This is a genomic window from Streptomyces sp. NPDC002870 (genome assembly GCF_042888505.1).
Lineage (GTDB): Bacteria > Actinomycetota > Actinomycetes > Streptomycetales > Streptomycetaceae > Streptomyces.
The window spans coordinates 56,005-112,647 of the sequence record NZ_JBIAPW010000020.1 but is presented as its reverse complement, the minus strand read 5'-3'; the positions used below and the strand labels follow the sequence as shown (position 1 = coordinate 112,647).

Annotated in this window: 50 protein-coding genes (2 of these 50 cut by a window edge); 25 read left to right on the top strand and 25 right to left on the bottom strand. The window is 70.5% G+C overall.

Annotation, left to right across the window (positions count from 1 at the left end; all coding sequences use genetic code 11):
• The 4 genes in view from ACFYWY_RS23750 to ACFYWY_RS23735 are tightly spaced (each overlapping or abutting the next) and all read right to left on the bottom strand, a layout consistent with a single transcriptional unit that may run on beyond the window.
• Positions 1-537 carry the 5' portion of a CDP-alcohol phosphatidyltransferase family protein gene (locus tag ACFYWY_RS23750; protein ID WP_389190007.1) on the bottom strand. 243 nt of this gene lie to the left of the window's left edge, so only the first 537 of its 780 coding nucleotides appear in the window; its start codon is at positions 535-537; the stop codon falls past the left edge of the window.
• Positions 515-1,576, bottom strand: coding sequence for an iron-containing alcohol dehydrogenase family protein (locus ACFYWY_RS23745; RefSeq protein WP_389190006.1), 1,062 nt, complete (start codon positions 1,574-1,576; stop codon positions 515-517). Before ACFYWY_RS23745 ends, ACFYWY_RS23750 begins: the two co-directional genes overlap by 23 nt.
• The gene (locus tag ACFYWY_RS23740) at positions 1,564-2,301 is read right to left on the bottom strand and encodes a sugar phosphate nucleotidyltransferase (protein ID WP_389190005.1); all 738 of its coding nucleotides are present in this window, start codon (positions 2,299-2,301) and stop codon (positions 1,564-1,566) included. Before ACFYWY_RS23740 ends, ACFYWY_RS23745 begins: the two co-directional genes overlap by 13 nt.
• Positions 2,298-4,235 carry a DUF5941 domain-containing protein gene (locus ACFYWY_RS23735; protein WP_389190032.1) on the bottom strand — a complete coding sequence of 646 codons (1,938 nt, stop codon included), beginning with the start codon at positions 4,233-4,235 and terminating at the stop codon, positions 2,298-2,300. Before ACFYWY_RS23735 ends, ACFYWY_RS23740 begins: the two co-directional genes overlap by 4 nt.
• A 225-nt stretch (positions 4,236-4,460) precedes the next feature.
• Between ACFYWY_RS23735 and galE the strand changes: the two genes are divergently transcribed.
• From galE to idi, 4 genes are all read left to right on the top strand, one after another.
• Entirely contained in the window at positions 4,461-5,444 is a 984-nt protein-coding gene (galE, locus tag ACFYWY_RS23730; protein ID WP_389190004.1) for a UDP-glucose 4-epimerase GalE, read from the top strand.
• A gap of 142 nt (positions 5,445-5,586) precedes the next feature.
• The gene (locus tag ACFYWY_RS23725; protein ID WP_389190003.1) at positions 5,587-6,528 is read left to right on the top strand and encodes a cation diffusion facilitator family transporter; all 942 of its coding nucleotides are present in this window, start codon (positions 5,587-5,589) and stop codon (positions 6,526-6,528) included.
• A gap of 175 nt (positions 6,529-6,703) precedes the next feature.
• Positions 6,704-7,951, top strand: coding sequence for a GNAT family N-acetyltransferase (locus ACFYWY_RS23720; protein ID WP_389190002.1), 1,248 nt, complete (start codon positions 6,704-6,706; stop codon positions 7,949-7,951).
• 145 nt (positions 7,952-8,096) lie between these two features.
• Entirely contained in the window at positions 8,097-8,690 is a 594-nt protein-coding gene (idi, locus tag ACFYWY_RS23715; RefSeq protein ID WP_389190001.1) for an isopentenyl-diphosphate Delta-isomerase, read from the top strand.
• A gap of 19 nt (positions 8,691-8,709) precedes the next feature.
• Here idi and ACFYWY_RS23710 read toward each other — a convergent pair whose 3' ends face one another.
• On the bottom strand, positions 8,710-9,183 hold the full coding sequence (locus ACFYWY_RS23710; RefSeq protein WP_389190000.1) for an ATP-binding protein: 474 nt from the start codon (positions 9,181-9,183) through the stop codon (positions 8,710-8,712).
• Between the two features lie 168 nt (positions 9,184-9,351).
• Positions 9,352-9,936, bottom strand: a complete 585-nt coding sequence (locus ACFYWY_RS23705; RefSeq protein WP_389189999.1) for an HdeD family acid-resistance protein — start codon at positions 9,934-9,936, stop codon at positions 9,352-9,354.
• A gap of 66 nt (positions 9,937-10,002) precedes the next feature.
• Between ACFYWY_RS23705 and ACFYWY_RS23700 the strand changes: the two genes are divergently transcribed.
• Entirely contained in the window at positions 10,003-10,764 is a 762-nt protein-coding gene (locus ACFYWY_RS23700) for an enoyl-CoA hydratase/isomerase family protein (protein WP_389189998.1), read from the top strand.
• Here the strand turns inward: ACFYWY_RS23700 and ACFYWY_RS23695 are convergent.
• Entirely contained in the window at positions 10,748-11,389 is a 642-nt protein-coding gene (locus ACFYWY_RS23695; protein ID WP_389189997.1) for a DJ-1/PfpI family protein, read from the bottom strand. The genes ACFYWY_RS23700 and ACFYWY_RS23695 overlap by 17 nt on opposite strands.
• An 11-nt stretch (positions 11,390-11,400) precedes the next feature.
• The gene (locus ACFYWY_RS23690; RefSeq protein ID WP_389189996.1) at positions 11,401-12,453 is read right to left on the bottom strand and encodes a GlxA family transcriptional regulator; all 1,053 of its coding nucleotides are present in this window, start codon (positions 12,451-12,453) and stop codon (positions 11,401-11,403) included.
• Positions 12,454-12,566: 113 nt separating this feature from the next.
• Here ACFYWY_RS23690 and ACFYWY_RS23685 point away from each other — a divergent pair, with 113 nt between their 5' ends.
• The 3 genes from ACFYWY_RS23685 to ACFYWY_RS23675 all read left to right on the top strand — a co-directional run bounded on the left by ACFYWY_RS23685 (position 12,567) and on the right by ACFYWY_RS23675 (position 16,158).
• Positions 12,567-13,430 carry a hypothetical protein gene (locus ACFYWY_RS23685; RefSeq protein ID WP_389189995.1) on the top strand — a complete coding sequence of 288 codons (864 nt, stop codon included), beginning with the start codon at positions 12,567-12,569 and terminating at the stop codon, positions 13,428-13,430.
• 61 nt (positions 13,431-13,491) lie between these two features.
• Entirely contained in the window at positions 13,492-13,626 is a 135-nt protein-coding gene (locus tag ACFYWY_RS23680; RefSeq protein WP_389189994.1) for an LPFR motif small protein, read from the top strand.
• Positions 13,627-13,716: 90 nt separating this feature from the next.
• Complete coding sequence (locus ACFYWY_RS23675; RefSeq protein ID WP_389189993.1) at positions 13,717-16,158, top strand: Tex family protein; 2,442 nt, start codon at positions 13,717-13,719, stop codon at positions 16,156-16,158.
• Positions 16,159-16,290: 132 nt separating this feature from the next.
• On the opposite strand, the gene ACFYWY_RS23670 is transcribed toward ACFYWY_RS23675, so the two are convergent.
• Both ACFYWY_RS23670 and ACFYWY_RS23665 read right to left on the bottom strand, forming a co-directional pair.
• Positions 16,291-17,928 carry an ABC-F family ATP-binding cassette domain-containing protein gene (locus ACFYWY_RS23670; protein WP_389189992.1) on the bottom strand — a complete coding sequence of 546 codons (1,638 nt, stop codon included), beginning with the start codon at positions 17,926-17,928 and terminating at the stop codon, positions 16,291-16,293.
• A gap of 764 nt (positions 17,929-18,692) precedes the next feature.
• Complete coding sequence (locus tag ACFYWY_RS23665) at positions 18,693-19,718, bottom strand: oxidoreductase (protein WP_389189991.1); 1,026 nt, start codon at positions 19,716-19,718, stop codon at positions 18,693-18,695.
• Between the two features lie 78 nt (positions 19,719-19,796).
• On the opposite strand from ACFYWY_RS23665, the gene ACFYWY_RS23660 reads away from it, so the two are divergent.
• Positions 19,797-20,768: an FAD-dependent oxidoreductase gene (locus ACFYWY_RS23660; protein WP_389189990.1), complete on the top strand. Its 972-nt coding sequence runs from the start codon at positions 19,797-19,799 to the stop codon at positions 20,766-20,768.
• 52 nt (positions 20,769-20,820) lie between these two features.
• Here ACFYWY_RS23660 and ACFYWY_RS23655 read toward each other — a convergent pair whose 3' ends face one another.
• The 5 genes from ACFYWY_RS23655 to ACFYWY_RS23635 form a co-directional block, all read right to left on the bottom strand.
• Positions 20,821-21,111 carry a hypothetical protein gene (locus tag ACFYWY_RS23655; protein WP_389189989.1) on the bottom strand — a complete coding sequence of 97 codons (291 nt, stop codon included), beginning with the start codon at positions 21,109-21,111 and terminating at the stop codon, positions 20,821-20,823.
• Between the two features lie 79 nt (positions 21,112-21,190).
• Entirely contained in the window at positions 21,191-22,927 is a 1,737-nt protein-coding gene (locus tag ACFYWY_RS23650) for a BCCT family transporter (RefSeq protein WP_389189988.1), read from the bottom strand.
• An 81-nt stretch (positions 22,928-23,008) separates the two neighbouring features.
• Positions 23,009-24,289 carry a M14 family metallocarboxypeptidase gene (locus ACFYWY_RS23645; RefSeq protein ID WP_389189987.1) on the bottom strand — a complete coding sequence of 427 codons (1,281 nt, stop codon included), beginning with the start codon at positions 24,287-24,289 and terminating at the stop codon, positions 23,009-23,011.
• On the bottom strand, positions 24,286-26,262 hold the full coding sequence (locus ACFYWY_RS23640) for a Xaa-Pro dipeptidyl-peptidase (RefSeq protein ID WP_389189986.1): 1,977 nt from the start codon (positions 26,260-26,262) through the stop codon (positions 24,286-24,288). Before ACFYWY_RS23640 ends, ACFYWY_RS23645 begins: the two co-directional genes overlap by 4 nt.
• Positions 26,263-26,402: 140 nt before the next feature.
• Positions 26,403-26,657, bottom strand: a complete 255-nt coding sequence (locus ACFYWY_RS23635; protein ID WP_389189985.1) for a hypothetical protein — start codon at positions 26,655-26,657, stop codon at positions 26,403-26,405.
• Positions 26,658-27,697: 1,040 nt separating this feature from the next.
• Between ACFYWY_RS23635 and ACFYWY_RS23630 the strand changes: the two genes are divergently transcribed.
• Positions 27,698-29,197, top strand: a complete 1,500-nt coding sequence (locus ACFYWY_RS23630; protein ID WP_389189984.1) for a M1 family metallopeptidase — start codon at positions 27,698-27,700, stop codon at positions 29,195-29,197.
• 221 nt (positions 29,198-29,418) lie between these two features.
• On the top strand, positions 29,419-30,459 hold the full coding sequence (locus ACFYWY_RS23625) for a LacI family DNA-binding transcriptional regulator (protein ID WP_389189983.1): 1,041 nt from the start codon (positions 29,419-29,421) through the stop codon (positions 30,457-30,459).
• A gap of 84 nt (positions 30,460-30,543) precedes the next feature.
• Here the strand turns inward: ACFYWY_RS23625 and ACFYWY_RS23620 are convergent, their stop codons facing one another.
• Positions 30,544-33,327, bottom strand: a complete 2,784-nt coding sequence (locus ACFYWY_RS23620; RefSeq protein ID WP_389189982.1) for a glycosyl hydrolase — start codon at positions 33,325-33,327, stop codon at positions 30,544-30,546.
• Between the two features lie 244 nt (positions 33,328-33,571).
• On the opposite strand from ACFYWY_RS23620, the gene ACFYWY_RS23615 reads away from it, so the two are divergent.
• From ACFYWY_RS23615 to ACFYWY_RS23600, 4 genes are all read left to right on the top strand, one after another.
• Positions 33,572-34,876 carry an ABC transporter substrate-binding protein gene (locus ACFYWY_RS23615; RefSeq protein WP_389189981.1) on the top strand — a complete coding sequence of 435 codons (1,305 nt, stop codon included), beginning with the start codon at positions 33,572-33,574 and terminating at the stop codon, positions 34,874-34,876.
• A gap of 108 nt (positions 34,877-34,984) precedes the next feature.
• Positions 34,985-35,941: a carbohydrate ABC transporter permease gene (locus ACFYWY_RS23610; RefSeq protein ID WP_389189980.1), complete on the top strand. Its 957-nt coding sequence runs from the start codon at positions 34,985-34,987 to the stop codon at positions 35,939-35,941.
• Positions 35,938-36,843 (top strand): carbohydrate ABC transporter permease, encoded by a 906-nt coding sequence (locus ACFYWY_RS23605; RefSeq protein ID WP_389189979.1) that lies wholly within the window; start codon positions 35,938-35,940, stop codon positions 36,841-36,843. Before ACFYWY_RS23610 ends, ACFYWY_RS23605 begins: the two co-directional genes overlap by 4 nt.
• 46 nt (positions 36,844-36,889) lie before the next feature.
• Complete coding sequence (locus ACFYWY_RS23600; protein WP_389189977.1) at positions 36,890-38,290, top strand: GH1 family beta-glucosidase; 1,401 nt, start codon at positions 36,890-36,892, stop codon at positions 38,288-38,290.
• Here ACFYWY_RS23600 and ACFYWY_RS23595 read toward each other — a convergent pair.
• Complete coding sequence (locus tag ACFYWY_RS23595) at positions 38,262-39,137, bottom strand: oxygenase MpaB family protein (protein WP_389189975.1); 876 nt, start codon at positions 39,135-39,137, stop codon at positions 38,262-38,264. The genes ACFYWY_RS23600 and ACFYWY_RS23595 overlap by 29 nt on opposite strands.
• 250 nt (positions 39,138-39,387) lie before the next feature.
• Between ACFYWY_RS23595 and sph the strand changes: the two genes are divergently transcribed.
• From sph to ACFYWY_RS23575, 4 genes are all read left to right on the top strand, one after another.
• A complete protein-coding gene (gene sph, locus ACFYWY_RS23590) occupies positions 39,388-40,377 on the top strand; it encodes a sphingomyelin phosphodiesterase (RefSeq protein WP_389189973.1) in 990 nt (329 codons plus the stop codon).
• 78 nt (positions 40,378-40,455) lie between these two features.
• Entirely contained in the window at positions 40,456-41,376 is a 921-nt protein-coding gene (locus tag ACFYWY_RS23585) for a cation diffusion facilitator family transporter (RefSeq protein ID WP_389189971.1), read from the top strand.
• A gap of 161 nt (positions 41,377-41,537) precedes the next feature.
• Positions 41,538-42,599, top strand: a complete 1,062-nt coding sequence (locus ACFYWY_RS23580) for a S1 family peptidase (RefSeq protein WP_389189969.1) — start codon at positions 41,538-41,540, stop codon at positions 42,597-42,599.
• Positions 42,600-42,762: 163 nt separating this feature from the next.
• Entirely contained in the window at positions 42,763-43,500 is a 738-nt protein-coding gene (locus tag ACFYWY_RS23575; protein WP_389189967.1) for a MerR family transcriptional regulator, read from the top strand.
• A gap of 63 nt (positions 43,501-43,563) precedes the next feature.
• On the opposite strand, the gene ACFYWY_RS23570 is transcribed toward ACFYWY_RS23575, so the two are convergent.
• The 4 genes from ACFYWY_RS23570 to ACFYWY_RS23555 all read right to left on the bottom strand — a co-directional run bounded on the left by ACFYWY_RS23570 (position 43,564) and on the right by ACFYWY_RS23555 (position 49,362).
• The gene (locus ACFYWY_RS23570; RefSeq protein WP_389189965.1) at positions 43,564-45,741 is read right to left on the bottom strand and encodes a 3-hydroxyacyl-CoA dehydrogenase NAD-binding domain-containing protein; all 2,178 of its coding nucleotides are present in this window, start codon (positions 45,739-45,741) and stop codon (positions 43,564-43,566) included.
• 102 nt (positions 45,742-45,843) lie between these two features.
• A complete protein-coding gene (locus ACFYWY_RS23565; RefSeq protein WP_389189963.1) occupies positions 45,844-47,058 on the bottom strand; it encodes an acetyl-CoA C-acetyltransferase in 1,215 nt (404 codons plus the stop codon).
• Between the two features lie 22 nt (positions 47,059-47,080).
• Positions 47,081-48,223, bottom strand: a complete 1,143-nt coding sequence (locus tag ACFYWY_RS23560; protein WP_389189961.1) for an acyl-CoA dehydrogenase family protein — start codon at positions 48,221-48,223, stop codon at positions 47,081-47,083.
• Positions 48,220-49,362 carry a CaiB/BaiF CoA transferase family protein gene (locus tag ACFYWY_RS23555; RefSeq protein ID WP_389190031.1) on the bottom strand — a complete coding sequence of 381 codons (1,143 nt, stop codon included), beginning with the start codon at positions 49,360-49,362 and terminating at the stop codon, positions 48,220-48,222. Before ACFYWY_RS23555 ends, ACFYWY_RS23560 begins: the two co-directional genes overlap by 4 nt.
• A gap of 277 nt (positions 49,363-49,639) precedes the next feature.
• On the opposite strand from ACFYWY_RS23555, the gene ACFYWY_RS23550 reads away from it, so the two are divergent.
• Positions 49,640-50,839, top strand: coding sequence for a saccharopine dehydrogenase family protein (locus tag ACFYWY_RS23550; protein WP_389189958.1), 1,200 nt, complete (start codon positions 49,640-49,642; stop codon positions 50,837-50,839).
• 34 nt (positions 50,840-50,873) lie between these two features.
• On the opposite strand, the gene mmpA is transcribed toward ACFYWY_RS23550, so the two are convergent.
• On the bottom strand, positions 50,874-51,014 hold the full coding sequence (gene mmpA / locus ACFYWY_RS23545; protein WP_389189956.1) for a morphogenic membrane protein MmpA: 141 nt from the start codon (positions 51,012-51,014) through the stop codon (positions 50,874-50,876).
• A gap of 100 nt (positions 51,015-51,114) precedes the next feature.
• Complete coding sequence (locus ACFYWY_RS23540) at positions 51,115-51,807, bottom strand: endonuclease V (RefSeq protein ID WP_389189954.1); 693 nt, start codon at positions 51,805-51,807, stop codon at positions 51,115-51,117.
• Positions 51,808-51,863: 56 nt separating this feature from the next.
• Between ACFYWY_RS23540 and ACFYWY_RS23535 the strand changes: the two genes are divergently transcribed.
• Entirely contained in the window at positions 51,864-52,163 is a 300-nt protein-coding gene (locus ACFYWY_RS23535; RefSeq protein ID WP_389189952.1) for a YciI family protein, read from the top strand.
• A gap of 30 nt (positions 52,164-52,193) precedes the next feature.
• Here ACFYWY_RS23535 and ACFYWY_RS23530 read toward each other — a convergent pair whose 3' ends face one another.
• Positions 52,194-53,291, bottom strand: a complete 1,098-nt coding sequence (locus ACFYWY_RS23530; protein ID WP_389189950.1) for a WD40/YVTN/BNR-like repeat-containing protein — start codon at positions 53,289-53,291, stop codon at positions 52,194-52,196.
• Positions 53,292-53,365: 74 nt separating this feature from the next.
• Between ACFYWY_RS23530 and ACFYWY_RS23525 the strand changes: the two genes are divergently transcribed.
• Positions 53,366-53,770, top strand: a complete 405-nt coding sequence (locus ACFYWY_RS23525; protein WP_389189948.1) for a (4Fe-4S)-binding protein — start codon at positions 53,366-53,368, stop codon at positions 53,768-53,770.
• A 98-nt stretch (positions 53,771-53,868) separates the two neighbouring features.
• Positions 53,869-54,285, top strand: a complete 417-nt coding sequence (locus ACFYWY_RS23520) for an SsgA family sporulation/cell division regulator (RefSeq protein ID WP_389189946.1) — start codon at positions 53,869-53,871, stop codon at positions 54,283-54,285.
• Between the two features lie 14 nt (positions 54,286-54,299).
• On the opposite strand, the gene ACFYWY_RS23515 is transcribed toward ACFYWY_RS23520, so the two are convergent.
• Positions 54,300-55,235, bottom strand: a complete 936-nt coding sequence (locus tag ACFYWY_RS23515; protein WP_389189944.1) for a LysR family transcriptional regulator — start codon at positions 55,233-55,235, stop codon at positions 54,300-54,302.
• 107 nt (positions 55,236-55,342) lie between these two features.
• Between ACFYWY_RS23515 and ACFYWY_RS23510 the strand changes: the two genes are divergently transcribed.
• Together ACFYWY_RS23510 and ACFYWY_RS23505 are read left to right on the top strand one after the other, a co-directional pair.
• Positions 55,343-55,699 carry a DoxX family protein gene (locus ACFYWY_RS23510; RefSeq protein WP_389189942.1) on the top strand — a complete coding sequence of 119 codons (357 nt, stop codon included), beginning with the start codon at positions 55,343-55,345 and terminating at the stop codon, positions 55,697-55,699.
• 380 nt (positions 55,700-56,079) lie between these two features.
• Positions 56,080-56,643, top strand: partial view of an ABC-F family ATP-binding cassette domain-containing protein gene (locus tag ACFYWY_RS23505; RefSeq protein WP_389189940.1) — the 5' portion only. 1,080 nt of this gene lie beyond the right edge of the window; 564 of the gene's 1,644 nt are visible here — the first part of the coding sequence; its start codon is at positions 56,080-56,082; its stop codon lies off the right edge, out of view.

The following is a 56,643-nucleotide window of genomic DNA, read 5'->3' as shown; positions in this document are numbered from 1 at the left end:
CTCCTTGACCGGCGGCAGCCCGCCCTGATGGCGGGCGACCCCGACCAGGTCGGTCTCGGCCTTGATCAGGATCGCGCCGAGCGCGGCGAGGGCGCCGAGGAAGGCCCACAGCCAGTCGATCGGCCCGGGGCCCCACAGGTCGGCGGCGCGCAGGCCGAAGCCGACCAGGACCGCCGCGTCGCACAGGTAGGCACCGACGCGGTCCAGGTACACGCCGGAGAGCGAGAACTGCTTCTTCCAGCGGGCGACCTCGCCGTCGACGCAGTCGAGCAGCAGATAGAGCTGGACCGCCACGACGCCGAGGACGGCGCCCCAGACGCCCGGCACGAGCAGGGCCGGGGCCGCGAGGACACCGCAGATGGTCATCAGGTACGTCAGCTGGTTCGGCGTGACGTCGGTGGTGACCAGACGGCGGGTGATGCGCAAGGAGATCTCGCGCATGTACAGGCGGCCGCCCCAGTGCTCGCCGCTTCGCCGGTCCTTCACTCCCGCCGGGTGAACGACCGGACGGAGTTCAGCTACTGATGGTCTTGGCATAGTCGGCGTACGCGTCCCTGATCTGATCGGTGGTGAGGTCAAGGTGCTCGAGGATGGTGAAGCGGCCCGGACGGGTCTGTGGTGCGTACTCCACGGCCTTGACGAACTCGTCGGTGGAGAACCCGATTTCTTCGGGCAGCACCGGCAGGCCGTGCCTGCGCAGCACCTCGGCGAAGAGTCCGGACTGCTCGTGCGCACCACGCAGGTGCATCGCGAAGGCGGCTCCGATGCCGACCTGCTCGCCGTGGCTGGCGGCCCGCTTGGGGTAGAGCAGATCGAAGGCGTGGCTGATCTCGTGGCAGGCGCCGGACGCGGGCCGGGTGTCCCCGCTGATCGAGATCGCGATGCCGGTCAGCACCAGGGACTCGGCGAGCACGGTGAGGAAATCGTCGTCGCCGACACCTCCGGGGTGGCGCAGTACGGCTTCGCCGGCGGTACGGGCCATCGCGGCGGCGAGGCCGTCGACCGGTTCCTGGTTGACCTGGTGGGACAGCTCCCAGTCCGCGATCGACGAGAGGTTGGAAATCGCCTCGCCGATGCCGGAGCGTACGAAACGGACCGGGGCGTCGCGGATGACGTCGAGGTCGATGACGATCGCGATCGGACCGGGGACACCGTAGGAGCCGCGGCCGTTGTCGTTGTCCAGCGTCGCGACCGGGGAGCACAGGCCGTCGTGCGAGAGGTTCGTCGCGACGGAGACCATGGGCAGGCCGACTCGCGCCGCGGCGTACTTCGCCACGTCGATGATCTTGCCGCCGCCGAGGCCGACCACGGCGTCGTACCGCTTGCCCTTGATGTGGTCGGCGAGTTTGACCGCGGAGTCGATGTTTCCGTCGGCGATCTCGTACCAGGCGGCACCCGGCAGCACCGGCGCAAGTCGCTCACGCAGTGCCTGGCCGGAGCCGCCGCTGATGGCGATCGCCAGTTTTCCGGAACCGGAGATTCGCTGGTCGGCCAGGAGGCCGGCCAGATCGTCCAGGGCACCGGCACGGATGTCGACGACGACGGGTGACGGGATCAGTCGGGTCAGTACAGGCACGCGATCTCACGGCCCTTCGCGAGGTCGTCGTGGTTGTCGATCTCGACCCACTTGACGTCGCCGATGGGGGCCACGTCCACGGTGAAGCCGCGGTTCACGAGCTCCTGGTAGCCGTCCTCGTAGTAGAGGTCGGGGTCACGCTCGAAGGTGGTCTTCAGCGCGTCGGCGAGCTCGTCGGCGGCCTCGGGCTCGATGAGGGTGACGCCGATGTACTCGCCGGTGGCGGTGGCGGGGTCCATCAGCTTGGTGATGCGCCGCACACCCTTGTCGCCGTCCGTGACGACCTTCATCTCCTCGTCGGCGAGCTGCTTCACCGCGTCGAGGGCGAGGATGATCTTCTGGCCGTTGCCGCGGGCGGCGAGCAGCGTCCGCTCGACGGAGACGGGGTGCACGGTGTCGCCGTTGGCGAGGATGACGCCCTGCTTGATGACGTCACGGGCGCACCACAGGGAGTAGGCGTTGTTCCACTCCTCGGCCTTGTCGTTGTCGACGAGGGTGAGCTTCAGGCCGTACTTCGCCTCCAGGGCTGCCCTGCGCTCGTAGACGGCCTCCTTGCGGTAGCCGACGACGATGGCCGCCTCTGTGAGCCCGATCTCGGCGAAGTTCCCGAGGGTGAGGTCGAGGACGGTGGTGTCGCCGTCGACGGGCACGAGGGCCTTCGGGAGCGTGTCGGTGTAGGGGCGAAGACGCCGTCCGGCACCGGCTGCCAGTACGAGGCCGATCATGCGGGTTCTCCTTCGTCATGTACGGCGGGTGCTCCGGAGGACACCCAGAAGCGGATGCTCTCCACAAGCACCACGAGTGCGACGGCCACAGCGAGGGCCGTCAGCGCGATGGTGAAGTCTGCGTCGGTGACCACTGCGGCCAGCAGCGCGACTGCCAGCACCCGCCCTTCGTGCCCGCCGATCGACCGCACCAGCCAGTGCGGTGGCGCCCCCGTACCGCCGCGGATGCGGTACACCGTGTCGTAGTGATGGTAGGCGACCGCCGACACCAGCCCGAAGGCCGCGGGCAACGCTCCGTTTACGTCGGCCCGGGCCGCGAGCGCCAGGACGGTGCAGTATTCGGCGGCCCTGAACACCGGCGGGACGAGCCAGTCGAGGGCGCCCTTGAGGGGGCGTGCGACGGCGATGCCCGAGGTGATGACATACGCCACAGCCGCGACGACCGGCCAGATCGAGCCGTAGTCGGTGAACGTGGCACTCGCCACAAGAGCGGCGCCGCCGGCCAGGGCGATCGCGAGCGGCGCGTACTCGGGAAGCTTCCGGGCGGCCGTCGTGAAGGCGCGTGCGGCGCTCTCGGCGAGCGGGCCCGAGTCGGCCAGGTCGGCGAGCGCCTGGGCTGCCCGGTCGGTCCTGCGCGCCTTGCGGGTCAGCGAGCGCAGGACGCGGCCCGCCGTGGTGTAGCAGGCGGCGAAGGCGCAGCCGACGAGCAGGGCGTAGAAGACGATCCGGGGGGTGGCCACGGCCGTCAGCACGGCGATCATGGCCCAGCGCTCGCCGATCGGGAGCACGATCATGCGGCGCAGCCAGACCGTCCAGCCGACGCTGTCGAGCTTGTCGGAGAGCGCGGCGGTGGGGCTCGTGTTGGCCGTCGCGTCGTGGTTCGCCTCGTTGAAGGAGAAGTCCACGACATGGCGACAGGTCTGCAGCACCATCGCGCCGAGTGCCAGCGCCCATACGTCGTCGCCGCCGCGGGCGGCGCCGAGGGCGAGACCGGCGTAGTACGCGTACTCCTTGGCGCGGTCGAACGTCGCGTCCAGCCATGCGCCCATCGTCGAGTACTGCAGCGAGTAGCGGGCCAGCTGCCCGTCGGTGCAGTCAAGGACGAAGGAGAAGAGCAGCAGGACGCCCGCCGCGATGTAGCCGCCGCGGGTGCCGGTGGCCGCAGCGCCGGCCGCGATCAGGGCGGTGAGCAGCGAGGCGGTGGTGACCTGGTTCGGGGTCAGTCCGCGCCGCGCGCACCAGCGGGCGAGATAGCGCGAGTACGGGCTGATGCAGAAGGTGGTGAAGAAGCCGTCGCGGGCCTTCACGGCGGAGCGCAGCCGTACGGCCTCGTCGTCGACCGCCGTGACGGCCTGCCGGGCCTCGTTACGGGCCTGGGGGTCACCGGGCACGGTCGCCACGAGCGACCCCAGCTCGGGCTGGTGCACGGCGGTGCCGTCGGCGTCCAGCGCGTCGGCGAGCGCGTCGGGCACCACGGGGGTTCCCGCGCCCGCGCTGCCGCCGGCGGGCCGCACCGCGGCCCGGACGGCCGACAGGGAGTCGGTGTCGTCGGCCGCGTCAACCGCCCCTGCGGCGCTCGCCGTCTCTGCGGTGCCGGACGGCCCGGATCCGGACAGGCCGGACGGGGTCCCGGCGCCCGCCGCGGCCGACAGAGCCCGGGCCAGAGCAGTGCGTGCCTGAGGCTGCACCGTCAGTGCGCCCGGGACCGCGGCGGCCGGGAAGCGGGGGTCTGTCAGCGCCAGCCGCAGGGCGTGGACGTGCCCCACGAAGCGGGGGTCGACGACGGCGACGCGATCGGTGCCCGGCACCGCTGCGACCAGCGCTGCGGTGTCCTGGGCGCCCGAGGCGACCCGGACGTCGAAGCCCAGCGACCGCAGATCGCCCTCGAGCGACGAGCCGGGTACCGGCGGACCGGTGAGGATGGCGGTCGACAGACGAACTCACTCCTTGGGACTGACGGTGCGGGTGCGCGGCGGCTCGGTCCGTATACGGGCGGCGGCACGTCGGCAGAGGCTATCGGATGCGCGGAGGCGGGAGTTCACTGGCCGTTTACGTACCGCTCGGCATGGCCGGAACCCAGGAGGGCCCGCCGAGATCATCATCGTCGATCAGTGCCTCGGCCCACAAACCGCGGGTCCGCAGGGCCTAGGCTGGCCGGCATGACTTGGCTGATCACAGGTGGAGCGGGGTACATCGGCGCGCATGTGGCGCGGGCCATGACAGCGGCGGGCGAGCGGGTCGTCGTCCTCGACGATGTCTCTTCGGGAATAGCCGAGCGGTTGCCCGAGGGGATTTCGCTGGTCCGCGGCACGGTCCTGGACCGGGACCTGCTCGACCGCACCGTCGCAGAGCACGGCGTCACCGGTGTCGTACATCTCGCGGCGAAGAAGCAGGTCGGGGAGTCCGTCGAGCAGCCGTTGCGCTACTACCGGGAGAATGTGCACGGCCTGACGGTGCTCCTCGAGGCGGTCGTCGCGGCAGGTGTGCGGCGCTTCCTGTTCTCCTCCTCGGCCGCCGTATACGGGGTGCCCGAGATGGACCTGATCCCCGAGTCCGCCCACTGCGAGCCGATCAATCCGTATGGCGAGACCAAGCTGGCGGGCGAGTGGCTGGTACGGGCGACGGGCCACGCGCACTCCCTGTCCACCGCATGTCTGCGCTACTTCAATGTGGCGGGCTCGGCCCGGCCGGAGCTGGCCGACACCGGAGTGTTCAACATCATCCCGATGTTCTTCGACCGGATCACCCGCGGTGAGGCACCGCGGATCTTCGGCGCCGACTACCCGACGCCGGACGGCACCTGCATCCGTGACTACATCCATGTCGCGGACCTGGCCGACGCCCATCTCGCCGTGGCCCGCCGGCTGGCCGAGCAGGACGGGGCCGGGGATCTGACGGTCAACATCGGCCGCGGCGTCGGCGTCTCGGTGCGCGAACTCGCCGACGTGGTGGGCGAGGTCACGAGGTACGGCGAGGCGCCGGTGATCGAGCCGCGCCGTCCGGGCGATGCCGCCAAGGCCGTGGCGTCGGTAGATCTGATCGCCAAGGAGCTTGGCTGGACGGCATCGCGCGGGGTGCGCGAAATGGTTGAGTCGGCCTGGGAGGGCTGGTGTCTGCGGCACCCGGAAGCACGCATCAAGTGATCTTGTCGGCGCCTTGACCTGCAGGTCGTTTCCGCAGGTCAGGCATTACGACAACGGTGTTCAGTCCCGTGTTGCCTGATACCCCCCACCCGTAGTTGACTGAGGTCTCGGCAGATCATCCGACGACCTGGAGGCATCTCGCATGGGGGCTGGGCACGACCACGGGCATTCGCACGGCGGGCCGCCGCCGACCGGCACCGCGGCCTCCGCCTACAAGGGACGGCTGCGCATCGCGCTCGCCATCACCCTGAGCGTGATGGTCGTGGAGATCGTCGGTGGCGTCCTCGCCGATTCCCTCGCCCTCATCGCCGACGCCGCCCATATGGCGACGGACGCGGTCGGTCTCGCGATGGCGCTGCTGGCGATCCACTTCGCCAACCGGCCCGCCGGACTGAACCGCACCTTCGGCTTCGCCCGGGCCGAGATCCTGGCCGCGCTCGCCAACTGCCTGCTGCTGCTCGGCGTCGGCGGCTATCTGCTCTTCGAGGCGGTGGAGCGCTTCATCACCCCGGCCGAGACCAAGGGCGGGCTGACGATCGCGTTCGCTGTGGTCGGTCTGCTGGCCAACATGGTCTCGCTCTCGATCCTGGTGCGGGGTCAGAAGGAGAGCCTCAATGTCCGCGGGGCGTATCTGGAGGTGCTCGCGGACACGCTCGGCTCGCTGACGGTGCTGGTCTCGGCCGCCGTCATCCTCGTGACCGGCTGGCTGCCCGCCGACCCCATCGCATCCCTGGTGATCGGCCTGATGATCGTGCCGCGCACCTGGAAGCTGCTGCGGGAGACCCTCAACGTCCTGCTGGAGGCGGCCCCGAAGGGCGTCGACATGGGTGAGGTGCGGGCGCACATAGTGGCGCTCCCCGGCGTGGAGGACGTCCACGATCTGCACGCCTGGACGATCACTTCCGGGATGCCGGTGCTCTCCGCGCATGTGGTGGTGAGCCAGGACATCCTGAACGCGGTCGGGCACGAGAAGTTGCTGCACGATCTGCAGGGGTGCATCGGGGACCACTTCGACGTGGAGCACTGCACCTTCCAGCTGGAGCCGGTCGGCCACGCTGAGCACGAGGCCAGGCTCTGTCACTGAGGGCTGTTAGCCTTACCGGCACGCTTGAGAGGAGCTGAGGTTGATGACCGTCGCTACGAACGCTGCCCTGCGCAGCGCCCGGTCCATCCTCGGCTTCCGGGCTGCCGGCTGACCTTTTTCTCGTACGTCTTCTCGTACGTCGGCCGGAGCCCGCACACACTCAAGGGTTCCCACGTTGTCCGACAACGCTCTTCATGACGCCTTCTTCGCCCTGCACCACGGCCTTCCGCGACAGGGTCCCGGCTCCGACTCCACCTCCCGTCGGCTGCTCGCCCTCGCCGGGCCGCTGCCGGCGCGTCCCCGCGTGCTCGATCTGGGCTGCGGCCCCGGCCGCAGCGCGCTGCTGCTGGCCGACGAGGCCGCGGCCCAGGTGACGGCCGTCGATCTGCACGAGCCGTTCCTCGACGAACTGCGCCACACAGCCGAGGCCCGCGGGCTCGGCGACGCGATCCGCACCGTCAAAGCCGATATGGCCGAACTCCCCTTCCCCGACGGCTCGTTCGACCTCGTCTGGGCGGAGAGCTCCGCGTACAGCATCGGCTTCGACACCGCTCTGCGGCAGTGGCGGCGCCTCCTAGCCCCGGGCGGCTCGCTCGTCCTCACCGAGTGCGAGTGGACGGCCGGGGACCCCTCGGCCGAAGCCCGCGCCTTCTGGGACCAGCACTATGCGCTGCGTACGAACGCCGAGAACATCTCGGCGGCCGTCGCGGCGGGCTACACCGTCCTCGGGGTGCACGGGCAGCCCGAGAGCGACTGGGAGGAGTACTACGGCCCGCTCGGTGAGCGGGCCGACGCCGCGGACGCCTCGGCTCCGGGCATGGCGCTGGCGCTCGCCGTCACCCGGGCGGAGATCGCGATGCGCCGTGACCACGGCACGGAGTACGGCTACACCGGCTATGCCCTGCGGCCGGCCGACCCTCGCTGGCGTACCAGGCCGGAGACGGCGGCCGACATCCAGGCCGTGCGCGCCGTCAATGCGGCGGCCTTCCCGACCGCCGAGGAGGCGGGCCTGGTGGACGAGCTGCGCCGGGACGCCGGTGCGTGGCTGCCCGGGATGTCGTACGTCGCCGAGGCGGCGGACGGCTCGGTCGCTGCGTACGCACTGCTCACCCGCTGCCATGTCGGGGACGTCCCCGCGGTGGCGCTGGCTCCGGTCGCGGTGGCTCCCGAGCACCAGCGGGGCGGTGCGGGGCAGGCGGTCGTCCGGGCCGTGCTCGATGTGGCGAGGATTCGCCAGGAGCGACTCGTCCTGGTCCTCGGGCATCCCGGGTACTACCCGAGGTTCGGCTTCGAGCCGGCGTCCCGGTACGGAATCAGGCCAAGTTTCCCGGTGCCCGACGAGGCCATGCTGGCGCTTGCGCTGGACGCCTCCCGGGGCGTGCCGCAGGGCACGATCCGCTATCCGGCGGCGTTCGGGGTCTGATGATTTCTGGTGAGTAATGTTCCCCCCCGCCGCGGGCCGACGCGGCGGGGGGACATGCCCAGGCTGCCGAAGTGCGGACAAGCCGCTTTTGTACGGCACACTGGGCAGGCCCCCGATGGGCCGAGGACCGATGCGAAGGATGGTTATGCCGATCTCACCAGCCACCGCGGCGAACAGCTCGTCGAACGGCGCCCCCCAAGCGATCCTGCTCGAGCTGGTCGACGAGCACGGCAATACCATCGGCACCGCGGAGAAGCTCTCCGCTCACCAGGCGCCCGGGCAGCTGCACCGGGCGTTCTCCGTCTTCCTCTTCGACGAGCACGGGCGGCTGCTGCTGCAGCGCCGCGCGCTGGGCAAGTACCACTCCCCCGGTGTCTGGTCGAACACCTGCTGCGGGCACCCGTTCCCGGGTGAGGCGCCCTTCACGGCGGCCGCCCGGCGTACGCACGAGGAGCTCGGGGTCTCGCCCTCGCTGCTCGCCGAGGCGGGCACGGTCCGTTACAACCACCCGGACCCGGCCTCGGGGCTGGTGGAGCAGGAGTACAACCACCTCTTCGTGGGTCTGGTGCAGGCTCCGCCGCGGCCGGACCCGGATGAGGTCGGTGAGACGGCCTTCGTGACGCCGAAGGAACTGACGGACCGGCATGCCGAGGCGCCGTTCTCCGCGTGGTTCATGACGGTGCTGGACGCGGCCCGCCCGGCGATCAAGGAGCTCACGGGCCCCTCCGGCGGCTGGTGAGACGGACCGGCGCAGCGCCCTACTGGAGCGGGACGGTGGCGCCGGTCGCCTTCAGCGGCAGCGCGGCCCAGATGATCTTGCCGCCGCTCGCGGTGTGCTCGACGTCGCAGGATCCGCCGGCTTCGAGGGTGATCTCGCGCACGAGCAGCAGACCGCGACCGCCGGTCTGCCCGTAGTCGGCCTCCAACGCCTTGGGGCGATAGGGGTGGTTGTCCTCCACGGACACCCGGATCCACTCCGCGCCTATGGCGACCTCTACGGCGATCTCGGGCGAGAGCAGGGCCGCGTGCCGTACGGCGTTGGTGACCAGTTCGGAGACGATCAGCAGCAGCCCCTGGACGAGATCGTCCTCGACGGGCACGCCCTGGCGGTTCAGCAGATCCCGTACGGCGTGCCGGGCCTGCGGGACGGACACATCGAGGGCAGGAGCGGTGAAACGCCAGACACCCTCGTACGACAGCGGCCGGGCCGGGATGCTCCCGCGGCTCTCCATAGTCCGGCACCCACCCTCGGCTCGCCTGCCACTGGCTCGACTGCCACTGACCATCGAGTAATAAGTGTTGGGAGTCGGTTGGTCCGGACCGGTCTGCTGAACAGAATTAAGCCTCTATCGACGCTTTCTGACCGTGTGCGTATGACAGCGTCAGTTGTTCGACTGCTCCTAATCTCCTTCTGGCCGGTTCTCCGGCTCCGCGACCATACTGACGACCCGCCGGCCGCCGATCCCGATCGCGATCAGACCGAGGCCGTCGAAGAGCAGGGCCAGCGAGAAGAACAAGCCCAGGACGTAACGGCTGCTTTCCGGCCAGTCCACGAGCACCAGAATGCCCAGCAGCAGACCGAAGGCGCCCTGCACCAGCGTCCAGCCGAACTGCGGGCCACGCACCACCAAGCTCCCCACCAGCCGGAAGAGGCCACCGGTCAGGAACAGCAGGGCGGCGAACATGGTCAGCGTCTGCGCTGTGCCCTCCGGGTGGCGCAGGACGACCACTCCGGCCGCGATGTTCAGTGCGGCGACCACCACACCCAGCCAGAAGTAGTTGCTTTTCCGCCACTGGACCGCGTTCAGCAGGCCGACCACGCCGCCGATCAGCAGCAGCCAGCCGAAGAGCAGCATCGAGGTGAGGGTCGCGAAGCCGGTGTAGATGAGGCCGACGAGACCGCCGATGACGAGAATCGCGCCCAGCAGCACCAGCCGGGCGAAACTGCGGCTCAGCTTCTTGGCGTCCTGGGTGGTATCGGCCATGGCTTCCTCCTCGCCGAGACCCCCTTCTTGATCATAGGTTCGGGTCCGGCGGATAGCATCCGGCGCATGGAGCCGAGGGAGCGGTCGCAGCCGCAGTTGACCCATGCCGTCGCTGACGGGGTCGCCACCGTCGTCATCAGCAATCCCGCCAAGCGCAATGCCATGACCGCGGGGATGTGGCGGGCGCTTCCCGACCTGCTCGCGCGGCTGGCGGCGGACACAGCGGTACGTGCGCTGGTACTTACCGGCGAAGGCACGACCTTCTGCGCCGGGGCCGACATCTCCTCACTGCGTGAGCCCGGCGAGAAACCGCAGGCCCTTGCCGTACGCGCGGAGGAGGCGCTCGCCGCGTTCCCGAAACCGACGCTCGCCGCCGTCCGCGGCTACTGCGTGGGCGGCGGCTGCCAGCTCGCCGCGGCCTGCGATCTGCGGTTCGCGGAGGAAGGCGCGCTGTTCGGGGTCACTCCGGCGAAGCTCGGGATCGTCTATCCGGCCTCGACGACCCGGCGGCTGGTCTCTCTCGTGGGTCCCGCAGCCGCGAAGTATCTGCTCTTCTCTGGCGAGTTGATCGACACGGAACGGGCGCTGCGCACCGGTCTGGTGGACGAGGTGCTGCCGATGGGCGAACTGGGCAAGCGCACCGCGGAGTTCACCAGGATCGTCACCTCGCGCTCGCAGCTCACCCAGGCCGCGGCGAAGGAGTTCGCGACGGGCCGCACCGACCGGGACGCCCACTGGGCGGAACAGGCGCGCGCGAGCGGCGACCCCGCGGAGGGGATCGCCGCCTTCCTGGAGCGCAGGGCGCCCCGTTTCACCTGGACTGTGTGAGCGTCTCCGCCTGGCCGCGCCAGTGCGCGACGATCTCGGCAGGCGCCTTCTCCGGCGAGCCCGCGTCGTACGGCGGCTGCGGGTCGTACTCCGTGAGCAGCTGCACGGTCTGGGCGACCTCGTCGCCCGCGATCCGGCCGAGCAGGTGCAGGGCCATGTCGATACCGGAGGACACACCCGCTGCTGTGACGTACTTGCCGTCGAAGACGACCCGTTCGCCGGTCGGCTCGGCGCCGAGGCGCGCCAGATCGTCGAGCGCCAGCCAGTGCGTGGTGGCGCGGCGGCCCTTCAGCAGACCGGCGCCTGCGAGCACCAGCGCGCCGGTGCACACCGAGGTGGTCCAGGTGCTGGTGGCATCCGCCGTACGCAGCCAGTCGAGGATCGTCTCGTCGTGCATGGCATCGCGGGAGCCGGGCCCGCCGGGCACCAGGACGATGCCGGGGCTCGGCACCTCTGCCAGGGTGCGGTCGGCGACCAGGGCGAGGCTGCCCTGGTCGTTGCGGACGGGGCCGGTCTCCTTCGCGACGAACACGGTCTCTGCCCCGGGCAGCCGGGCGAGCAGCTCGTAGGGTCCGACGGCGTCGAGCGAGGTGAAGCGGTCGTAGAGCAGGACGGCGATCTGCATCGGGTTTCCTCTCAGTGGGTGCTCTGTACGGGCGCGCTGGACACGGGCGCGCTGGAGACGGGCGCGCTGGAGACGGGCGCGTGAGACACGGATCCGTGGGATACCGGAGCCCGGGATACGGGCGCGTGGAAGCGGCGGCGGTACTCCGCCGGGGCGGTGCCGAGGGTTTTGACGAAGGCGCGGCGCATGGCCTCGGGCGTGCCGTAGCCCGCCGCGCGCGAGACCTCCTCGACCCCGTCCGCGGTCTCCTCCAGCAGCCGCCGCGCCTGTTCCAGGCGGACCCGGTCGACGTAGCGGCCCGGTGTCATGCCCGTCTCATCCCGGAAGGCGCGGGCGAAGTGCCGTGGCGAGAGCCGGGCGCGGGCGGCGAGCGCCTCGATGGAGAGATCCCCTTCCGGGTGCTCGCTGATGTGCTGCTGCACGTCGCGCAGCGGCTCGCGGCGCGCGGTCTGGGCGGCGAGCTGGGCGCTGAACTGCGCCTGGTTGCCCGGGCGTCGGAGGAAGACGACCAGATGACGGGCGATGGTCAGGGCGATGTCCTGGTCGAGGTCCTCCTCGACCAGTGCGAGGGCGAGGTCGATGCCCGCGGTGACGCCGGCCGATGTGGCCAGCTTTCCGTCGCGTACGTAGATCGGGTCCGGGTCGACGTCGACGGCAGGGTAGTCCCGGGCCAGCCGGTCGCAGACCGCCCAGTGGCTGGTCACCCGGTGGCCGTCGAGCAGCCCCGCCTCGGCGAGCAGCAGGGCGCCGCTGCAGATCGAGACCAGGCGCTCGGCGCGCGACGCGTGGGTGCGCAGCCAGTCGATGAGGCGGGCGTCGGGGGTACGGGTGCCCCTGCCGCCCGGCACGATCAGCGTGTGCGGGACGGCGGCCTCTGCGAGGCTGCTGTCAGGGACGAAGGTGAGGCCGCTGGAGGCGCGGACCGGAGCGCCGTCCAGCGACGCGGTGCGGATCTCGTACGCGCGACCGGCGACACTGTCGGCGGCCGCGAAGACCTCGACCGGTCCGGTCACGTCGAGGCTCAGCAGGTCGTCGAAGAGGACGACGAGTACGGATCGGGTCATGACTTCCATCCTTGGGGGCGGCGGAGATGGCCGCAATGACGAGTACCCCACCTTTCCTGCCATCCGGCCCCCGGCTCTTCTCTGCGTACCGACCAGTCGGTAACGTGCCGGGTATGACCTCTCTGCCTCCGCGCGCGGGACGCCGCTGCCACAACGCCCTCAACCCGCTGCACTCGACGGTCTACTTCTCGCCGGACTTCGACGACGAGCTCGCGCAGCTCGGCATCGAGGACGCGAGGGCCGCCTACTTCGCCGGGCGCGGCGCCGCGATGGGCGCCGTCGGGCCGGGCGTGGTCACCGCGGCCTTCTACAACTTCAACCATGAGCTGGTCGCCCGGCATCTGCCCGCCGTATGGGACATCGCGTCCCCCGAGGCCGTCCTCGGGGCCCGGCTGCGCGCCGCCGACAGCACCCTGCGGCGGCTGCTGGGCGACGAGATCATCGCATCGAAGGAGCTGGCGGAAGCGGCGCGGCTCGCGCTGCGCGCCACAGAGGCATGCGCACGGCACGCCCGGCCGCTGTACGCCGCGCACGCCGACCAGCCGGTGCCCGAGGAGCCGCACCTCGCCTACTGGCATGCCGCGACCCTGCTGCGCGAGCACCGCGGCGACGGCCACCTCACGGCGCTGCTCTCCGCGGGGCTCGACCCCCTCGAGGCGCTGGTGAGCCACACAGCCACCGGCAAGGGCATGGCGCCGCGCTGGATTCTGGCCACGCGCGGCTGGCGACGCGCCGACTGGGAGGCCGCCCAGGAGCGGCTGCGGGAGCGTGGAGTGCTGAACGCCGAGGGCGAGTTGACCGAGGACGGCGTACGGCTACGGGCGGAGCTGGAGGAGCACACGGACCGCATCGACCTCGCCCCGTACGAGCACCTGGGGGCCGAGGATGTCGAGCGGCTGACCGAGCTGGGGCGCGGCTTCCTGATGACCGCGGCGGCGGCCGGCGCCTTCCCCGCGGACCTCACCGGCAAGGGCTGACGTTTACCGAGGTCCGGCGGGGTACCCGAACGGTGACAGTCACCATTCTTTGGAGGTTCCCTTGTTCAGCGCCATCGCAGACGTACTCCGGCAGATCGGCTCCGCGATCGCCACAGTGGTCACTCTGCCCTTCCGGGCACTGGCCCGGCTCTTCGGCGGAGCCTCGCGCGGCGGCGGCCGAACTCGCCGCGCCTGAGGCGCGGGCGACACGGCCCCCGGCCACCCGGCACAATGCACTCTCAAGCACAGCCAGCACAGCCAGCATGAGAAGGCGAGTCGGGGAACCGTGACGACGTCCATCGAAGGCAGGATCGCCGAGGAGCTCGGCGTACGCGAGCGGCAAGTGAAGGCGGCCGTCGAGCTGCTCGACGGCGGGTCGACCGTGCCGTTCATCGCGCGCTACCGCAAGGAAGCGACTGAGATGCTCGACGACGCGCAGCTGCGCACGCTCGAGGAGCGGCTGCGCTATCTGCGCGAGCTGGAGGAACGGCGGACCGCGATCCTGGAGTCCGTGCGCGAGCAGGGCAAGCTGGACGAGGCGCTGGAGGCGCAGATCCGGGCCGCCGACACCAAGGCGCGCCTTGAGGACATCTACCTGCCGTTCAAGCCGAAGCGCCGCACCAAGGCGCAGATCGCACGCGAGGCGGGTCTTGAGCCGCTCGCCGACGGGCTGCTCGGCGACCCGTCGGTGGAGCCGCTGGCGGCCGCCGCGGCCTTCGTGGACGCGGACAAGGGCGTCGCGGACGCCGCCGCGGCGCTGGAGGGCGCGCGGGCGATCCTGACGGAGCGTTTCTCCGAGGATGCCGACCTGATCGGCGAGCTGCGCGAGCGGATGTGGACGCGCGGCCGGCTGGCGGCGAAGGTGCGCGACGGCAAAGACGACGCCAAAGAGGGGCCGGGCGCGAAGTTCGCCGACTACTTCGACTTCGCGGAGCCGTTCAAGGAGCTGCCTTCGCACCGGGTGCTCGCCATGTTCCGGGGCGAGAAGGAGGACATCCTCGACCTGGTGCTGGAGCCGGAGGAGCCGGGCGAGCAGCCGGGCCCTTCGGCGTACGAGTCGATGATCGCCCGGCGCTTCGGCGTCGCCGACCGCGGGCGCCCGGGCGACAAGTGGCTCGCGGACACCGTGCGTTGGGCCTGGCGGACGCGGATCCTGGTGCATCTCGGGATCGACCTGCGGCTGCGGCTGCGTACGGCGGCGGAGGACGAGGCGGTCCGGGTCTTCGCGGCGAACCTGCGGGACCTGCTGCTGGCCGCGCCGGCGGGCACGCGGGCGACGCTGGGGCTCGACCCCGGATTCCGTACGGGCGTGAAGGTCGCCGTCGTCGACTCCACGGGCAAGGTCGTCGCCACGGACGTCATCTACCCGCACGTCCCGGCCAACAAGTGGGACGAGTCGCTGGCGAAACTGGCCCGGCTCGCCAAGGAGCACTCCGTCGATCTGATCGCGATCGGCAACGGCACGGCATCGCGGGAGACCGACAAGCTCGCCGGTGAACTGTGCGCCAAGCACCCGGAGTTGAATCTCACCAAGGTGATGGTCTCGGAGGCGGGCGCGTCGGTGTACTCCGCCTCCGCGTTCGCCTCGCAGGAGCTGCCGGACATGGACGTGTCGCTGCGCGGCGCCGTCTCCATCGCTCGCCGCCTCCAGGATCCGCTGGCCGAGCTCGTCAAGATCGACCCGAAGTCGATCGGTGTCGGCCAGTACCAGCACGACCTGTCCGAGGTGAAGCTCTCCCGCTCGCTGGACGCGGTCGTCGAGGACTGTGTGAACGGCGTCGGCGTCGACGTCAACACCGCGTCCGCGCCGCTGCTTTCAAGGGTGTCGGGCATCGGCACCGGGCTGGCCGAGAACATCGTGTCGCACCGCGACTCGAACGGTCCGTTCCGCTCGCGCAGGGCGCTCAAGGATGTGGCCCGGCTCGGCCCGAAGGCGTACGAGCAGTGCGCGGGCTTCCTGCGGATCCGGGGCGGGGACGACCCGCTGGACGCCTCCAGCGTGCACCCGGAGGCGTATCCGGTGGTGCGGCGCATGGTGAAGACGGCGGGCGAGGGGGTCGCTTCGCTGATCGGGAACGCGCCGGTGCTTCGGTCGCTGAAGCCGGCGGACTATGTGGACGAGACGTTCGGTCTGCCGACGGTGACGGACATTCTGCGGGAGCTGGAGAAACCGGGACGCGACCCGCGGCCGGCGTTCAAGACGGCCACCTTCAAGGAGGGCGTGGAGAAGATCGGCGACCTGGCGCCGGGGATGGTGCTGGAGGGCGTGGTGACCAATGTCGCGGCGTTCGGTGCTTTCGTGGACATCGGCGTCCACCAGGACGGTCTGGTCCATGTGTCGGCGATGTCGAAGACCTTCGTCAAGGACCCGCGGGACGTGGTGAAGCCGGGCGACGTGGTGAAGGTGAAGGTTCTCGACGTCGACATTCCGCGCAAGCGGATCTCGCTGACGCTGCGGCTGGAGGACGAGGCCGCGCCCAAGCAGGAGGGTGGCGGGCCGGGGCAGCGGGAGCGGGGTGAGCGCGGCGGCAGGCCGCCGCAGCAGCGCCGTCAGCAGGGCGGGCGCGGGGGCGACCGAGGCGGGGACCGCGGTGGGAACCGTGGCGGCGCCGGCAGTGGGAACCGCGGTGCGGGCGGCGGGGACCGCCAGGCTCCGCCGCCGGCGAACAGCGCGATGGCGGACGCGCTGCGGCGGGCGGGTCTCGCGGATCCCGATCGGCGCCGCTGAGGAAACGCAGGTGGGGCCCGTCGCCGGTCGGCGACGGGCCCCCGGTGCATGGTGCGTAGGCACATGAGTGCGTAGGCATGCGGCCGTGCTCGGCGTCGGGCCTCGGGCCTCGGATCCTCAGGCCTCGGAACCTCAAGCCTCGGTCACCTTGCCCGCGGACACCTCGATACGGCGCGTGGTGTGCACCGCGTCGAGCATCCGGCGGTCGTGCGTGACCAGCAGCAGCGTGCCGGTGTACGAGTCCAGCGCGGACTCCAGCTGCTCGATCGCCGGCAGGTCGAGGTGGTTCGTCGGTTCGTCGAGTACGAGCAGATTGACGCCGCGGCCCTGGAGCAGCGCCAGCGCGGCGCGGGTGCGTTCGCCCGGGGAGAGCGTGGTCGCCGGGCGCATCACATGGTCCGCCTTGAGGCCGAACTTGGCCAGCAGGGTGCGGACTTCGGCCGGTTCGGTGTCGGGGACGGCCGTGCAGAAGGCGTCGAGCAGTTTCTCGGTGCCGTAGAACAGCCTGCGGGCCTGGTCGACCTCGCCGACCACCACGCCGGAGCCGAGCGTGGCGTGGCCCGCGTCGAGGGGCAGGCGGCCGAGGAGGGCGGCGAGCAGTGTGGACTTGCCCGCACCGTTGGCGCCGGTGATGGCGACCCGGTCGGCCCAGTCGATCTGGAGCGAGGCGGGGCCGAAGCTGAAGTCGCCGCGGCGGACCTCTGCGCCGCGGAGGGTCGCGACAACCGATCCTGAGCGCGGCGCGGACGCGATCTCCATGCGGAGCTCCCACTCCTTGCGGGGCTCGTCCACGGTGTCGAGACGTTCGATCATGCGCTGCGTCTGGCGGGCCTTCGCGGCCTGCTTCTCACTCGCCTCGCTGCGGAACTTGCGGCCGAGCTTGTCGCTGTCGGTCGCCTTGCGGCGGGCGTTCTTGACGCCCTTGTCCATCCAGGAGCGCTGCATCTGGGCGCGGCCTTCGAGCGCCGACCTCTTGTCGGCGTACTCCTCGAAGTCCTCGCGGGCGTGCCGGCGTGCGGTGTCCCGCTCCTCGAGATACGCGGCGTATCCGCCGCCGTACAGGGTGATCTGCTGCTGCGCGAGATCGAGTTCGAGGACCTTGGTGACCGTGCGCGTCAGGAACTCGCGGTCGTGGCTGACGACGACCGTGCCGGCGCGCAGGCCCTGGACGAAGGTCTCCAGCTGGTCCAGGCCGTCCAGGTCGAGGTCGTTGGTCGGCTCGTCGAGCAGGAAGACGTCGTACCGCGAAAGGAGCAGGGAGGCGAGGCCGGCGCGGGCGGCCTGGCCGCCGGAGAGCGCGGTCATGGGCAGGTCGAGCCCGATGGTCAGGCCAAGCGAGTCGGCGACCTCGTCGGCGCGCTCGTCGAGGTCCGCGCCGCCGAGGGCGAGCCAGCGCTCCAGGCTGTCGGCGTAGGCGTCGTCGGCGCCGGGGGCGCCGTCGACGAGCGCCTGGGTCGCCTCGTCCATGGCGCGCTGGGCGGCGGCGACGCCGGTCCTGCGGGCGAGGAAGTCCCGTACGGTCTCGCCCGCCCGGCGCTCGGGCTCCTGCGGGAGATGACCGACGGTGGCGGCGGGCGGCGAGAGCTTGAGCTCGCCCTGCTCGGGCCGGTCGAGCCCGGCGAGGAGGCGCAGCAGAGTCGACTTGCCGGCGCCATTGACGCCGACGAGGCCGATGACATCGCCGGGGGCGACGACGAGGTCGAGCCCGGAGAAGAGGGAGCGGTCGCCGTGTCCGGCGGCGAGATCTTTGGCGACGAGGGTTGCAGTCATGAGGGGGCTGATCCTAGCCGCGGGGGAGGTGGGGGTGTTTGGGGGGACGGTGCGGGGGCGTGGGGGGTGAGCCGCTGCGCGGGGCTTTTCCCACCCCGCCCTCCCCCTACGGCCTGGCGGCCGTGGGAGGTACCCCCATCCCGAACTGGGGAGCAAGCCCCCAGACCCCCTGAGGGCCCACACCTCGGTGCGGGAAGAGCACGCTCCCGAACCGGGACGCTCCGGCTTCGCGGCGCGGGTTCCCGCACCCACGTGCGCGAAGAGCACGGGGGCAAGCCCCAGTCCAGGGGCGCCGGCTTCGCGGCGCAGAGGACCGCACCTCGGTGCCGGAGCAGCACACGTGGGGCAAGCCCCAGAAACGTGGCACGCCCGCTTCGCGGCGCGGAGTCCCGCACCCGCGTGCGGGAGCAGCACTCTGGGAGCAAGCCCCCAGATCCCGGAGCGCCAGCTTCGCGGCGGGGACAGCGTCAGGATGATCCCCCTCCTGAAACGGGGGCCCAGCACGCGGCGCGGAGGGCACCGCCCGCGTGCGGGAACGGCACGCATGGGGCAAGCCCCAGCCCCGGGGCGCCAGCTTCGCGGCGGGGGGCTCCTCCTTCGCGGCGCGGAATGCCGCACCCCGTGGGGGCACGCAGAGGCAAGCTCCAGAACCGGAGGCGTCGGCTTCGCGGCGCGGCGTCCCGCACCCGCGTGCGGGAGCAGGCAGGAGTCCCACGGGCCGTCGGCGGGCGGCGGCTATGGGGCGCGAGGGCCCGTGCGCCCGGCTAGGTTGCCCGTGTCACCAGCACCGTCCCCGTCGTTCGCGCCACGAGAAACGCCTGGCCCCTCACCGCGCGCCCCTCCACCGCGATTCGGTGTTCGCCCGGCTCCAGCGTCCCGTCGAACACCTCCCGCGTATGCGTCCGGTGCAGCCGGTCCAGGCGGTACGCCACCAGTCGCACCCGGCACGTCGAGGTCACCTCGACGTGCGCCGTGCCGGGCGTCGACGTCAGTCGGGTCAGCCTGCGGCGCTCCAACGGGGCTCGGTCCAGGGCGTGTTCTATCTGGGCGACCAGCAGGGGGATGATCGGGGCGAGGCCGTCCACGTACGCCACCCCCACGCCCGCCGCATCGAACGCCGCGCGCACAGCCGTGCGTTCCTGCGCGGTGACCGCGCGGCCGAAAGCGACCGCGCCGTAGGTGCGCAGTTCCTCCTCCGGGACCCCCGTGGCGCCGTCGGTGATGTCCGCGCCGATGCCGATGGTCCGCAGGGCCGCGGCCAGCCTGGCCAGTATGGCGACGCGCGCGCCGATCAGCAGCACCCGGCGGCGGACGGGCGCCGCGTCGTCGCCGTCCGGCAGCAGGCGTTCCAGCTCGGCGCGGTAGGCGTCGCCGCGGAAGCGGAACGGCCCTATTCCGTGGTAGCCGTTGAGTTCCAGGTCCGCAGTCTCGGACGTCTGCCAGGCGAAGTCCCGCCATACGAAGTCGTCCTCGTCGCGCTCGATGACGGCCGTCACCGCTCCGCACTGGATGTCCTGGCACTCGGGGCAGCCGTAGATCACGCAGCGGCCGCCCTCCAGCGGTGCCGCCGCCTCCAGCAGCAGCGTGCGCACCTGCGCGGTGAAGATCGCCGGCGGCACATCGGATGCCAGCGGCGAGACGGCGTCGAGGTCGCAGAGGTGGAACAGCAGCGGCCGCCCGTCGACGATGAAGTCCATGAAGTCCCGGTGCACTTGGTAGCCACCATCCGTGAGGACTCCCCCGGCACGCATCGCCGGCGCCAGCCCGAAGGTCGCGTACACGGCAGACATATCCTGAGTATCCCCACCTATGCCGTGTTCTGAGCACGGCTGGGCGCGGCAACACGGGCATTCCGCTACGGTCCCGGCATGAGCGGCGATGTGTTGGTGGTGGGCAGCGGCGTCATCGGGCTGACGACCGCGCTCGTGCTTGCGGAGAGTGGCCTCGGCGTACGCGTGTGGACGCGGGAGCCGGCGGAGGAGACGACATCGGCGGTGGCGGGTGCGCTGTGGTGGCCGTACCGCATCGAGCCGCAGAAGCTGGTCGGCGACTGGTCGCTCGCCTCGCTGCGGGTGTACGAGAAGCTCGCCGCCCGCCCCGAGGAGACCGGTGTCCGGCTGGCGGCGGGCATACACGCCGATGTGCGTCCGTCAGATCTCGGACCGTGGGCGGCGCAGGTGGAGGGGCTGCGCGAGGCGGAGGCCGATGAGCTGCCCGCGGGGTACGCCGGCGGACTGTGGGCCAGGATCCCGCTGATCGACATGCCTGTTCATCTGGGCTGGCTGCGGCGGCGCTTCGAAGCCGCGGGCGGCACGGTCGAGCTGCGTACGGTCAGCTCCTTCGCCCAGGCGGCGGACCGGGCGCGGGTCGTGGTCAACTGCACCGGGCTCGGCGCGCGCGAGCTGACCCCGGACGGTCAACTACTTCCCGTTCGCGGGCAGTTGGTGCTGGTGGAGAATCCCGGCATCGAGGAGTGGTTCACCGCCGCCGACCACGCGTCGGCCACCACGACGTACTTCTTTCCGCAGCCCGGGCGGCTGATTCTGGGCGGCACCGCCGAGGACGGCGACTGGCGCCTCGCGCCCGATCCGGCGACGGCCGAGCAGATTGTGGCGCGATGTGCGCGGATCCGTCCGGAGATCGCCGGGGCGCGGATCCTCGGACACCGGGCGGCGCTGCGCCCGGCCAGGACCCAAGGGGTGCGCATCGAGGCCGAGCCGCTGCCGGGCGGCGGTCTGCTGGTCCACAACTACGGCCATGGCGGCGCCGGGGTGACTGTCGCCTGGGGCTGCGCCCAGGCGGCGGCCGATCTGGTGCGCCAGGCGGACCTGGCGCGCTGAGCGGCGCCGCCCGCCCCGGTCGTGCCGGAGCGGGCGACACCGTGAGCCGGGACTAAGCGTCGCTGTCGGCGTCCTCGCACTGCTTGGCCCTGCGCAGGAGCGCGTCCGCCTTGGCGAACAGACGCCTGGCCTCCTCGATCTTCCCCGCGGCGCGCGCCCGCTGCGCGGCCTGCTTGTTCTTCGCGGCCTCCTGGCGGAGCTCTGCGGGCTTGCAGATGATGACGCCACCGGCTGCCGCGACGGCCTGCGTGCCGCTGGTGGCGGCCTGAGCGGGCACGGCGGTGATCACAAAGCCGCCCGCCATCAAGGCGGTTACGGCGAGGGTGGTGAGGCGACGACGCATGGGTGTCTCCAAGTGCAGGGTCTTACAGGCCCGTTGAAGGGCCTCGATCAATACCAGCCGGTAACTTTAGCCGAGTTGATCAACGGGCTCCCACCGGGTTCTGCTCCTCCCCCGGCCCCTCCCCCGCTCCCTCGCCCGGCCCGATCCGGATCTCGAAGTCGCCGTCGTACTTCTCGTGGCCCGCGATCACTGCCGACCCCACGGCCTCGACCCCGATCTCGCCGCGCACGATCAGCGGGTCGTGCCGCAGATCGCGCATCAGCGCCACGCACATACCCAACATGACGATGACGAACGGCGCGGCCACCAGGATCGTCAGATTCTGCAGTCCCGCCAGTGCGTCGCCCTTTCCGTTCCCGATGAGCAGCATGATCGCCGCGACGGCACCTGTCACCACGCCCCAGAAGACGACCACCAGCTTGGACGGTTCGAACGAGCCCTGCTGCGAGAGCGTCCCCATCACGATGGACGCGGCGTCCGCGCCCGACACGAAGAAGATGCCGACCAGGATCATCACCAGCAGGCTCGTCGCCGTGGCGATCGGAAACTGCTGCAGCACCGCGAAGAGCTGGCCCTCCGGCGTCGTCTCGTCGCCGAGCTGCTTGCGCTCCTGCAGTTTCATCGCCGTACCGCCGAAGACCGCGAACCACACCAGGCTGACGGTGCTCGGCACCAGAATGACGCCGCCGACGAACTGACGGATCGTGCGACCCCGGCTGATCCTGGCAATGAACATCCCGACGAACGGCGTCCAGGAGATCCACCAGGCCCAGTAGAAGACCGTCCAGCTGCCCAGCCAGTCGGCGACGCCCTCACCGCTGGTGGCCTCGGTGCGGCCGGCGAGCTGTGGCAGATCGCCCAAGTAGGAGAAGATCGACGTCGGCAGCAGATCCAGGACGATGATGGTCGGCCCCGCGACGAAGACGAAGAGGGCGAGCAGCAGCGCCAGCACCATATTGATGTTGGACAGCCACTGGATGCCCTTCTCGATGCCGGAGACCGCGGACGCGACGAAGGCAACGGTCAGCACCGCGATGATGCCGACGAGCAGACCGGTGCTGACCTTCTCCATCCAGCCCAGCTCCTGGACGCCGCTGCCGATCTGCAGGGTGCCGAGACCGAGCGAGGCCGCGGAGCCGAAGAGCGTCGCGAAGATCGCGAGGATGTCGATGACCCGGCCGGATGCGCCGTAGGCGTGCTTCTCGCCGATGAGCGGCACGAAGACCGCGCTGATGGTCTGTCGCCTGCGGCGGCGGAAGGTGCTGTAGGCGATGGCGAGTCCGACGACGGCGTAGATCGCCCAGGGGTGCAGGGTCCAGTGGAAGAGCGTGGTGGCCATGGCCGTCTGCATGGCGTCCGCCGAGTCGGCGGGTTCGGTGCCGGGCGGCGGCGTGATGTAGTGGGCGAGCGGCTCGCTCACGCCGTAGAACATCAGGCCGATGCCCATGCCCGCGCTGAACATCATTGCGACCCAGGACACCGTCCTGAACTCCGGGCGCTCGCCCTCCTGCCCGAGCGGGATCTTGCCGTAGCGGCTGATGGCGAGCCAGAGCGCGAAGACCACAAAGCCGGATGCGGCGAGCACGAACGCCCAGCCGCCGTTGTGGATCAGCCCGCTCAGCATCTTGCTGGAGACGCTCTCGAGAGACTCGGTGGCGACGGCGCCCCACACCACGAACGCGATGGTGAGGACGGCAGTGACGCCGAAGACCAGCGGGTCGGTCCTGGCGCGCTCGGTCTCATGAGGATGGGCGGGGAGATCCGCCGTCACCGGCCGCTCTCCCCGGTCTCCCGGTTGCTGTTCGTCTTGCGACACGAGTGGCACCTTTCAAGGTCTGGCGGAACCTGCTTTCGCTCCACCGCTACCCCCTACCACAAGTGACGCACACCACCACCCTCAACAGGCGGTGATCGGTTGTCCCGCTGTGAGGTGGTATGCCGCACGGGAATCGAGAAGCAGCGGGACGAGTGCGCGCTGGGACTGGCGCAGCGGTACGAACGCCCCGTCCCCGTCCGGCCTCGACGCGACGCCGTGCAGCGCCAGTTCGTCCCGTACGTCCGCGTACTGCGCCGCGTCGAGGCGGTAGCCGCAGGGCGGATCCGCCAGGGTCTCCTCCGCCGTTGCAGGGTCGTTGTCGGCGCCGCCCAGATAGACCGGGCCGCGGTCCTTGAAACCGGCCAGCCTCGCGGCTCCGGTCACCGCCTCGATCCGGCCGCGCCGTTCGTCGGCGAAGGTCAACAGACCGTCCAGGGCACCCAGTTGACTGGCGACCCGACGCCTGTTGTTCAGCGCGGGGTCGGCCTTCTCCGCCTCGGTGAGCGGGTCGACGCGGCTCTCGATGAGCAGGCCGAGGGCGTTCTTGACGCCCGAGGCATTGCGCAGGATGCGCTCCTGGCCGTCGCCCGCCGTCTGCTTGATGGGGTCGCCGGTGACCGGGTCGGTCCAGATGCCGTAGGTGCCGGTGCTGAAGCCGCTGTCGTGCGCGGCCGGGCGGACGTAGTGCTCGGAGAGGGTCCGCGACTCCTGGTGGACCTTGGCGTCGGTGTTGAGGTTGCGCGGCCAGAGGTCGAAGAGGTCCTTGTCGTAGTACGGCGGGGTGGCGCCGTACTCGTGCAAGTCGTAGACGACGTCCGGGCGCTGGTCGCGGATCACGGCGGCCAGTGCTCGCGCCTCGGCGGTCTTCAGGGCGATGTGGTCGCGGTTGATGTCGACCCCGTCGGCGTTGCCGCGGGTGTCCGCGGCCCGGCCGTCCGGGTTGGCGGTGGGGACGACGAGGATTCTCGTACGGGACAGCAGCCGGCGGGTTTCACCGTCCCTGGCGTACGCGAGATCGCGGATCGTGGTCAGACAGGCGTCGCGGCCCGAGGGCTCGTCGCCGTGCTGAGTGCAGATCAGCAGCACGGTGTTCGCGGCGTGCTGAGCGCCGATGCGTACGAGCTGGAGCGGCCGGCCCTGCTTCGTGGTGCCGATCCGGCCGACCGAGACCCGGTCACTGCCGCGGTCCACGGCGGCGAGGAACGCCTGCTCCTCGGGCTGGCTGGTCCAGCGCGCGCCCTGGCTGGTCTCGAAGCCGGTGCGGGGCGGGGCGTGCGCCGCCTCGGCCGGCGCCGTGACCAGCGGCACGGCAAGCGCTGCCGCCGTGACCGTCAGGGCCAGCGTGCGGATACGGGACATCATCGGCGCTCGCCTCCGGGGATCGGGCGGATGGGACGCGGCTCGGCCACACCGCTGAGCCGGGCATCGCGCGGGGTGACGGACGCGGTGGACCCCGCGGTGGCGCGTACGAAGGCGGCGGCGCCGCCGACGATCGGCAGCTTCGCCGCTGTACGGGTCAGATCGAGGCTCAGCGCCGGAGTGCTCGCGGACGGTTCGATGAGGTCCCTGTCCGTGCCGCCGACGATGAGGGCCAGCCGGTGCCCGGCCGGGACGACATGGTCACTTGCGTGCAGATCGAGGGTGATGGTGTACGCCGTGCCGGGGGTCAGCGGACGGCCCTTGGCGTCGGAGGCGTAGTTGCCGAGGTCCGCCCAGCCGCGGCTGAAGACCGTGTAGTCGACGGCTGCCGTGCGGGCCTTGGTCTCCTTGAAGCAGGGGCTGTCGCCCGGGATGCTCGAACCCCAGCAACTGCGTTCCGCAAGGGTGGTGATGCCTTCACCGGCTGCCGCGTAGTCGCGGATCGTGTCGGGGCCGAGGTCGACGAGGACCGCGGAGAGATGGGCGCTGGTGGTGGACGGCGTCGCGGTGATGGTCACCCGGGAGGAGCCGGACAGCCGCAGGTCACGGCCGAGGGGCTTGGTGATGAACCCGGCCTTGGAGGAGGTCGACCGGTCGATGTGGGCGGCCCAGTCGGTCTCGTCGAGCGCCGGGTCGTCGGTGAAGGTCTCGGTCGCGCCGGGACGGGCGGGCTGCAGACTCAGCGTGCCGACGCCCGCCACCGCACCCTTGTCCGGGCGGAGGCTGGTGGTGTCGGTGGACCGCGGCGGCCAGACGCGGTCGGTGGACCACTGGTCGGGGGCGCGCTCGATGTCGGCCATCGGCTCGCGCTCGACGCCGTTGTCGTAGCCGAGGAGGTAGTGGTCGAACCAGCGGTGCAGGGTGCTGACCCACTCGGCGCGGCGGAAGTCGAACGGGTCGACGTGCCCGGTCTGCGAGAGCCAGACCTTGCGCTCCACGCCCGCGTCGGCGAGGGCGTCCCACCACTGGCCGAAGTGCTTGGAGCGGACGTTGAGGTCCTGCATGCCGTGCACGGCGAAGACGCTGGCCTCGACATTGTCCGCGTCGGGAACGTAGTCGCGCTCGCTCCACAGCCGGGTCAGATCACCGTTGCGGGGCGCCTCGTCCACCAGCCGCTGCTGGACGGCCTGGCAGCGGGTGCGGGCGTCGGGGCTCTCGACATAGTGGGAGAGCCACTCGGGGCCCGAGTTGTAGAGCGGTGCGCCCTTGGCGAAGTAGTAGTCGTACCAGGAGGAGATGGCGCCGATCGGGACGATCGTCTTGAGCCCCTCGACTCCGGTGGCGGCGACGCCGTTGGCGATCGTGCCGTCGTAACTCTTGCCGATCATCCCGGTGTTTCCGGTGCTCCATGCGGCCCGGGCGCGCTCTCCGCCGGTGCGGGTGGTGTAGCCGCGGCCGCGGCCGTTCAACCAGTCGACGACTGCCTTCGCGGACTGGATGTCGGAGCGGCCTCCGACGTCGACGCAGCCGTCGGAGCGATTGGTGCCCGCCAGGTCGACCGCGACGAAGGCGTACCCGCGCGGGACGAAGAAGTTGTCGTAGTAGAGCGGGAACTGGACGGGGTTGCCGTTCGCGTCGTACGTCTTCTTCTGGCTCTCGTTGCCGCGCCCGCAGCAGGCGTAGTACGGACTGGCGTCCATGATCACGGGGATCTTCCGGCCCTGCTGCGCGGGCTCACGCGGCCGGACGATGTCGACGGCGACGCGATCGGTCCGCCCGTCGCCGTCGCCGTCGAGCCGGGTGTCCACCCATACGGACTCACGGATCGCGTTCTCGTACGAGTAGGCGGGTGTGCTCTCCCGTACGGGCGCGCTGTGTGCGCCTGTCGGGGCCAGGGTCATGGCCATCAGGGCGGCCGAGGCCGCCGCCACCAGCGATCTGCACGTCAAGCGGGCGCCCCGCGCGTGTGTCGGCATGGGCGGAAGGTACTCCGGTCAACTCCTGTGCAACAGAGGGCATTCGGCTGACCGAATCGATCCCGCCGAGGTGCCTCGACGGCCGCCCTCGTCAGCGCAGCGCCCGCGTGACGCGGCTGCGCAGGATCTCGCTCATTCTGTTAGGCGACGACGCCGAGTTCGGCGCGGGTGCGGTGGATGAACTCGCGGACGGCCGGCTCGCGCCGCCAGGGGGCCAGGGCCGCGTTGAACTCGCGGACGTAGTCCTTGGCGCGGGTGGACTGGACGCGGGCGAGGATGTCGACGCTGCGATTGCCGAGTTCGAGGCCGTGGTCGAGGTCGCGGGCCTGCAGATGGGCGGTCCCCACGATCGCGAGCCGCATCCCGACGGAGCGGGTGAACACCCCGGTCGGCATGGCGGCAGCCTGCTTGTTCCAGGCGAGGGCGGCCTTGGGGTTCTTCAGGTCGCGGAAGACCTCGGCGGCGTCCGCCGAGAGGCGGGCGTGGTGATAGAAGTCGATCCATCCGGGCTCGTCGCCGCCGTCGGCCTTGGCCTGGCCCAGCAGATCCTCCCTTGGCCCGTTCGAAGGCGCCCTGGGCCATGTCCACGGCCTGGGACGCGAAGCCCCGCATCAGGGACTGCATGGCCATCGTGGTCAGGACATAGCAGCCCAACGGCACATCTCCGCCCGCGCGGGCCAGGCGGAGAGCCTGGATGAAGTGCCGCTGGGCGGCGTTGTGCTGCCCGACGTCGAACGCCGTCCACCCCGCCAGCCGCGACAACTCGGCGGTTACGCTGAAGAGTTCACTGCCGACATCGTCGGAGAAGGTGCCCTGCAGGAGCGGGGCCGCCCGGTGCTCAAGACAGTCGGTGACGGAACTGGACTTCCAGTTCCCGCCGCCATACTTCGAATCCCAGTGACGGGCGTGGTCGGCTGCCTCGCGCAGTTCGTCCAGGTCCGAGCGCCCGACTTGCCGGCCGCCCCGGTGGTTGGCGGTCTCATCGGCGGGGCTGACGAGCCAGCGGGTGACGGGGACGGTGAACGCGGACACGGCGAAGCCGGACCCGGTGTCCTTGAGGAAGTCGCGGCGGTTCACGGAGCTCCAGAACGAAGTGGCGACGCGGACGGCGTCGGCGGGATCTCGCGAGAAATCCAACCCCACCGAAGCATCGATTGTCGCCGCCTCGCCCATGCGGATTTCCGCGAGATTGACCGGCCGCCCCAGGCGTTCCCCAAGAGCTTGGGCCAGCAGCCGGGGCACCGGGGCTTCGGGGTCGTCCCGCGCCGACACCCGTTCGCCACGGAGGTACGCGAGTAGTCCGCCGGACCGGTGAGGCTGCAGCCGCGCTCGGCCGGATGGCAATCACATGAAAGGCCGAACGACGCTCCTGACTGCGGGCGCCGGGCCTGAATAGGGTTCAAGAGATCATCGGCCCCCACGACTTGGAGCATCCGTGCACCGCAGACTTCTCGTCCCGAGCGCGCTCGCGGCCTCACTGCTGCTGGCGATTCCGGCATCGGCCGCCGACTCCGCGCCGGGCGACCCGGGCATTGGCGACCCCTACTACCCGGCGAGCGGAAACGGCGGATACGACGTATCCCACTACGACCTGAGGCTGAAGTACCAGCCCGCCACCGATCTGCTCGAGGGCACGGCGACGATCCTGGCCACCGCCACGCAGAACCTGAGCCGTTTCAACCTCGACTTCGGTCTTGACGTCAGCGAGGTGCGGGTCAACAACAAGAAGGCGCAGTTCAAGAAGGAGGGTGAGCAGGAGCTGGTCATCACTCCCACCGCGGCGCTGGAGAAGGGCCAGCCCGTCTCAGTGGTCGTCCGCTACGCGGGCAAGCCCTCCGAGCTGAACATCGGCGGGTACACGGCCTGGCACCGTACTCCGGACGGCGGAGTCGCCGCCCAGGAGCCGGACTCGGCCGTGTGGTGGTTCCCGAGCAACGACCACCCGCTGGACAAGGCGACGTACGACATCTCGGTCCTGGTGCCCGACGGGACCCAGGCGATCAGCAACGGTGTCCTGCAGTCACAGAGTTCGAGGCTGGGCTGGACGCGCTTCAACTGGCGCTCCAACAAGCCGCAGGCGTCGTATCTCGCCACGCTCGCCGTCGGGAAGTTCGACATCACCACCGACAAGACGGCCGACGGGCTGCCGATCCTCAATGCGTACAGCAAGGACCTCGGCGACAACGCGGGGGCGGCGCGGGCGAGCGTCGAGCGGACCGGTGAGGTCGCCGAGTGGCTGACCGAGGTGTTCGGCCCGTACCCCTTCAATGCTCTGGGCGGCTATGTCCCCAATGTGAAGAGCGGCTATGCGCTGGAGACGCAGACCCGTCCGTTCTACAGCCCGCGGCAGTTCGCGAACGGCGCGAATGTCTCCGTGGTCGTCCATGAGCTGGCCCACCAGTGGTACGGCGACAGTGTCTCCGTCGACGGCTGGAAGGACATCTGGGTCAACGAAGGCTTTGCCCGCTACAGCCAGTGGCTCTGGTCGGAGAAGGAGGGCGAGGGCACCGCGCAGGAGCTCGCGGACTGGGTCTACGCCCAGCACCCGGCCGATGACGCCTTCTGGACGGTCAAGCCCGGTGACCCGGGCCCGGACAAGCAGTTCGACATCGCCGTCTACGACCGGGGCGCGCTGGCGCTCCAGGCGCTGCGCGGCAAGGTCGGCGACAAGGACTTCTTCGCGATCCTCAAGGGCTGGCCGACCGAGCACGCCTACGGCAACGCCAAGGTCGGCGACTTTGTGAAGTACGCCGAGAAGGTCTCCGGCAAGCCGCTGGCCGATCTGTTCGACACCTGGCTCTACCAGCCGTCGAAGCCTGGCGCTCCGGCCGCGGCGGGTGCCCGGATCGCGAAGGCCGACGGCAAGCACGCCCAGCCGAAGTCGTGGAAGAAGATCGCCGCCACGAACACGATTCACGGGCACGACCACCACTGAGCCGCAGTCGCGAAGCGTAGTCGCGAGGCGCCGCCGTCCCGGCCGGGAGGACGGCGGCGCTCCCGGTCCCGGGCCCGCCCGGTCACGCCCCGGCAGGCCTCTGGTGGGCCAGGGTGGGAGCGCTCTCAGAAGATCGACGGGACCGGATATCCTGTACCCGGCAGCGTTCTGTCCCGCTGTCGTCCGACGCAGCTGACGGAAGCAGACGAGGAGCGCCCGCCTTGCCCGAGCAGACCACGGGGTCCCGCCCCACCCTGGAGGCCGTCGCCGCCCGCGCCGGTGTCTCCCGGGCCACGGCGTCGCGGGTCGTCAACGGCGGCGCGGGGGTTCGCCCCCCGCTGGTCGACAAGGTGCGCCAGGCGGTCGAGGAGCTCGGATACATACCGAATCACGCGGCCCGCACCCTGGTCACCCGGCGCAACGGCGCGGTCGCCGTGATCATCGCAGAGCCGGAGTTCCGGATCTTCTCGGACCCCTTCTTCGAGCAGCAGGTGCGCGGCATCAGCCGCGAGCTGACGGCGTACGACTCCCAGCTGGTGCTGCTGTGGGTGGAGGGGCCCGGCGACTACGACCGGATCGCCCGCTATCTCGGCGGCGGTCATGTCGACGGCGCCCTGGCCTTCTCGCTGCACAACGACGACGAGCTGCCCGCGATCATCCGCCGGGTGCAGGTGCCCACCGTCTTCGGAGGCCGTCCGGGCTGGCCCGGCGCCGCCTCCGAGCTCGCCGTCCCCTATGTCGACTGCGACAACCGCGGCGGCGCCAGGGAAGCCGTACGGCATCTGGTCTCCCTGGGCCGCCGGCACATCGCGCACATCGCGGGCCCCCGCGACCAGACCTCCGCGCTGGACCGGATCGACGGCTACCGCGACGTCCTGCTGGACGCCGACCCGGAGCTCGTCCGCCAGGGCGACTTCACCGCGGACAGCGGCGCCCGCGCGATGGCCGAACTGCTGGACCGCCGCCCGGAACTGGACGCCGTGTTCGCCGCGAACGACCTGATGGCCTCGGGGGCACTGCGGACACTGCGTGAGCGGGGGCGGCGGGTGCCGCAGGATGTGGCACTGGTCGGCTTCGACGACATGGCGTCGGTGGTGGAGACGACCGATCCCGCGCTGACGACGATCCGTCAGGACATCGAGGGGATGGGCCGGCTGATGGTCCGGCTGCTGATGCGCGTACTGAACGAGGGCGAGCCGGGGGCCGGCACTCCCGCCTCGGTGATCACTCCGACCACGCTGGTGCGGCGGGCCTCGGCCTGAGAGGGCCGTTGCCCGCCGCACACCGCGCGGTCGGCCGAAGGCGGTCGGCTGACCGCGATCAGCTGAAAAGGTCAACTGAAGAGCTCAGCTGAAGGGGATCACGACCACCGACCTGTCCGTGCCGGTCTGCAGCTTGGCGGTGCCATTGCCGATGGCGCTCCACACCTCCAGCCGTACGGTGCCGCCCTTGAGAGCGCCGACGGTTCCGGTCGCCGCCTTCAGGCCGCGTGACTGGGCGTACTCCTCCCAGCCCGCCACCGGGTCGGTCGCGAAGTAGTGGTAGGTCTCGGTCCGGTCGAAGGTGCCGTCGCCCGTGAAGTCGTAGCTGACACAGGCCTGCTGACCGAGGCCGACGGTGGTGCCCGCGTCCAGCTGGAGGCGGAATGCGGTCGCGGCGCCCGGGGCAGGTGTGCCGTTGACGTGTCTGACCTCGTAGACGAGGGGCTGGTGCGGGGTGCCGTCGTAGTTGCCGCCGGCCGCCGAGGCGATCGTGTCACTGCCCGCCGTGCCACCCGACGCGGTGGTGAGCAACCCTCCCGTACGGAGCTGGAAGGTGTTGCCCGTCGGCGGCTCCGGATCGGGATCCGGGTCCGGGTCGCCTCCGCCGGTCCCCGTGCCGGTCGCCGTCGAGCGCGCCGGGACGGTGAGCGTCTTGCCGTCGGAGAAGGTCACCGTGCGGGCCGTGGCGCCGTAGTTGTGCGCGGCGTAGGTCCGTACCGTGCCCTTGGTGAAGACCGCGGAGCTCGGAATGTCCCCGGTCACCGTCGCATCGGGGGCGCCGAGCGCGTCCAGCGTGCTGATCCAGTGGTAGGTGTGCGCCTTGGACTCGCCCTGCTCGGGGGTGTAGCCCGCGTTGCCCGCGTCCCACTTGGCCTTCGCGGCCGCCGGGTCGGCGAGCGACTGGAACTCCCAGAGGATGTCGCGCCATTCGACGGCCGGGCCGCCGTTCTCCCGTTCCATCTCGGCGATATTGCGCCGGATCGCGGCCTTCTCCCCGCCCAGGTGGAGTGAACCGCCTGTCACCGGAAGGACGTTGATGCCGTGGATCTCCTCCGGGTTGGCGGTCCACCAGGTGGCGTACGCCGCGCCGCTGCCCCAGACCATGCCGGCCGTGTCATGGCCGAAGGAGGACGGGAAGACCTGCTCGTCGGCGTCGAACCAGTACTGCGCGATCGCCTCCGACTCGGTGGTCAGCAGATACGTCCCGAGGTCGCGAAGCGCGGTGTCACCGGTGGCCGAGCCCCACAGCACGAGGCCCGCGCTGAGGTTGGTGGACTCCGACGACGACTCCTGGTTGTTGCCCGCGGCGAATCCCTGGTGCCCGGAGGCCCAGCTGTGACCCGCGTACACGTCGAAGCCGCGCAGGAAGGGGAAGGCGGTGTCGGTCCGGCTGGGGTTGGCCGCGTCCCGTACCAGGGTCTTGACCATGCCGCCCCAGGCGGAGTCGGCGGCCCAGGCCTGGTCGTACTGCGCGACGACCGCGGCCGCGTAGACGTAGTAGCTGTAGTGGAAGTGGTGGTCGTTGAGCTCGGTGTCGCTGCCGTACGAGGCGGGGTAGCCGGTGAGCGTCTTCCAGTCCTTGTCGTATGAGAACTCGTTCGCGCCTCCCGCCGTGAACCAGTCCTGCAGTCGGCCCTTGATCAGACCGAGGAGCTTGTCGCGGGTGGCCGTCTCGCCGGTCTGGTCGGCCAGAGGGACGAGCTGGGCGAGCTGCCCCAGCACCTTGCCGGTCCAGTAGGTGTCCGTGTAGCCCTTGAACGGGTCCGGGTCGTTCGCGACCTGGTCGAGATAGCCCTTCAGCCGGGCCTGGTCGACGGCGTTGCTCTTCGGCAGCCCGGGCAGCACCGCGGATGCCTTCTGTCTGGTGGTGAAGGAGGCCGCCTCGCGGACCTTCATGGCGCCGCGCGGTGAGACGTATGTGTAGGCGGTGAGCGGGTCGGTGGTGTGCAGCCACTGGTGGCGGTAGAGGGCCTGGAGCGTGCCGCGTTCGGTGCCCTCCTTTGCCTCGGTGGTCAGGCTGTAGGTGCTCTGCACGGTGCCGCCGGTGTAGCTCCAGGCCGCTTTGGACCCGGTGACGAAGCTGTAGGCGTATTTCTTGTACGTCGCGAGCGCGTCGACGGAGGGCAGTACGGCGAGCGAGAAGTAGTCCTTGGCGCCGAGGCCCGCGGTGATGGCCGAGCCGGAGACCGTCCAGTCGCTGCCGCTGGGCGCGAAGAGGGCGTAGTGGTGGCCCGCGACGGTGATGCCGAGGACATTGCCCTGGTCGGCGAAGACGGCGGGCGCGGCGGCGGTGGTGATCTGGGCGTTGCCGCCGGAGCCCTTGGCGTATACGAACGGCAGGCCGTGGCCGATGGTGGTGCGCAGTGTGCGTGCGCCGTCCGACCAGTAGGGGGTCACGGTCCAGTCGGACCAGTCGTCGGCCTTGGTGTCCGGTGAGTTGAGCCCGGTGAGGCCGAGGGTGAGGTCCCGCTTGTGGGCGTACTCGTACTGGCGGCCCTCGCCGACGACCGCGGGCGTTGTGGGGTAGCCGACTTCGAGTCCGCCGGCGGTGGCCTGGTAGGTGAGCGGGTGACCGTACATGGGGGTGGAGTACGGGTTGTCGCCGTACCGCTGGAAGGCGAGGGACGACCACCAGTCGTTGGTGGGGACGGGCTTGTCCTTGGCTGCGGGGGTGACCTTGGGAGTGACCGGCGCGCCGGTGTTGGTGGTCGGGCCCGACGTACCTGCGGGGCGGGTGTCGGAGTAACTGCCAGAGCCTACGGGGATGTTGGCGGCCGCCGCGGGGGTGGCGGCCGGGCCCAGGCCGAAGACGGCCAGGGCGGAGACCAGGGCCAGCGCGGCAGCTGGCCTGGTGCGGGTGGCTGGCATGGACGGCACCTCGAAGTCATCACGGGAAGGGGCGTCCGAGAGCGCTCTCAGATGCCAAGGAACGTAAAACTCCTGAAACAGAGGTGTCAATAGTCAAGACACAGGCGGCAGTTGGCGGCGAGTCCAAGCCGTTACGCCTTCGAGACTTGACGGGACGAGCACCTGAGGGGCACTCTCCAGACGCATCTTTGAGAGCGCTCTCAATCGGGCGGTCTCGCTCCACCGAAGCCAAAGGAGGCTTCTCATGCCCATCGCCCGAGCCGCCAAAAGGGCCACCGTCCGCCTGGGTGCGGTCGCGCTCGCCGGGGCACTGCTCGCCGCCTGTGGATCCGGATCGTCGGACGGCGCATCCGACAGCGCGGGCGGCAAGGTCACGCTCACCGTCGACCTCTTCGGATCCTTCGGCTACAAGGAGGCCGGGCTCTACGCGGAGTACGAGAAGCTCCACCCGAACATCAGGATCAAGCAGAGCGACACCGAGGATGAACAGGACTACTGGAAGTCGCTGCAGACCCGGCTCGCGGGCGGTGGCGGCCTCGCCGATGTGCAGGGCATCGAGGTGGGCCGGATCGCCGCCGTCACCCAGCAGCAGGCCGACAAGTTCGAGGATCTGAAGAAGTACGGCGCCGACAAGCTCAAGGACCAGTTCGCCGAGGCCAAGTGGTCGGCGGCCACCGGCAAGGACGGCCAGATCGTGGGCCTGGGCACGGATGTCGGCCCGGAGGCCATGTGCTACCGCACGGACCTCTTCAAGCAGGCCGGGCTGCCCACCGACCGCACTCAGCTGGCCGCCAAGTGGTCAACCTGGGACAGCTATCTGGCGCTCGGCAAGGAGTACAAGAAGAAGGCGCCGGCCAAGAGCGCCTGGGTGGACAGCGTCGGCAGCATCTACGCGATCATGGTCGGCCAGCAGAAGGAGCTGTACCACGACGCCTCCGGAAAGCTGATCTACGAGGACAACCCGGCGATCAAGGCCGCCTGGGACGCCTCCACCGAGGCGGCGCAGGCAGGTCTGAGCGCCAAGCTCGACCAGTGGTCACCGCAGTGGAACCAGGCGTTCTCCGCCGGCTCCTTCGCGACCATGCCCTGCCCCGCCTGGATGCTCGGCTACATCAAGGGCCAGGCCGGTGACGCGGGCAAGGGCAAGTGGGACATCGCCAAGCTGCCCGAAGGCGCCGGCAACTGGGGCGGCTCGTATCTCTCGATCCCTCGTGCGGCCAAGCACAAGAAGGAGGCGTACGAGCTGATCCAGTGGCTCACCGCCCCGGAGCAGCAGGCCAAGCTCTTCACCAAGCAGGGCAACTTCCCCTCGTCGACCGGCGCCATAGCCAAGGTCGCGGCGGCCAAGGACCCGTATTTCTCCGACGCCCCGATCGGCCAGATCTTCGGTGATGCCGCCAAGGCCGCGCCGGTCCAGGTGCTCGGCGTCCACGACAAGAGCGTGGCCGACCAGATCACCAACGCGCTCAGCGAGGTGGAGCGCAAGGGCACCTCGCCCGACAAGGCCTGGTCGACCGCGAAGAAGAACGTGCAGAACGCGACCGGCTGACCCGCGGTCGGCACAGCTCCTTCAGGCCGGTCCGGGTTCCCGGCCGGACCGGCCTGAAGGCTCCTGGTCCTCGCAGCTTCCCGTAACGACTCCTCGAAGGGCCGCACCGTGACCCTCACCGCCACCGCGAAGCCGGTCTCCCCGCAGCCGAGGGCCCGGCCGTCGGCCGCGTACCGGACCTGGCGCACGCTCTCGCCGTACGCGTATATCGCTCCGTTCTTCACCCTGTTCGCCGCCTTCGGCCTCTTCCCTCTGATCTACACGGCCTTCGTCTCGCTCTACCGGGTCGAGCTGCAGACGCCGGGCGAGATGGAGTGGCGGGGCCTGGGCAACTACACCGCGCTCTTCGGCGACGAGATCTTCTGGACCGCGCTGCGCAACACCTTCACGATCGGGGTGCTGTCCACCGTCCCGCAGCTGGTGATGGCGCTCGGGCTGGCGCATCTGCTCAACTACCGGCTGCGCGGCCGGACTTTCCTGCGTACGGCGATGCTGCTGCCGTACGCGACCTCGGTCGCCGCCGCGACGCTGGTCTTCGCGCAGCTCTTCGGCCGGGACTTCGGGCTGATCAACTACGTGCTGGGGCTTGTCGGTTTCGGTCCGGTGGACTGGCAGGCCGGCACGGTCTCCTCGCAGATCGCCGTATCGACCATCGTCATCTGGCGCTGGACCGGCTACAACGCGCTGATCTATCTGGCGGGCATGCAGTCCATCCCGAGCGAGCTGTACGAGGCCGCCGCGATGGACGGGGCCTCGCGCTGGCGGCAGTTCATCCATGTCACGCTGCCGGGGCTGCGTCCCACGATCCTGTTCACCGTCGTCGTCTCGACGATCGGCGCAACGCAGCTCTTCGGTGAGCCGCTGCTGTTCGAGGGCTCCATCTCCGGCGGCATCTCGCACCAGTACCAGACCCTCGGCCTCTATATGTACGAGCAGGGCTGGGGCTTCTTCCATCTGGGCCGGGCCGCCGCCATCGCCTGGGTGATGTTCCTGCTGATCCTGGTGCTGGTCGGGGTCAACGCCCTGATCGCGCGCCGCCGTTCCCGCAAGGAGGCCGGCCGATGACCGCGCTCGCCGCCCCGCCGGCCAAACCGCCTGCCGCGGGCCCACGACCACACTCCACGCGCCGCAGGAGGACCCGGGCGGGCCGCACGATGCAGGGCGGCAAGCTCGCGTACGCGATCCTGATCGTCGCCGTCCTGATCTCGGCGTTCCCGTTCTACTGGACCATCGTCGCCGCGAGCCGCTCCAACGCCGATCTGGCGAAGGTGCCGCCGACGCTGCTGCCCGGGTCGAACCTGATCCGCAACTTCGAGGCGGTGATGGAGGAGGCCGACATCGGCAAGGCCCTCCTCAACTCCTTCATCGTCTCCGGCTCGATCACGATCGGCACAGTGCTGTGCTGCACGCTCGCCGGTTTCGCCTTCGCCAAGCTGCGCTTCCGTGGCCGAGGCGCGCTGCTGGCGATCACGGTGGGGACGATGATGATCCCGCCGCAGCTCGGCGTGATCCCGCTGTTCATGCTGATCGCCGAATTGCAGTGGGTGAATCAGCTGCAAGCCGTGATTCTGCCCGGCCTCGTCTCCGCCTTCGGGGTGTTCTTCATGCGGCAGTACCTGGTGCAGTCGCTGCCGGACGAGCTGATCGAGGCGGCGCGGGTCGACGGAGCGTCCACCGCGCGGATCTTCTGGTCGATCGTGGTGCCCATCGCCCGGCCCGGTATGGCCGTGCTCGGCATGCTGACCTTCATGGCCGCGTGGAACGACTTCTTCTGGCCGATCGTCGCGCTCTCCTCACAGGAGCCGACCGTTCAGGTGGCGCTGCGCCAGCTGGGCGGCGGCTATGTCCACGACCAGTCCGTGATCATGGCCGGCACGCTGCTCGGCACTCTTCCCGTGCTGCTGGTCTTCGGTCTGCTCGGCCGGCAGATCGTCGGCGGCATCATGCAGGGCGCCGTCAAGGGCTGACCGCGTCCCCCACCGCTCCATCTCTATTTCCTGGGAGTCCCACCTCATGACCGCTGTCGACGCACGCCCCGAGACGACGACGGAGCTCCGGTTCCCGGCCGGTTTCCGCTGGGGCACCGCCACCGCCGCGTACCAGATCGAGGGAGCCGCCACCGAGGACGGCCGTACGCCGTCCATCTGGGACACCTTCTGCCGTACGCCCGGCAAGGTCCGCAACGGCGACACCGGCGACATCGCCGCCGACCACTACCACCGGATGCGCGAGGACGTCGCGCTGATGAAGCAACTGGGCGTCACCGACTACCGGTTCTCCGTCGCCTGGCCGCGGGTGCAGCCGACCGGGCGCGGTCCCGCCGTACAGAAGGGCCTGGACTTCTACCGCCGGCTCACCGACGAACTCCTCGAGGCGGGCATCCGGCCGGTCGCCACGCTCTACCACTGGGACCTGCCGCAGGATCTTCAGGACGCGGGCGGCTGGCCGCAGCGCGAGACCGCCCGGCGGTTCGGCGACTACGCCGGGATCATGGCGGATGCGCTCGGTGACCGGGTGGCGACCTGGACCACCCTGAACGAGCCCTGGTGTGCGGCGTTTCTCGGGTACGGCTCCGGGGTGCACGCGCCGGGGCTGACCAGCGCGAGTGCCTCGCTGCGCGCGGCCCACCACTTCAACCTGGCGCACGGCCTGGCGGCTCAAGTGCTGCACACCGCCCTGCCGTTGACGTCCGAGATCTCGCTGACGCTCAATCTGCACGCGGTACGTCCGCTCACCGACTCCGCAGCCGACCTCGACGCCGCCCGCCGGATCGACGCCGTGGGGAACCGGATCTTCCTCGATCCGGTGTTCCACGGCCGGCTTCCGGAGGACCTGGTCCGTGACACGGCCGCGGTGACCGACTGGGCCTTCGTCCAGGACGGCGACTTGGAGGTCATCTCCACGCCGATCGACTCGCTGGGCATCAACTACTACTCCCCCACCGTCGTCGGCGCCGGCTCTTCCGACTCCCCGTCGCCGTGGGCCGGTGCGGAGGAGCATGTGCGCTTCCTGCCCGCGCCGGGCCCGCGCACCGCGATGGACTGGCCGGTCGACGCGGATGGTCTGTACGAACTGCTGACCCGGCTGCGCGACGATCTGCCGGGCGTGCCGCTGGTGATCACCGAGAACGGGGCCGCGTACGACGACTACGCCGACCCGTCCGGCGAGGTCCACGACCCGGAGCGGGTGGAGTATCTGCGCGCCCATCTGTCGGCGGTGCACCGGGCGATCGGGGCCGGCGCGGATGTGCGTGGCTACTTCCTGTGGTCGCTGCTCGACAACTTCGAGTGGGCATACGGCTACAGCAAGCGGTTCGGCGTCGTCCATGTCGACTTCGCGACCCAGCGCCGTACCTTCAAGGACAGTGCGCGCTGGTACGGGGACGTCATCGCCCGGGGCGGTCTGACCGGCTGATCCGGGCGGCCCGCCGCGCCTCGCGCGCGATCGGGAGGTACCGCAGTCGCTCGGGGAGTACGGGGACCACGGCCCGTACGACCCGGGCGAATCGGCGCAGTCTGCGCTCCTGTTCGTCCGTCCACTCCAGGCCGATCGCCTCGCGCGCATCGGGCGGCATCAGCCCGATGGTCATGAAGCGGCGCAAGCGGACGAACGCGGGCAGCAGCACCGGCCACACCGTCCTGAGCAGCACTCTGAGCATCAGCGGCCCGCGGTCGGGCGGCGGTATCGCCTGGTCGGTGGCGATCAGTTCGCGCACTACGACGGTCGCCTCCAGCTCGTCGGCGAGCACCTTGCGGTAGTACGGCCAGAACTCCTCGATCGTCTGGGGCATGTCCCGGTCGTGGATGCCGAGGATCCGCCCGACCTGGAGCCACTCGGCGTAGAGCGTGCGCTCCTGGGCCTCGGTGAGCGGGCGGACCAGATAGCGCAGCGCGTGCTGGTAGACGGGGAAGCCGGTGGCGTGGACCCAGGAGTAGTAGGCCGGATCGAGCGCGTGGTACCTGCGGCCGTGGGCGTCCGTGCCCTGGATGGTCTTGTGCAGCTCCCGGAGCCTGCGCCCCTCCTCGGCAGCCGCCTCACCCCCGTACACCCACAGCTGGAGCGAGCGCAGCGAACGCTCGCCGCGGCCCCAGGGGTCGGTGCGGAAGACGGAGTGCTCGTCGACGCCGGCGCCGACGGCGGGATGGGCGACCTGGAGGGTGAGGGCGGCAGGCAGCATCAGCAGACCGCGGATGTCACCGGCGAGGGTCCAGAGCACTCCGCCGGGCGGTGGTGGTACGGGATCAGCCGCGGGCCCGGTCATTTGACCATCGTAACTTTCATGGGGCCGGGCGGGACTTTCACGGGGCCGGGCGGGACTTTCATGGGGCCGGGCGGGACTTTCATGGGGCCGGGCGGCCCATGCGGGGCAGCGGGGCGAAGACGGCGGCTCCAGTGTTGGTGAGGTCGTCCGGCTACGGAAAGAAAGTGGGCACCTGGCCATTACCAGGTGGTAACTCCGGCTGATTTGATGTGCGTCGCCGGTCTACCCCCCACCACATCCGGGAGTCTTTGTGCCGCACTCCGCGCTCCGCCGTATCCCTGGCGCAGCTCTTTCCACCGCGCTCGCCGCGGCCGTCCTCACCGGGACGGCTCCGACGGCCTCCGCCGCCCCGGCCGCCGCGACGCCGTCCCTGAAGGTGCTGACGTACAACGCCTTCCTGTTCAGCAAGACGCTGTACCCCAACTGGGGCCAGGACCACCGGGCCGCGGCGATCCCCGCGACCTCGTTCTTCCAGGGCAACGACGTCGTCGTGCTCCAGGAGGCCTTCGACAACTCCTCGTCGGGCGCGCTGATGCAGAAGGCCGCCGCCCAGTACCCGTACCAGACGCCGGTGATGGGGCGGAGCAAGACCGGCTGGGACGCGACCGGCGGGTCGTACTCGGCCACCACGCCCGAGGACGGCGGGGTCACGGTGCTCAGCAAGTGGCCGATCGTCCGCAAGGAGCAGTTCGTCTACAAGGACGCCTGCGGTGCGGACTGGTGGTCCAACAAGGGCTTCGTCTATGCCGTGTTGAACGTCAACGGCGCGAAGGTGCATGTGGTGGGCACGCACGCGCAGTCCACCGACTCCGGCTGCGGCGCGGGCGAGGCGGCGCAGATGCGCAGCCGCCAGTTCAAGGCGCTCGACGCCTTCCTGGACGGCAAGAACATCCCGGCCTCCGAACAGGTGCTGGTCGCGGGCGACTTCAACGTCGACTCGCGGACGCCGGAGTACGCCACGATGCTCGCCGACGCGGGTCTCGCGGGTGCGGACGCCCGCACCGGACACCCGTACTCCTTCGACACCGAGCAGAACTCGATCGCGTCCGATCGCTACCCGGACGACCCGATCGAGGACCTCGACTACGTCCTGCACCGCGCCGGGCACGCGAAGCCGGCCGGCTGGACCAATGAAGTGATCAAGGAGCAGAGCGCGCCCTGGACGGTCTCCAGCTGGGGCACGAGCTACACGTACACCAACCTCTCCGACCACTACCCCGTCGTCGCGTCCGGACAGTAGTCGCAAGCCCTTCGCAGCTGGTCAGAGGCCGCTTTTCGGCAGTGGCTGCAAGGGAGTTGGTATGTCACGGTGGTGACCATGACCGGTCACGGGCACGTTCATGGTCACCACCGTCACCACGCCCATGAGCGTGTCGACGCCGCCCTCGAAGGGTCGGCGCAGGGGCTGCGGACGCTGTGGTTCTCCTTCGGCGTGCTCGCCACCACCACGGCCGTCCAGGCGGTGATCGCGGCCGCGTCGGGGTCGGTGGCGCTGCTCGGCGACACCGTCCACAACGCCGCCGACGCGCTCACCGCGCTGCCGCTCGCCCTCGCCTTCGTCCTCGGCAGGCGGGCGGCCACCCGCCGCTACACCTACGGCTTCGGGCGGGCGGAGGATCTGGCGGGCGTCTTCGTGGTGCTGGTGATCGCCGCGTCCGCGGTCTTCACCGGGTACGAGGCGCTGCGGCGGCTGTTCGAACCGCAGGAGGTCAGCCATCTGGCGGCAGTGGCGGCGGCCGGTCTGGTGGGATTCGCCGGCAACGAGTGGGTGGCAGTGGCCCGGATCCGCACCGGCCGCAGGATCGGATCGGCCGCGCTGGTCGCCGACGGACTGCACGCTCGCAGTGACGGATTCACCTCTCTGGCCGTACTGCTGGGCGCGGGCGGAGCTGCACTCGGATGGCGGTGGGCCGATCCGCTGATCGGGCTCGCGATCACGGGGGCGATCGCGCTGGTGCTGCGCGGGGCGGCGCGCGAGATCTGGCACCGGCTGATGGACGCGGTGGACCCGGCGCTGGTCGATCAGGCCGAGCACGCGCTCTGTCATGTCGAGGGCGTACGAGCCGTGGGGGACGTACGAATGCGCTGGCTCGGGCACGATCTGCGGGCCGAGACGTCGATCGTGGTCGACCCCGCGCTGACGGTGGCGCAGGCCCACGCCGTGGCGCTGGCCGCGGAGCACGCGCTGCTGCGCGGGGTCCGCCGACTGACCGCGGTCACCGTCCAGATCCATCCCTGACATACCCGCAACCCGCCTTCCGCCGAACGGGTGCTCCGGCGTTCTCGCGGGGTGCTACATGACAGGGCCATGCCATATCGAGTCCCGCACGCCGGACTGGTCCAGTCCAAACTGCTTTTCGGCAACCCCCACTACGAACTCGTACGAAGGAGACGCCCCCCATGAGCCGCACGCTCCGCGCGCGCATCTGCCTTTCCGTCCTCCTCGCCCTGTCTGCCGCCGCTCTGGGCCCAGGCCCCGCCGCGGCCGCCCCGGACCCCCATCCGGGCGTCACACCCTCGGCGATGCAGTACCACCTGCACAGCACCCTCGAACGTGCGCTCGGCGACCGCACGGCAGGTTCATATCTCGACGCCGCGACGGGCGAACTGGTCGTCACCGTCACCGATGAGGCCGCGGCCGACCAGGTCCGGGCCGCCGGCGCACGCGCAAAGCGCGTCGAGCACAGCACGGCCGAGCTTGAATCCGCCATGGCCGCGCTGGAAGCCCAGGCGAAGATCACCGGCACCTCGTGGGGTATCGACCCCTCGACGAACCAGGTCGTGATCGAGGCCGACCGGACCGTCGACGCGGACGCGATGGCGCTGCTGGAGACGGTGGCCGCGGCTCTCGACGACGCCGTGCGGATCAAGCGTGTCCCCGGAGTCCTCCAGAAGGAAGTGCTCGGCGGAGACGCGATCCACGGCAGGAGCTACCGCTGCTCGGCAGCCTTCAACGTCTCGAAGGGCACGACCCACTACTTCGTGACCGCGGGCCACTGCACCAACGCGGCCGCATCCTGGTCGACGATGTCCGGCGGCGGGGCCATCGGGAAACGCGTGGGCACCAGCTTCCCGACCAACGACTACGGCCTCGTCCGCTACACGGACGGCACCAAGCCCGCCGGGGACGTCAACCTCTACAACGGCCGCTCCCAGGACATCACGTCCGCGGCGGACGCCATCGTCGGCCAGGCCATGAGGAAGAGCGGCTCGACGTCCAAGGTGACCAGCGGCACCGTCACCGCGGTGAACGTCACCGTCAACTACAGCGAGGGGCCGGTCTACAACATGGTCCGCACCACCGCCTGCTCCTCGGGCGGCGACAGCGGCGGCGCGCACTTCGCAGGCACTGTCGCCCTGGGCATCCACTCGGGCAGCGCCGGCTGCTCGGGCACCGAGGGCTCGGCGATCCACCAGCCGGTGAAGGAAGCGCTCAGCGCGTATGGCGTGAACGTGTACTGAGGACCGGTACGCACCGGGCGTGCCCACCAAGTGGGCACGCCCGGCGGGCTGTTCGGCCGCTCCGGCCGCGCACAGGGCGAGCCCGGCCTCCGCCAGGCACTTTCACAACACTGGTGAGACAGCAATACTGTTGCACCGCGTGAGGAGAAAGTGAGGCGCACCCATGGCGACCGAGACCGACGAGCCGACGCTCACCGTCGACGAGCTGGCCGCGCGGGCCGGGGTCACCGTGCGGACCGTCCGCTTCTACAGCACGCGCGGGCTGCTGCCTCCCCCGGCGATCGGGCCACGGCGGGTCGGGCACTACGGACCCGGCCATCTGTCCCGGCTGGCCCTCATCGAGGAGCTTCAGCACCAGGGCATGACCCTCGCCGCGATCGAGCGCTATCTGGAGCAGCTTCCGGAGGACCTGAGCGCGCACGATCTCGCCGTCCACCGCGCGCTGGTGGCCTCCTGGGCGCCGGACTCGGCCGAGGAGGCGTCCCACGCCGAGCTGGAGCGCCGTGCCGGGCGGTCGCTGAGCGACGAGGACATCGACCGGCTCGCGGCGATGGGCGTCCTGGAGCGCACGGGCGGCGCGGAGGCCGACGGCGGCTACCGCCTCGACCCGGGGCTGCTGCGGCTCGGTGTGCAGCTGCTGGACGTGCCGATCGCGCACGAGACGATCCTCGCCGCCCGTGCCGTCCTGCTGGAGCACACCCGCTCCGCCGCGCACGAGCTCACCCGGCTGTTCCGGGACGAGGTGTGGGACCCGTACCGGGAGCGGGAGTCGGACCCCGAGCATGTGGCGGCGATGAAGTCGCTGTCCGCCCATATGCAGCCGATGGTGGTGCAGGCGCTGGTGACCGCGTTCCAGCGGTCGCTGAAGGAGGAGCTGCGGGCCGCGTTCGCCACGGAGTAGCACCGCCGGGTGGTACGGCACAGTCGTACCACCCGGCGGTGGCCGCGGCCCGGCCCGCGCAGGTCAGGCCTCGTCGCTGAACTTCTCGCCCCGCTCCGCCTTCTCGACCAGCAGCGCCGGCGGGTCGAAACGGTCGCCGTACCGCTCCGCGAGCTCCCGGGCGCGCGCCACGAAGCCGGGCAGACCGCCCTCGTAGCCGTTGATGTACTGCAGCACGCCACCCGTCCAGGCCGGGAAGCCGATGCCCATGATGGAGCCGATGTTGGCGTCAGCGACCGACGTCAGCACGTTCTCCTGAAGGCAGCGGACCGAGTCCAGCGCCTCCGAGAAGAGCATCCGCTCCTTCATGTCCTCGAAGGGCACGTGCACGTCGGAACGCGTGAAGTGCTCGCGCAGGCCCGGCCACAGCCCGGTCCGCTTTCCGTCCTCGCCGTACTCGTAGAAGCCCGCCCCGCCGCTGCGGCCCGGGCGCCCGAACTCGTCGACCATCCGGTCGATGAGGGCATCCGCCGGATGCCCGGACCAGGCGCCGCCGGCCTCCTCGACCGCGCGCTTCATCTCGTTGCGGATCTTGCGCGGCAGGGTGAGCGTCAGCTCGTCCATCAGCGAGAGCACCTTCGCCGGGTACCCGGCCTGCGCGGCGGCCTGCTCGACCGAGGCGGGATCGGCGCCCTCGCCGACCATCGCCACGCCCTCGTTGATGAACTGGCCGATCACCCGCGAGGTGAAGAACCCGCGCGAATCATTGACGACGATCGGGGTCTTGTTGATCTGGCGGACCAGGTCGAAGGCGCGGGCCAGCGCCTCGTCGCCGGTGCGCTCGCCCTTGATGATCTCGACGAGCGGCATCTTGTCGACGGGCGAGAAGAAGTGCAGCCCGATGAAGTCGACGGGACGGGACACGCCTTCGGCGAGCACGGTGATGGGCAGGGTGGAGGTGTTGGAGCAGAGCAGCGCGTCCGGCTCGATGACGTCCTGGACCTCCTGGAACACCTTGTGCTTGAGTGCGGTGTCCTCGAACACCGCCTCGATCACGGCGTCGCAGCCCGCGAGATCGGCGGGTTCCGCGGTCGGCGTGATGCGGGCGAGCAGCGCGTCCCGCTTGGCCTCGGTCGTACGGCCGCGGGAGAGGGCCTTCGCGAGCAGCTGCTCGGAGTAGCTCTTGCCCTTCTCTGCGGCGTCCAGAGACACGTCCTTGAGGACGACCTCGATGCCCGCGCGGGCGCAGGAGTACGCGATGCCCGCGCCCATCATCCCCGCGCCGAGGACGGCGACCTTGCGGACCGGGCGCGGCTCGATGCCGTCCGGGCGGTTGGCGCCGGAGTTGACCGCCTGCAGGTCGAAGAAGAACGCCTGGATCATGTTCTTGGCGATCCGGCCGGTGACCAGCTCGGTGAAGTACCGCGCCTCGATGGTCTGGGCGGTCTCGAAGTCGACCTGAGAGCCCTCGACGGCCGCCGCGAGGATATTGCGCGGGGCGGGGTAGGGGGCGCCCGCGGTCTGCTTCTTCAGATTGGCGGGGAAGGCGGGAAGGTTGGCGGCGAACCGCGGGCTGGACGGGGTGCCGCCGGGGATCTTGTAGCCCTTGACGTCCCAGGGCTGCTGGGACTCGGGATTGGCGTCGATGAAGGCGCGCGCCTTGGCGAGCATCTCGTCGGTGGTGGCGGCCACTTCGTGGACCAGGCCGTTCTCCAGGGCCCGCTGCGGGGAGTACTGCGTACCCTGCAGCAGCACCTTCAGCAGCGCGTCCGAGATGCCCATCAGCCGTACGGTACGGGTGACGCCGCCGCCCGCCGGCAGCAGGCCGAGGGTGACCTCGGGCAGGCCGATCTTGGAGCCGGGCGCGTCGAGTGCGACGCGGTGGTGACAGGCCAGGGCGATCTCGTAACCGCCGCCCAGCGCCGCTCCGTTGATCGCCGCGGCGACGGGCTTGCCGAGGGTCTCGATCTTCCGCAGGGCGTGCTTGATGGCCATGCCGGTGTCGAAGACCTGCTGGGCGTTCTCCGGACCGACCTTGATCATGTCCTTGAGGTCGCCACCCGCGAAGAAGGTCTTCTTGGCGGAGGTGAAGATGATGCCGCGGATGGAGTCCTGCTCGGCCTCCGCGCGCTCGGCGATCGCCGCGATGGAGTCCTTGAAGGCCTGGTTCATCGTGTTGGCGGACTGATTGGGATCGTCGAGGACGAGTGTGACGACGCCGTCGTCGCTCCGCTCCCAGCGGATGGTGGTGCTCTCGGTCATTGCGAAGTCTCCATGAGGGTCTGATCGGGCCGGGGCCCGGAAGGTCGCGAGGCGGCCGCCGCGCACGCGCGTTCCTGGGGACGGTGCGCCGGGGCCGTAGGGCTACAGGCGCTCGACCACCGTCGCGATGCCCATGCCGCCGCCGACGCAGAGCGTGACGAGGCCGTACCGCTTGTCCTGGCGCTCCAGTTCGTCGATGACGGTGCCGAGGATCATCGCGCCGGTGGCGCCGAGCGGGTGGCCCAGGGCGATCGCGCCGCCGTTGACGTTGATCTTGTCCAGCGGGAGGTCCATGTCGCGGGCGAAGCGCAGGACGACGCCGGCGAACGCCTCGTTGATCTCGACGAGGTCGATGTCGTCGATCGTGAGCCCCGCCCTGGCGAGCGCCTTGCGGGTGGCCGGCGCCGGGCCGGTGAGCATGATGGTCGGCTCGGAGCCGGAGACCGCGGCGGAGACGATCCGGGCGCGCGGGGTCAGTCCGTACCGCTCGCCGACCTCCTTCGTGCCGATCGCGACGAGCGCCGCGCCGTCGACGATGCCGGAGGAGTTGCCCGCGTGGTGTACGTGGTCGATCTTCTCCACCCAGTGGTACTTCTGAAGCGCCACCGCGTCGAAGCCGCCCATCTCGCCGATGCCCGCGAACGAGGGCTTGAGCGAGGCGAGGGTGTCCGCGGTGGTGCCGGGGCGCAGGTGCTCGTCGTGGTCGAGGACGACCAGTCCGTTGCGGTCGCGGACGAGGACGACGGAGCGGTCGAAGCGGCCGTCCTTCCAGGCGTCGGCTGCCCGCTCCTGGGAAAGCGCGGCGTACTCGTCGACATCGCGGCGGGAGAAGCCCTCGATGGTGGCGATGAGGTCGGCGCCGATGCCCTGCGGGACGAATCCCGTGTCGTAGTTGGTCATCGGGTCGGCGAACCAGGCGCCGCCGTCGGAGGCCATCGGCACCCGCGACATCGACTCGACGCCGCCGGCCAGCACCAGGTCCTCCCAGCCCGAACGGACCTTCATCGCCGCCATGTTGACGGCTTCGAGCCCCGAGGCACAGAAGCGGTTCTCCTGTACGCCCGCCACCGTGTCGGGCAGCCCGGCGGCGATGGCCGAGATACGGGCGATGTCGGAGCCCTGATCCCCGACAGGGCCTACGACGCCGAGCACGATGTCGTCGATCGCCGCCGGGTCGAGTCCGGGGAAACGGTTGCGGATTTCGTGGATCAGACCGACCACGAGGTCGATCGGCTTGGTGCCGTGCAGGGCGCCATTGGCCTTGCCGCGCCCGCGCGGAGTGCGGATCGCGTCGTACACATACGCTTCGGTACTCAAGACAGCAGCCTTTCGATGAGGGTCAGGCGAGAAGAGAACGGCCGATGATTTCCTTCATGATCTCCGTCGTGCCACCGTAGATCGTCTGGATACGGCCATCCGTGAAAGCCCTGGCAACGCGGTATTCCGTCATATAGCCGTAGCCGCCGTGCAATTGCAGGCAGCGGTCGGCGACGCGCTTTTGCAGTTCGGTGGCCCACCACTTGGCCATCGACGCGTGTACGGCGTCGAGTTCCCCGTTCGAGTGATCCACAATGCATCGGTCGAGAAACGCACGGGTGACAGCGCATTCGGTGGCCATTTCGGCGATCTCGAACCGGATGTGCTGAAGCTTGGAGAGCGGCCGCCCGAAGGCCTCGCGCTCCTTCACGTACTGGGTGGTGATCTCGAGCAGATACTCCGCGGCGGCGATCCCGGCGACGGCTATGCCCATCCGCTCCTGCGCGAGATTGGTCATCAGATGGATGAAGGCGCCGTTCAGCTCGCCGAGCAGATTCTCCTTGGGGACGCGTACGTCGTCGAAGAACAGCTCGGCCGTGTCCTGCGACTTCTGGCCGATCTTGTCGAGGTTGCGGCCGCGCTCGAAGCCGTCCATGCCGCGTTCGACGACCAGCAGCGAGAGGCCCTTGGCCCCGCCCTCGGGGGTGGTCTTGGCGACGACGACCACCAGGTCGGCGAGGATGCCGTTGGAGATGAAGGTCTTGGAGCCGTTGAGGATCCAGTGGTCGCCACGGTCCTCGGCGGCGGTGCGAATGCCCTGGAGGTCGGAGCCCGCGCCCGGCTCGGTCATCGCGATGGCGGTGATGATCTCGCCGCTGCAGAATCCGGGCAGCCAGCGCCGCTTCTGCTCATCGGTCGCGAGGCCGGTGAGGTAGGGGCCGATGATGTCGTTGTGCAGTCCGAGCGCGAGCCCGGCCGCGCCCGCCCGGGTGAACTCCTCTGCCAGGACGGCGCTGTAGCGGAAGTCGGAGTTCCCACCGCCTCCGTACTCCTCGGGCACGGCGAGTCCGAGCAGCCCCTGCCTCCCCGCGGCCAGCCAGGCGTCCCGGCTGACGATGCCGTCCTTCTCCCACTGCTCGTAGTGCGGCAGGACCTCCTTGGCGAGGAAGGTGCGGACACTCTCGCGGAACGCGTCGTGCTCGGCGGTGAAGATCTGGCGCTTCAACTCTTGACCTCCTCGGCGGGCCCGGCGAGGCCGGGCAGCTCCCAGTCGCGGGCCACTTCCGCGGTGTCGGCGCCCGGCTGGGCGGGGCCCCGGTACACGGAGCCGGGTGTGGCGGAGAAGCGGGGCGCGGGCGCGGGCTGAGTGAGTCCGCCGTGGTCGACGAAGGTTCCGCGGGCCGCGAGATGGGGGTGCGAGGGGGCTTCCCGCAAGGAGAGGACCGGCGCGACACAGGCGTCAGAGCCCTCGAAGACTGCGGTCCACTCCTCGCGCGTCCTGGTCTTGAAGCGGGCGGCGACGGCGGCGCGCAGCTCACCCCAGCGGGCGAAGTCCTTACGCGCCGGGGCCTCGTCCTTGATGCCGAGCAGCTCGATGAACTCGTTGTAGAACTGCTGCTCCAGTGCGCCGACCGCCATGTACTGGCCGTCGGCGGTCTCGTAGTTGCCGTAGAAGGGGCAGCCGCCGTCGAGCAGATTCGCCCCGCGCCGGTCCTGCCAGCCGCCGGCCGCCATCATCCCGTGGATCATCGTGGCGAGATGAGCGGCCCCGTCGACGATCGCCGCGTCCACGACCTGGCCGGACCCGCCCTCGCTGCGGGCGTGCTGCAGGGCCGCGAGCACTCCGACGACGAGGTAGAGCGAGCCGCCTGCATAGTCGCCGACGAGGTTGGCCGGGACGGCAGGCGGCTCGTCGGGCTTGCCGATCATGCCGAGGGTGCCGGTGACGGCGATGTACGCGATGTCGTGCCCGGCACGCTGGGCGAGCGGTCCCTCTTGGCCCCAGCCGGTCATCCGCCCGTACACCAGACGCGGATTGCGGGCGAGGCACTGCTGCGGCCCGACGCCGAGCCGTTCGGCTACGCCGGGCCGGTAGCCCTCGATGAGTACGTCGGCCCGCTCCACCAGATCGAGGACCTGTCCGGCGCCGGCCGCCGCCTTGAGGTCGATCAGTACGGAGCGCTTGTTCCGGTTGGTGAGGTCGTACGCCGGATCGATGCTCAGCCCCGAGCCGCCGGGCCGGTCGACCCGTACGACATCGGCGCCGAGGTCGGCCAGGAGCATGGCGGCGAACGGACCGGGCCCGATGCCCGCCAGTTCGACCACACGCACTCCGGCCAGCGGGCCGTTGCCCATCGCTGCCATCAAGCCCCCAACACTGTGACACAACTGATGTAACACCAGTGATGGTAAGAACGCGTTCCACCCGGCACAAGGCCCCGGGCCGAGCAAGCGCTTAGAATTGTCGGCAGCCTACTCCCCCGCGGCGGCACGCCCAGATCGCTGTGGGAACCTTGGCGCGGCGGACCGTCCAGGCCACGCGGCCTGGCATGTTACCGATCGGAAACGCATCTTCTCCCGACCCCGTCCGCACGCTAGCCTCAGCCACCGACACGACCCCGGGGGCAACGGCGGAGGGCCATTGAACAGGCAGAACGGGACCGGTCGCGCGCAGCGCCCGTACGACATCGTGCTCTTCGGAGCGACGGGCTTCGTCGGCGCGCTCACCGCGGAGTACCTCGCGGCGCACGCCCCCGACGGATGCCGCTGGGCCGTCGCGGGCCGCAGCCGGAAGAAGCTGGAGCGGTTGCGAGAGCGCCTTGCCGCCAAGCATCCCGGCTGCGCCGAGGTGCCGCTGATCGAGGCGGACGCGGACGACCCCGAGGCGCTGCGCGAACTCGCCGAGTCCACCCATGTGGTGGCCACGACGGTCGGCCCCTACATCTGGTACGGCGAGCCGCTGGTCGCCGCCTGCGCGGAGGCCGGGACCGACTACGTCGACCTGACCGGCGAGCCCGAGTTCGTGGACCTGATGTACGTACGGCATGACGCGCGGGCCCGGGAGACTGGGGCGCGGCTCGTCCACGCCTGCGGCTTCGACTCCGTCCCGCACGACCTGGGGGCGTACTTCACCGTCCAGCACCTTCCCGAGGACGTGCCGCTGCGCGTCGACGGCTTCGTACGCTCCAACGCCATGTTCTCCGGCGGGACGTTCGCCTCCGCGCTCACCGCCATGGGCCGCGGCCGGCAGATGCTGCGGGCCGCGCACGACCGTCGGCTGCACGAGCCGCGACTGGTGGGACGGCGGGCGCGGGCCCCGCTCGCCGGGCCGCGGTTCAGCCGGGAGACCGGCGCGTGGGCGCTGCCGCTGCCGACGGTGGACCGGCAGATCGTGGCGCGCTCGGCGCGGGCACTGCCGCGGTACGGCCCGGACTTCCGCTACCGGCACTACGCTGCCGTCCGCACGCTTCCCATGGCGGCGGGTGGCACGGCGGCCGTTGGCGCGCTCTTCGGCCTGGCTCAACTTCCTCCTGCCCGGCGCTGGTTGTCGGACCGGATCAAGCCGGGTGAGGGTCCGGACGAGCGGCGCAGGGCGAAGAGCTGGTTCTCGGTGCGTTTCGTGGGCGAGGGCGGCGGCCGCACGGTCTTCACGGAGGTCTCGGGCGGCGATCCGGGCTACGACGAGACGGCGAAGATGTTCGCCGAGTCGGCGCTGAGCCTGGCCTTCGACCAACTGCCGGGTGCCGCGGGGCAGGTCACGACGGCGGTCGCGATGGGTGATGCGCTGCTGGAGCGGCTGCAGGCGGCGGGCATCCGGTTCCGGGTGGCCGCCACGCGCTGAGGAGCCCGGGAGCCGGCCGAACAGGGGCGGGAGGTCAGCCGGTCAGCGCCGCGTAGACCATCGACCCCACCCAGCCGAAGCCCGCGAGGGCGGCCAGGATGAGCACGGATGTCACGATGCGCTCGACGGGGTGGATGGTGATCTCGGTTGCGCTGTGCGTCGTGTGAGTCGTCATGCCAGGGAGCATGCCGAGCGCGCCCGGCACCTGACATCCGCTCGGATACTCAGTCCGCAGGCGCAGGTACCCAGGTACTCGCTGCCATGGCCGGGGGCGCCTACGCGGTCGCCTCCGCCAGGGCACGCCTGCACAGCCGGTCGGCCAGCCGCGTGCTCTCGGGGAGCCGGTAGCCGGGCGCGAGGCGGAGGGTGTGCGCGCAGGCGTTGTCGAGCGTCGTGCGGTGGCCGACGGAGACGAAGACCGGCTTGACGCCGTCCTGGGTGCGCAGCGCCCGGCCGACCTCCTCGCCGTCCTCCGCGCGCAGCGCAGCGAAGTCGCCGCGCCGTGGCCCCAGTTCGCCATAGCTGAAGGCGAAGGGGTTCTTGGCGACACCGATCACCGGCAGCCCGGTCAGCACGCCGAGATGGCTGGCGAGCCCGAAGCGGCGGGGGTGCGCCCGGCCGTAGCCGTCGCAGACGACGAGACCGGGGTCCTGGGTGAGGGACTCCAGGGCGGCGAGCACGGCCGGGATCTCCCGGAAGGCCAGCAGCCCGGGCACGTAGGGGAAGGCGACCCTGCCCACCGCGGTGGCCTCCTCGACGACCGTGAGCGTCGCGGCGTCCAGTACGACGGCCGCCGCAGCGACGACATCGCGCTCGTCGTCGTACGCCACGTCGACGCCGGTCACCAGGCCCGTACCCGGCTCGGGCCCCGGCTCGTCCAGGACGACGCGCGTGCGCAGCTCGTCCTGGACGGCCAGGGCCGCACTCTCGTCGGCGGGCCAGTCGGCGGGCGTCTCGATGATCTTCATGATGCCATCCACCCTACGACCGCGGCTCGATGCCGACGTGACGTAACCTGGCGATCATGTTCGTACTGGAATTGACCTACACGGCACCGGTCGAGCGCGTCGACGAGCTCCTCGAGGCACATGTGGCCTGGCTGGACGCGCTGTACGAGGAGGGCGTGTTCATCGCGTCGGGCCGCAAGAACCCGCGCGACGGCGGGGTGATCCTGGCCGTGGGGGACGACCGCGCGCGGATCGAGAAGATCGCGGCGGCCGACCCCTTCACGGTCGGCGGTGTGTGCGAGTACCGGATCACGGAGTTCATCGCGACGAAGACCGCGCCCGAACTCGCCCCGTACAAGCAGCAGTTGCCCTCGTAGGGCCTAGAACTCCAGCCGGGCGACGCGGCCCTAGAACTCCAGCCGGGCGACGCGGCCCTTCTCGCCCGATGCCCAGCAGCCGAAGTCGGCTGCGCAGTCGACCGTGTCGTACGAACCGGTGTCGACCGTGCGCCAGCTGCGGCCGCCGTCCAGCGTCAGATCGGTCCCGGTCGGTCCCACCGCGAGCGCGGCCGACCTGCTGTGCGGCAGCCAGGCCACGCCGGAACGGTAGGCCGGCGGCGGTGTCTTCGACTGCTGCCAGCTGCGGCCGCCGTCCCCGCTGACCGCTCCGGCGTTCGGAGACGCCTGGCCGGCGCGGTAGTCGCCGCCGACCGCGATGCCGTGGGCACGGTCACGGAAGGCGAGCCCGAACACCCCACGCGCCGGATCCCCTGCCGGGACGGTCGATTCGGCGACGGTCCAGTTCAGGCCGCGGTCGGCGGAGTGCAGCACGCGCGCCGTGGCGCCGCCGCCGGTCGCCAGCCAGGCGTCCTTCGGTCCGGAGCTGACCAGACACTGACCGCTGGCGGCGAAGGCCGCCTCGCCCGGCAGCGCCGCCGGCATACCGGCGTTCGGCAGCACCTTCCACGACTTACCGCCGTCGCCGGTGGACAGGATGCGGTACTTGCCGTCCACCGGGTCGCTCATGGCGAGGCCGTGCCGGCTGTCGAAGAAGGTGATGCAGTCGTAGAAGGCCTTCGGGTCGGTATTGCGGAAGGACTCGGTCCAGCTCGCCCCGCCGTCCTCGGTGCGGAACACCCGGGACGCCTCGCCCTCCCCGATGGCCAGCACCACCGCGCGCCTGCCGTCGAACGCCTCGATGTCGCGGAATTCCAGCCCGCCCGCCCCCGGCGGGGAGACGTTTCGCCAGCTGCGACCGCCGTCCGCGGTGCGCAGCACCGTGCCCTTCGAGCCCGCGACCCAGGCGGCCTTGCGGCTGACGGCGGCGAGGCCCCTGAACCGTACGTCGGCGCCGGTGTCCTTCACGTTCCAGCTCGGCCCCTTCGCGCTGCCCACACCGCCACCGGTCTGCTCGGCCGCCTGCGCCGGTGCGGCCAGCGCCGCGGCCACCGCCGCCGCGCACAGTCCCACCGACACCGTTCGTCTCGTCTTCCCCATGGACGTCATGGCGCTGGAAGCTAGCCCACCGGCCGGACCCCGTCCAGGGTGCGGCCGGTGGCCCGCGTTCATACGCTGGGCTCATGTCCCAGCCCAAGGAGTACGAGGGCCGGGAGGCCACCGTCACCTTCGAGCCGCGGCGCTGTCTGCACGCGGCCGAGTGCGTACGAGGTCTTCCGCAGGTCTTCGACCTCGACCGGCGGCCGTGGGTGCAGCCCGACGGCGCCGCCGCCGACCGCGTCGCCGAAGTGGTGCGCCGCTGCCCGTCCGGCGCCCTGCAGTACCGGCTGTCCGACGGCCCCGCCGAGGAGCCCGACCGGCCGACCACCGTCGGCCCGACCCTCGCCGGGCAACTCGTCATGCGCGGCGATCTCGACATCCGCACCGCGCACGGCGACCGGCACGAGACGCGGGTGACGCTGTGCGGCTGCGGCGCGAGCGGCAATCAGCCCTATTGCGACCATTCGGGGCCCTGCGCAGAGCGGTGACGCACGTCACCCTCTCTCCCGATGCACGGATTGAGTCTGCCTGTCGTCTCTCCCGGTGTCAGGGAGACGTCAGCGAGCCATGCAAGAAGGAGCAGGCCTTGTCCACCGTCATCGAGCAGGCCGTGCAGGCCCGGCTGGTCGCCTCCGCGCCCCAGATGGAGTCTGTTCCGGTAACGCTGCGTTACGACCGTGAGGATCCCTTCGCCGTACGGATGGCTTTCCCGCCCCCGGCGACGCTGGAGGGCAACGAAGTGTCCTGGGCGTTCTCGCGCGAGCTGCTCGCGGCGGGCATCGACGCTCCGGCCGGCGTCGGTGACGTACGCGTCAGGCCCTACGGCTACGACCGCACGGTGCTGGAGTTCCACGCCCCGGAGGGTGTGGCGATGGTGCATGTCCGCACCAGCGAGCTGCGCCGCTTCCTCAGGCGCGTCCAGGTCCTGGTCCCCACCGGCCGTGAGCACATCTACCTGGATCTCGACCACAATCTGGCCGAGCTGCTGCGCGACGCCTGCTGACTTCTGAGGTCCCGCTACCCATGGGCCGACCCCCGCGGCCCATCACGTCGCGTCGGGTGCGGCGGCCGGTTGTCCAGGCAGCACCGGACGAAGTCCTGGATGACCGGGTTGGTGTCGGCAGAGGGCGCCCAGGCGATGCCGACGCTGCTGGGGCTGACGCCGGTGACGGCCCGGTAGACGATGCCGGGGCGGGGGTAGAAGCGGGCGGCGGATTCGGGGGCGAGGGCGATGCCGTAGCCGTTGGCGATCGCGTTCAGCCATTCGTCGGGGTTTTCTGTGACGGTTCCGATGCGGGCAGGCCGACCCTCGCGTTCGTCGGCGGCCAGCCAGTACTCCTGCCACGGGCCGGTCTCGGGCGGCGCGGCCACGAACGGCTCGTCCCACAGCTCCCGGAACGGGATCTCGTCCCGTCCGGCCAGCGGGTGTGCGCTGGGCAGCACGACACACCGCGCCTCCGTCAGCAGCACCTCGACGCGCAACTCGTCCTGGCCGGGGAAGGGCAGCCGTAGCAGCGCGGCGTCGACATCCCCGTCGCCGAGCCCGGCGGTCGGGTCGGACCAGGGTGACTGCCGCATGTCCACCCGCCAGCCCGGCCGACGGCGGACGAAGGCGGCGATGATCTGCGGGGTGAGCTCGTTGGCGGCGCTGGCCAGGAACCCGACCCGCAGCACGCGGGCGGCCCGGGCGGCCGCGCTCCTCGTCTCCCGCAGCACCAGCTCCCAGTCGGCGAGCAGCCCGGGCACCCCGTCGGCCAGGGCACGGCCTGGTTCTGTGAGAGCCATCCCGGCCCGGGAGCGAGTGAACAGCTCCACGCCCAGCTGGGCCTCCAGTTGCCTGATCTGCTTGGTCAGCGCCGGCTGCGACACGAACAGCCGTTCCGCGGCGCGGGTGAGGTTCTCCTCCTGCGCGACGGCAGCGAAGTACCGCAGCAGCCGTGTGTCCACATCCATGCCGCCAGGTTATGGATGCAGGTATTGGACCCGCAACGCCGGACGTGAGGAAGGTGGAGGACAAGAAAGAAGGCGCATTCGGCTTGTTCTCGGCCCGGGAGGAATCCATGTTCACCGCGTACGCCACGGTCACCGCCGTGACCGCGACTGCCCTCGGTTACGGCGCATATCTGGACTTCGTCCACCACGAGTCGATCGTCGCGATTGCAGACAGACTGAGTGTGCCCCGGTCGTGGATGGTCCCGTTGGGCACCCTCCTCGCAGCCGGCGCGCTCGGACTGCTGATCGGCTTTGCTGTGCCGTTGATCGGAACGGCCGCCGCGGCAGGCCTCGTGCTGTACTTCATCGGCGCCCTGGGCGCACACCTGCGAGTGGGCGACCGCAGGCTCGGCGCCGCGGCCGTATTCCTCTCGCTGGCCGTCGCCGTACTGGCCCTGGGCTTGGCTCACCACGGCGCCTTGTGACCTGCCGTCACCAGGTGAGTGTCATCCGCTCGGTGTCCCAGGACAGAAGGCGGAGCCGGGCGGCAAGCGACAGGCATCCATCGGGCACGGCGACGCCTCCTTGCCCGCTCACAATAATTCGTTGACGCCGCCACAGCCCGCTCCTACGGTGTACAGCGGTTCTGTCGTCGTCGATTGGAGTAGGACGTTGCTCGTCTGAGGTCCTGAGACACCGTGCGTCACAGCTTCTTCAAGCATGCTGTGCGCTCCGCGTGCGACCTCGGCGTTCGAGCCGTCCTCCCCGACCGGGCCCTTTCCCTCTTCCTCCCGGCCGCCGTCGCCCGCACTGCGGTGTCTCCACCCGTTGCCCACACCCTTTTCCACGCAACCGGGAGACCCGTATGTCTACTGTCCCCACTCACATCACCTGCTCCTCCCTCACCTTCACCTGGCCGGACGGCACCGGCGTACTCGACGACTTCCAACTGGCCGTCGGCCCGGGCAGAACTGGCCTCACCGGCCTCAACGGGTCAGGAAAGTCAACGCTGCTGAGGCTGATCGCCGGTGATCTGACGCCGACGGGCGGAACGGTGCGCACCACGGGCGAGGTCGGCTACCTGCCGCAGAACCTGGTGCTCGACACCGCACTGCGGGTCGACCAGGTGCTGGGCATCGCCGGGACGCGCGCCGCGCTGCACGCCATCGAAGCGGGCGATCCGAGCGAGGAGCACTTCACGGCTGTCGGCGACGACTGGGACGTCGAGGAGCGGGCGCAGGCCACCCTCGGCCAGCTCGGGCTCGGCCACATCGGCCTCGACCGGGCCATCGGCGAGGTCTCGGGCGGCGAGGGCGTCCTGCTGCGGCTGGCCGCTCTGCTGCTGGCCAGGCCGGATGTGCTGCTGCTCGACGAGCCGACCAACAATCTCGATCTGTACGCGCGCAGACGGCTGTACGAGGCCGTTGCC

Excerpts from the sequence above, each read along its gene's own strand:
- ACFYWY_RS23580 (WP_389189969.1), top strand. The coding sequence starts at position 41,538 with ATGAGCCGCACGCTCCGCGCGCGCATCTGCCTTTCCGTCCTCCTCGCC.
- ACFYWY_RS23635 (WP_389189985.1), bottom strand. The coding sequence starts at position 26,657 with ATGCCGACCGGGGTGTTCACCCGCTCCGTCGGGATGCGGCTCGCGATC.
- ACFYWY_RS23555 (WP_389190031.1), bottom strand. The coding sequence starts at position 49,362 with ATGGCAGCGATGGGCAACGGCCCGCTGGCCGGAGTGCGTGTGGTCGAA.
- ACFYWY_RS23530 (WP_389189950.1), bottom strand. The coding sequence starts at position 53,291 with ATGACGTCCATGGGGAAGACGAGACGAACGGTGTCGGTGGGACTGTGC.
- ACFYWY_RS23700 (WP_389189998.1), top strand. The coding sequence starts at position 10,003 with ATGGAGCCGAGGGAGCGGTCGCAGCCGCAGTTGACCCATGCCGTCGCT.
- ACFYWY_RS23525 (WP_389189948.1), top strand. The coding sequence starts at position 53,366 with ATGTCCCAGCCCAAGGAGTACGAGGGCCGGGAGGCCACCGTCACCTTC.
- ACFYWY_RS23615 (WP_389189981.1), top strand. The coding sequence starts at position 33,572 with ATGCCCATCGCCCGAGCCGCCAAAAGGGCCACCGTCCGCCTGGGTGCG.
- ACFYWY_RS23695 (WP_389189997.1), bottom strand. The coding sequence starts at position 11,389 with ATGCAGATCGCCGTCCTGCTCTACGACCGCTTCACCTCGCTCGACGCC.
- ACFYWY_RS23685 (WP_389189995.1), top strand. The coding sequence starts at position 12,567 with ATGACCTCTCTGCCTCCGCGCGCGGGACGCCGCTGCCACAACGCCCTC.
- ACFYWY_RS23705 (WP_389189999.1), bottom strand. The coding sequence starts at position 9,936 with ATGGCCGATACCACCCAGGACGCCAAGAAGCTGAGCCGCAGTTTCGCC.
- galE (WP_389190004.1), top strand. The coding sequence starts at position 4,461 with ATGACTTGGCTGATCACAGGTGGAGCGGGGTACATCGGCGCGCATGTG.
- mmpA (WP_389189956.1), bottom strand. The coding sequence starts at position 51,014 with ATGACGACTCACACGACGCACAGCGCAACCGAGATCACCATCCACCCC.
- ACFYWY_RS23510 (WP_389189942.1), top strand. The coding sequence starts at position 55,343 with ATGTTCACCGCGTACGCCACGGTCACCGCCGTGACCGCGACTGCCCTC.
- idi (WP_389190001.1), top strand. The coding sequence starts at position 8,097 with ATGCCGATCTCACCAGCCACCGCGGCGAACAGCTCGTCGAACGGCGCC.
- ACFYWY_RS23535 (WP_389189952.1), top strand. The coding sequence starts at position 51,864 with ATGTTCGTACTGGAATTGACCTACACGGCACCGGTCGAGCGCGTCGAC.
- ACFYWY_RS23645 (WP_389189987.1), bottom strand. The coding sequence starts at position 24,289 with ATGATGTCCCGTATCCGCACGCTGGCCCTGACGGTCACGGCGGCAGCG.
- ACFYWY_RS23600 (WP_389189977.1), top strand. The coding sequence starts at position 36,890 with ATGACCGCTGTCGACGCACGCCCCGAGACGACGACGGAGCTCCGGTTC.
- ACFYWY_RS23515 (WP_389189944.1), bottom strand. The coding sequence starts at position 55,235 with ATGGATGTGGACACACGGCTGCTGCGGTACTTCGCTGCCGTCGCGCAG.
- ACFYWY_RS23640 (WP_389189986.1), bottom strand. The coding sequence starts at position 26,262 with ATGCCGACACACGCGCGGGGCGCCCGCTTGACGTGCAGATCGCTGGTG.
- ACFYWY_RS23595 (WP_389189975.1), bottom strand. The coding sequence starts at position 39,137 with ATGACCGGGCCCGCGGCTGATCCCGTACCACCACCGCCCGGCGGAGTG.
- ACFYWY_RS23670 (WP_389189992.1), bottom strand. The coding sequence starts at position 17,928 with ATGACTGCAACCCTCGTCGCCAAAGATCTCGCCGCCGGACACGGCGAC.
- ACFYWY_RS23710 (WP_389190000.1), bottom strand. The coding sequence starts at position 9,183 with ATGGAGAGCCGCGGGAGCATCCCGGCCCGGCCGCTGTCGTACGAGGGT.
- ACFYWY_RS23575 (WP_389189967.1), top strand. The coding sequence starts at position 42,763 with ATGGCGACCGAGACCGACGAGCCGACGCTCACCGTCGACGAGCTGGCC.
- ACFYWY_RS23620 (WP_389189982.1), bottom strand. The coding sequence starts at position 33,327 with ATGCCAGCCACCCGCACCAGGCCAGCTGCCGCGCTGGCCCTGGTCTCC.
- ACFYWY_RS23690 (WP_389189996.1), bottom strand. The coding sequence starts at position 12,453 with ATGACCCGATCCGTACTCGTCGTCCTCTTCGACGACCTGCTGAGCCTC.
- ACFYWY_RS23655 (WP_389189989.1), bottom strand. The coding sequence starts at position 21,111 with ATGCGTCGTCGCCTCACCACCCTCGCCGTAACCGCCTTGATGGCGGGC.
- ACFYWY_RS23605 (WP_389189979.1), top strand. The coding sequence starts at position 35,938 with ATGACCGCGCTCGCCGCCCCGCCGGCCAAACCGCCTGCCGCGGGCCCA.
- ACFYWY_RS23585 (WP_389189971.1), top strand. The coding sequence starts at position 40,456 with ATGACCGGTCACGGGCACGTTCATGGTCACCACCGTCACCACGCCCAT.
- ACFYWY_RS23725 (WP_389190003.1), top strand. The coding sequence starts at position 5,587 with ATGGGGGCTGGGCACGACCACGGGCATTCGCACGGCGGGCCGCCGCCG.
- ACFYWY_RS23740 (WP_389190005.1), bottom strand. The coding sequence starts at position 2,301 with ATGATCGGCCTCGTACTGGCAGCCGGTGCCGGACGGCGTCTTCGCCCC.
- ACFYWY_RS23540 (WP_389189954.1), bottom strand. The coding sequence starts at position 51,807 with ATGAAGATCATCGAGACGCCCGCCGACTGGCCCGCCGACGAGAGTGCG.
- ACFYWY_RS23570 (WP_389189965.1), bottom strand. The coding sequence starts at position 45,741 with ATGACCGAGAGCACCACCATCCGCTGGGAGCGGAGCGACGACGGCGTC.
- ACFYWY_RS23660 (WP_389189990.1), top strand. The coding sequence starts at position 19,797 with ATGAGCGGCGATGTGTTGGTGGTGGGCAGCGGCGTCATCGGGCTGACG.
- ACFYWY_RS23665 (WP_389189991.1), bottom strand. The coding sequence starts at position 19,718 with ATGTCTGCCGTGTACGCGACCTTCGGGCTGGCGCCGGCGATGCGTGCC.